This is a genomic window from Pararhizobium sp. DWP3-4, assembly GCF_049898205.1.
Taxonomy (GTDB): domain Bacteria; phylum Pseudomonadota; class Alphaproteobacteria; order Rhizobiales; family Rhizobiaceae; genus Pararhizobium.
Genome location: NZ_JAFCXF010000001.1, coordinates 844,949 through 900,137 on the forward strand (window position 1 = coordinate 844,949; position 55,189 = coordinate 900,137).

A 55,189-nucleotide genomic window follows, 5' to 3' on the forward strand; every position below is an offset into this window, starting at 1 on the left:
GAACGTGCTCATCGCGGTGGCGGCAAGCGCAATCAGCAGCGCGGCGGCCTTGTAGAAGCCGAAATCGGATTCGCCGCAGGTGTCGCAATCCTGGAGGATGAACGCTGCCCAGCAAAAACCCAGGACGATTTGAACGAACAAAAAGCGCCGCCGCCAGTAGTTCACCTTGTCCGCCGGGATATCCGTGGCCTTTGCCCGGCGGGCCAGCAGAACACCGATGGCATTGACGCAGAGTGCCGTGACGCCCCAGGCGACGAGATCGAGCTTTTGCGACAGGTATACGCCGACAGCGGTGACCAGAATGATGAACAGCGGCATGGCGATGGCGCCCTGCAGCATCGTATCGACGTGAAGGCCGAGCAGCTCCTTGTCGAAGCCGGACGCGTTCGAGGGGCCGGCCTGCAGGCGTTCGCGGGTCGTGCGCACGGCTTTCGACACAGCCGTATTGCGATGGCTGCGCGACTTATCGACGATATTCTTGTCGGCCGATGTGCTGACGCCCTTGCTCATGATCTCATACGCGTTAACGGAATCCGTTGAACTTTAAGGGAGAATCCTTAAGAAGTTGCTGCGATTTGCTGTTTTTTCGCTCGAGTTGGCGGCGGGAACCGGCCGGCAGATGGCCACCAGGGACATTCATGAGACGCGTGCTCCAGATCATTCGCGACCTGCTGTTGACGGCCCTGATCCTGTTGTTTCTGGGGCTGGCGGTGGTGCGCCTCGAGGGGCCGCAGGAGACGATGTCGGGTTCGGTGCGGATTGTCGATGGCGATACGCTGGTGCTGGACGGCAAGCGCATTCGTCTCGCCGGCATCGATGCGCCGGAGCTGCGGCAGGTTTGCCAGCGCGAACAGCGGGATTGGCCATGCGGGGCAACGGCAAGGGACTATCTGGCAGCCATGACCGGCGATGCCAAAACCGCGTGCGAGACGGATGGAAGCGATCAATATGGGCGGCTTCTGGCCGTCTGCAGGGTGGCAAATCGTGACCTGAACGCGGCTATGGTCGATGGCGGCTATGCCATCGCATTCGGCGATTACACGGCCGAGGAGGCCGCTGCCCGGCAAAAGCGGCTGGGCCTTTGGGCCGGCACATTCGACGCGCCGCGCACCTGGCGCCAGACTCATGGCGGAATGGACGAGATGCCCCACGGACCGCAGGGCTGGCTGGATACGGCGATTTCACGGGCCGGCCAGCGGATCGAGGCTGCAATGTCAAAGGTATGGAATGACTGACGGGCAGGCGGATGGACTGGAACACTTGCGCGCGGCGGTCGCAGCCTGCCGGATCTGCCGGGATGCGCCGGCGCGCGGTCCAGACGACCAGCTGCCGCACGAACCACGCCCGGTCGCGGTGATTTCGTCCGGCGCACGGATATTGATCGCAGGCCAGGCGCCGGGACTTCGCGTCCATGAAAGCGGTCTGCCGTTCAACGACGCGTCCGGCGATCGTCTGCGTCAGTGGCTCGGCGTGACCCGCGAGCAGTTCTACGATCCAAATCTGTTTGCCATCGTGCCGATGGGGTTCTGTTTTCCGGGTTATGACGCCCATGGCAGCGACCTGCCGCCGCGCCGGGAATGCGCACCGCGATGGCGGCGAGAGGTGATCGATGCGATGCCGCAGATCGAACTTGTGCTGGCCATCGGTCAATATGCCCAATCCTGGCATCTGGGCGACCGCCGGGCTCAGACAATGACCGAGACTGTGCGCAACTGGCGCGCGTATCTGGGTTCGAATATCGGGCCGCCGGTGCTCGCACTGCCGCATCCGAGCTGGCGCAATACCGGCTGGCTGAAGAAAAACCCATGGTTTTCGGCCGACGTCCTGCCTGTCCTGCAGGACCGTGTGTCAAATTTGCTTTCCTGAAACAATTTTCTTCCATTTGGCGAATTTGGCGCTATAGAGAGAATAATATTCGAAGGAGGCTGTTCATGGATCGTCTTGACCGCAAAATCCTGCGCCTGTTGCAGGAAGATTCCACACTCGCCGTTGCTGATCTGGCTAAAAAGGTCGGGCTTTCCACGACGCCTTGCTGGCGCCGCATCCAGAAGATGGAAGAGGACGGCGTGATCCGTGGCCGCGTGGCGCTGCTTGATCCGGTCAAGGTCAATACCAAGGTGACGGTGTTCGTGTCGATCCGCACCAACACCCATTCGATCGAATGGCTGAAGCGGTTTTCCGAGGTGGTCGGCGAGTTTCCGGAAGTGGTCGAATTCTACCGCATGAGCGGCGATGTCGATTATCTGCTGCGCGTCGTCGTCCCCGATATCGCCGCCTACGACGCCTTCTACAAGCGGCTGATCACCAAGATCGAAATCCGCGACGTGTCGTCGGTCTTTGCGATGGAGCAGATCAAATATACGACGCAATTGCCGCTCGACTACATGGTGATCGACCAGGCGAAGTCCAGCGAGGACTGAGTTATTCGCTCAGCGGCTGCAGGCCCAGCCGCTTCAAAACGGCGCTGCCCGTGAGTTCGCGGACGGCGTCCTTGCCGATCCATCGGGCGGTAGGATCCTGCCGTGCGGCCAGGGCTTGCGCCATCGACAGCGCCGGGCCATGACAGCAGGCGCTGCGCTTGCCAGTCTGGCGCAAGGCCCAGTTCACAGCCTTTTTCACGAAATTGCGGCCATCGCCTGCATGCGCCTCGACCAGAGGCAACCAGGCGATGACGGTCTCGTCCGGCTCCTTTTTCAGGTGAACGGCGCTGACGGCGATCATGCTGAAAGCGGTTCGCCGGACGAATTCACGGTCGTCGGCGGCGAATTCCGGGATCAGGACGGCCTCGAGCCGGGCAGCGACAAACAGGTCGGCAAGGCTGTCGACGATTTCCCAGGAATTGAACCCAGCTGCCCACTGCCTGGCCGTATCGAGCGTCAGCTTTTGCGGTTCCGCAGTCAGGGCTGCGAGCAGCCGGGCTTCGCGGATATTGCTGTCCCACAGTGTGAGAGCGCGGCCGTGATCGCGTCTTATCAGCCGGGCAATGCGATTGAGCGCCGGGTTGCTTATCCCGAGCGCCTGGTCCGTTTCGATGCCGAACCGTGCCATGCCGGCAAGGTTGCTTTCCGCCGCCAGCGTTTTCAGATGTGCGATCACGGCATCTGCGGGCGAGGAGGGCGTCAGCATTATTTTTCGAGCCGCGCCAGAAGCGACGAGGTGTCCCAGCGGTTGCCACCCATCTCCTGCACATCGGCATAGAACTGGTCGACAAGCGCCGTCACCGGCAACTTGGCGCCGTTGCTGCGGGCTTCGGCGAGCACGATGCCGAGATCCTTGCGCATCCAGTCGACGGCGAAGCCGAAATCGTATTTTGCGGCGTCCATCGTCTTGTGGCGGTTTTCCATCTGCCAGGAGCCGGCGGCGCCCTTGGAGATCACCTCGATGACCTTTTCGATGTCGAGACCTGCCTTTTTGCCAAAGTGAATACCTTCGGCAAGCCCCTGCACCAGACCGGCGATGCAGATCTGGTTGATCATCTTGGTCAACTGGCCGGACCCGGCCGGACCCATCAGCCCAACCATGCGGGCATAGGCGTCGATGACCGGTTTCGCGCGCTCGAATACCTGTGGATCGCCTCCGCACATCACCGTCAGCACGCCGTTTTCAGCACCGGCCTGGCCACCGGAGACCGGCGCGTCGATGAAATGGGCGCCGCGCGCTGTGGCGGCCGCATCGAGTTCGCGGGCGACTTCGGCCGAGGCGGTGGTGTTGTCGATGAAGACGGCGCCGGCTTTCAGCGTTTGAAAGGCGCCGTCCTTGCCTGTCGTCACCGAGCGCAGATCATCATCATTGCCGACGCAGCAGAAGATGAAGTCGGCGCCATCTGCCGCTTCCGCCGGCGTCGCTGCCGCGCGTCCGCCAAACTCGGCGGCCCATTTTTCGGCTTTCGCGGCGGTGCGGTTATAGACGGTCAACTCGTGACCACCCTTCACCTTGAGATGACCGGCCATCGGATATCCCATGACGCCAAGACCAATGAACGCGACTTTAGCCATTCGAAAACTCCTGAAATTCCCTTTCGTCGAGACTTAGCCGATGCGGATGGGGCGGGGAAGACCCGTGATGATCGCATCCTGCCAAAACCGGATTCGAAACCGTTTTGCGGCCAAGCTGACGTTCACGCGGCAAATTTTGCCGTAATCGCTTCATTTTAGATAATTATAATGTCGATAGAATTTGTGTATTTATTCATCCTTGTTCGCGGAGGCCCTGCTGGACAGCCGGGCAGGCACAATCGGAGACGTGAAGTCCATGTTGACCCGCAGACAGACATTGTCGCTTTTGGGCGCGGCCGCAGCGGTGGCGATCCTGCCCACGACGCGCAGCGCCTCGGCATCCGAACCGCTGAAGGAATTGCGCCTCGGCTGGCAGAAGAATGGCGTCCTGGCGCTTGCCAAGGGAACGGGCGCGCTGGAAAAGCGCTTTGCCGATCGCGGCATAGCGATCACCTGGGCGGAACTCTCATCCGGCCCGCCGCTGCTCGAGGCGCTCGGCGCCGGTGCCATCGATTTCGGTCCGACCGGCGACGTGCCGCCGCTGTTTGCCCAGGCCGCAGGCGGCAACCTGCTCTATGCCGGCACCTACAAGGGGTCCTCGGCAGGCTCGGCTATCCTGGTGCACAAGGATTCGCCGTTTCAGACGGTGGCCGACCTGAAGGGCAAGCGCGTCGCCTTCAAGCGCGGATCGAGCGCTCATAATTTCACCGTCAAGGCGCTGCGCAAGGCTGGTCTCAGCATCACCGACATCGAGGCTGCCGACCTGTCGCCGTCGGATGCGGCAGCGGCGTTTGCCAGCAACCAGATCGACGCCTGGTCGATCTGGGATCCGTATTTCGCCGTTGCAGAAAAGGATGCGGGCACGCGGGTTCTGACCACCGCCGAAGGGATCATCGAGTCCTGGAGCTACTTCCTCAGCAATGGCGATTTTACCGCAGCGCATGGCGACGTGCTGGGCGAAATCCTTGACGAACTGGCAAAGGTCGGGGCCGCAGCGCAAGACGATCTCGACGGCACGGTAGCGGCGCTGTCGAAAATCACCGGTGTGCCGGAAGACATCCAGCGGGTTGCGCTGACGCGCAAGGATTTCAGTCTTGCGGATGTTTCGACGCTCGGGCCGGACGCCGTCGCCTACCAGCAGGCGCTGGCCGACGAGTTCTTCCAGCTGCAGATCATTCCCAAACAATTGACGGTCAGCGACATCGTCTGGAAAGGCCGGGCGAGCTGAGCGCGTAAGCCGCAACGGAAACGGCGCTTTCAGGGCGCCGTTTCCACTTTGCGTCTTACGGAACCGGTATCACGGGCGGTGGGATGATGTCGTCCGGATTGACGCCATCCGGCAGAGCTTCTGCCTGCAAGCCGAGGCTTTCTGAAATATCGAGCCAGAGGCGGCGCAGGCGGCGCACATGCAGATCGTCGGCGATCCACCTGAGCACGTGTTCGGTCGATTTGGAATCGTCGTCACGCTGCATTCTCTTGCGGGCCCAGATGCAATAGGCATCGGCATCGACGGCCTCCGTCCTGTCGGTATCCGAGGTGATCGGCTTGGTGGCGCTGATCCGCACCGTATCGCGCAGGCTGCTGGTCGAGGCCAAAAGGACGCCGGCGCAAATCTCGTCGAAGGCCTTGACCGAATATTTGCTGCTGATCGCCCGTTCGAGGTCGAAAATGGTGCGAATATTCAGTTCGCGAAAAATGAGGAATTTTTCCGGGCCGAGAATGTGGCAGAGCTGCGCTTGGGCAACCCAGTCGATGACCTGATAGATGCCATAGGGCGATTCGATATGCAGCATGATCGGATTGTAGGTGGCCAGATTCTGCACATCGTATATGCCGCATTCCTCCAGGCGGAACCGCGTCTCGTAGTCGATGCCGTCGATGATATCGGGCGAGACGATTTTGTGACGTTGATGAACCGGTCGTCCGTGGTCTTGATCCAGCTGATCAGGTTCTGGAATTTCAACAACAGGAATTTCGTCGCACTTTGCGGCAAGAGCCCAAGCAGCGGCGCAAGGCCGAACCAGATGGGCTGGATGTGATCACCGGTTGACGTTGCTTTGCCTATTTCCGGTTTGGGAGTTCCTTCAGGCAGGATTTTGGCCACGTAGCCGGTAAGCTCGGTGATCGGGTCGCGAAAAACGGCGAACAGGACGATGGTGAAGATCACCGAGGCGACGATTTCGGCGGTATGGCGCAGGAACGTGTAGGGCGACAGGTCGAAGACGGCGACCGCGCGGACGAAGCTGCGGATCGCTGCGATAAAGGCGCCGGCAAAGGCCAGTGAGCCGATCACGGTCAGTTGCTGCCAATTGCCATAGCCGCTGGCTGGTTCGGCACAGGCCACCCCATCCGACGCACAGCATGTGGTTGCGCCCAGACCGCACGAGAGCGTGCTGAACAGCGCGGAAAAGCCGAAATAGCTTAACAGGATAAAGCCGATGGAGGACAGAAAAATCCGCCAGTCGCTGCGTGAACCGAAATTGCCGATGCTTTCGATGATCCAGTCGATCTGGTCGATATCATTCATCTGGTTGAATGGCTTGCCCTGCGGCGGATCCTCGACCTGCAGGTCGGAAATATATTTGGATTTGACGAATTCGAACGAGGGATTGTTGGTCAGCCGGACATTGACATCGGGTTTGGCAGCGTCGGCCGGAAGATCATGGGCGTCGTCGGCGCCGTGGGTTCTCTCCTTGTCGGTGCCGAACGAGATCAGAAAATCCTTGATCGAGCGCAGGCGGCGAAGCCTGACTTCGTGGCGCCCATAAAGCAGCAGGCTCGGGGTCAGGAGCGCAAACAGCAAAGCGAGCGGGTCGAGCCCGAGACCATTTTTTATCGCGGTGATCAGAAGGCCGAAAAGGCCGCCCGCGCTGGTGAGCCAGGGTAAAAAAATCTCCATGTATATGCCCCCTTAATATGCCCCCTTAAGTTGTGTCGGTAACGTAAGGCCGGACATTGGCTGGCGTCCATAAATCGCCTGCACCAAAAGATTGCATAATCAATTTATGATTGTATTTTCTCGGAATAAATTAGTCCGCGCTGTTTCTCATGGGGCAGGTCATGCCGCGCGACGCTTGAAGCCGGGGCTTTGCGCCGTATGTCTCCACAAGGACGCCGCGTTGCGGCTTCCGTACCTGTTTACCTTCGGAAGGAAATATCCAATGGCCGATCGACTGAACGCTTCGTGCCGCTGCGGCGGCGTCAAATTTTCAATCCCGGTGGAGTCCGCCGGGGTATTCTGCTGCCATTGCGGCGACTGCCGCAAGGCGCATGGCAACTACATGGCGGTGATCGGCGCGCCGCGCGACGATGTGCGGTTCGAGGCGGATGGCACTTTGCAATGGTATGGCTATTCCGACAAGGCCCGGCGTGGGTTTTGTTCGACCTGCGGCAGCCGTCTGTTGAAGGACAATATCGGCACCGACCTGCTGATGGTCTCGGCCGGCGTGATCGACGGCGATACCGGCAAGCGGATCGTCAAGAATATCCTGACGGAATTCAAGGGCGACTGGTACGACCTGCCGGACGTTCACGGCGCCTGAGCGGCGTCATCAGCGCAGTTTTGCGATCACCAGATGGCCGGCGATCGGCTGGCCTTCTTCCTTGCGCACCGTGATGCCGGTGAACTCGACGACATCGAAGCCGATGGCGTCGAGCCGCTCGCGGACGTAGGTTTCGGCGTGGGCGAAGCGCTGGTTCGGGCCGACCATGAAGGACCGGCCGGCAAAGGTGTCCGCAGGCAGGGTTTCGCTGGAGAAGATGAACAGGCCGCCGGCGTTGATGTTTTCGGCAACGCCGAAAAACAGGGCTTCGAGCGCACCGAGATAGGGCAGAACGTCGGTGGCGGTGATGAGGTCGAACGGCTCGTCATCATTGTCCTCGAGGAAGTCGACGACTTCGGCGACATAGAGCGTTTCGTAGAGGTCTTTTTCGTGGGCGATCTCGACCATGTTTTCCGACAGGTCGATGCCGGTGATGTCGTCGGCCATGTCGCGCAGGGCGCCACCGGTCAGGCCCGTGCCGCAGCCGAGATCGAGGACGCGGGCAAACGGGCCAAGTTTCAGCGCCTGCAGCCGCTGACGCACCAGCATCGGTACGTGATAATCAAGCTGCTCGACAAGCACATCTTCAAAGACATCGGCGTGCTGATCGAACAGGGTGGTGACATAGGCGTCCGGCGCCTTGTCGGGCGTCTCGCCATGCCCCATCGAGGCGATGCGGACGGCAGCACCGCCGTGATCGTCGGGATCGATCGCCAGAACTTCCAGATAGGCTTTGACAGCCGCCTCGACATCGCCGGATTTTTCCAGGGCGAGCGCGCGGTTGTAGGCTTCGGCGAGGGCTTCTTCATCGATCTTCTGCATGGCGGCGTCTTTACGGCGCGGGCCGACGTTTGGCAATGCAAAACCTGCGAAAGCGGGTGTTTCAGGCCTTAAATCCTCCGTCGCTGCCGGAATCGAGCGCATGTCAATACCGGAAACACAGGCCGACCTCGCGTATAAGAGTGGCCGGTTTGGCGGGGGGAAAGGCCAAAGCCGTCCTCTGACAGAGCTCAACCTGGTTGATTGTCCACATTGCCGGGGAGCTGCGCAAGGCAAGCGCGGCTTGGGAGGCAGCTGCTAGTCGAGGTCGGCGTCCTCTTTCAACAGCCGCTGGATCAGCCGCTCCATGGACTGTGCGACCATCAGGCATTCCTCGATCGGTTCGCTCTCCAGCGACTTGTCGATCAGCGCCGTCTGGATTTCCATCGCCTGCTCGCTCAGCAGGCGGCCGCTTGCCGTCAGCGATAGCCGCAGCACGCGTTTGTCCTTTTCATCGCTGCGGCGCTCGATCAGGCCGCGCTTTTCGAGCTGCGGCAGCAGCATGCTCATGTTGGAGCGGCCAACCAGCAGTTTTCGCGCCAGCTCCTGCTGCGAGATGCCGTCGAAACGGTAGAGGTTGATCAGGATATCCAGATGCGGCGGCTTGATGTCGAGCTCGGCGAGCCTGCGCGTCAGCGTCTGCTGCATCAGCTGGCAGGCGCGGGCGACGGCGATCCAGCTGCGGAACCGCGGATGATCCCAGGGAAAATGATGGTGTTCGATGGTCTCTTGCTTTTTGTTCATCGTTGTACAATAATGTTCATCATTGAACATTTAAAGGGAATCCCACTATGGCATCGTTTGCGATCAAGGTCACCCGCCTTGCGCTCAAAACCGTTGCGGCGTTCTCACCCGAGGCGGCGGGGCGGCTGGCGTTTCGCCTGTTCAGCGTCACGCCCTCGCGGACACCAAGGAGCGGCAAGGAAAAGGCAGCGCTGACGGCGGCAGAGCCCGTCATGGCCAGAGCGCGGCTTGTGACGCTGTCGTTTGCCGGCGGCTGGGTCACTGCAAAGCATTTCCAGTCACAGACCGCAGGGACCGCGACCAGGCGCATCCTGCTGGTGCATGGATGGGGATCGCGCAGCGACTATCTGGCACCCATGATCGATGGATTGACCGCCGGCGGCGCCGAGGTGGTCGCCCTGGACTGGCCGGGACATGGCGCTTCGCCGGGACGGACGTTGACCATGCCGGCTGCAGTGCGCGCCATTGACGCGGCATGGCGGCAGTTCGGTGGCTTCGACGTTGCCGTCGGCCATTCGTTCGGCGGCGCCAGCCTGGCCTGCGCTGCGGGTGGCCTGGTGGACGACGTGCCGTCTCATGTTGCCCGGAAAATGGTGCTGATCGGTGCGCCCAGCGAGATGACCTGGCTTTTCAAAGGGTTCGGACGATATCTTCAATTGTCTGCGAAGTCCCAGGCGGCGCTGGAAGACATGGTGGTCCGGCTTTCCGGCCGCAGGCTGGAGGAGTTCGATGCAGCCCGCATTCTCGGCATGCTGACGACGCCGGTACTGGTTGTTCATGCCGAAGATGACAAGGAAGTTTCCGCCGATCATGCGCGCCGTTATGCGGCGGCAGGCGACAATATCGAACTCGATTGGGCAAACGGCCTCGGCCACCGCCGAATCGTCTCCGCGGACCCGGTGATCGCGCGGATCAATACCTTCATTCATGCGGGAGAGACCGATCGCAGAAAGTCTGCCTGAGCGAATTTCGCAAGTGCTGTCATAAAGGCGTCATGCTACCGGTCGAAAGGATTGCCCGGCTCGGGGAAAGGGCCTGGTGAAGACGGGTCCGATGGAGAACGGCATGACGATCATTCGCACAGTGGAAGAGCTGACGGCGCTTTACGGCAGTACAAGCGAGGCATCACTGGTCAAGGTGACCAGCCGGCTGACGCCCGATTATGCCAGCATGATCGAGGCGGCACCGTTTGCAGCACTTGCCACGGTCGGACCGGAGGGGCTCGACTGTTCGCCGCGCGGCGACGATACCTGCGTCGTCCGTATCGCCGACGACAAGACCGTGCTGATGCCGGACTGGCGCGGCAATAACCGGGTCGATTCGCTGGCCAATATCGTCCGCGATCCGCGCGTGGCCCTGATGTTTCTCATCCCCGGCTCCAACACGACGATGCGGATCAACGGCACGGCCGTGGTCAGCGTCGATCCCGATCTGACCGGATCGTTCGAGGTCGATGGCAAACATCCGCGCAGCGTTATCGTCGTCACGGTCGGAGAGGTCTATTTCCAATGCGCCCGGGCGCTGATTCGCTCGCAGATCTGGAATCCCGAGCGCTTCGTCGATCCGCAGTCCCTGCCGACGCCGGGGACGCTGCTGAAAGCTGCCAAAGCGGATTTCGACAAGGAGACCTATGACCGCGAATGGCCGGAGCGCGCCGCAAAAACCATGTGGTAGCGGCGCAAGACCGGTAGAATAAAGCACCGCGGCGAAACGTTTTTCCTGCAACGGGCATCCTGTTTCGTTAAATGGATGCGGAGCACAGTTGCCGTCTGTTGGGGGACACACATGACATACAGGACCGCTTTTCTGACAACCGTGATGGCGTTTGGCCTTTCGGCAGGCATTGCCCGCGCCGACCGGCTGGTCGAGGAGTACGATGCCTATATCGGCGAGGAAGACCTCTATAATTCCAATGGCGAGGCACTGACCGAACCATGGCAGGTCATCCGGCAGGACCGGGCGAATTATCACCGCTACGGCGTCAGCCAACCCGGCGATGAGGGCGACAGTTTCTTTGCCTCGGCCAAGAACCGGGAAAAGGCCGAGCGCATGCTCGAATACGGCACGATCGAGAGCCGTGCTGCCCGGGCGCTGCTGCGCGGCGGTTCCGTCATCAATGTGCAGATTTTCCGGGGTGCCGACGGCGACTATATCAATGTCACGGTCGATTGACCGGGCACTCGCCGGCCTGACATTTGCAGCCATGCTGGCTTCAGCCTTTCCATTGGAGGCTGCCGATCTGACGCTTGCTCAGAAACTGGATTTGCTGGTCTCTGCCTATCCCGGCTCGCTTGCAAAGCATGAAGACGGAGCGATCCGTTTTCGCGACGGTCGCTTGCTGCCGGTCGATGACGGCAAGGCCAAGGACCATGCGGAAAAACTGGCGGCGGGCGATATCGAGGACAGCCTGTCCCAGATCTATCCGGCTGGACCGTGCGAGACCAAGCCGGCTGTCAACTTCGATCCAGGCCGCATTCGCAGCGATGCGCTGATGATGCGGCTTTACGGCAAATCGGCAGCCGAGGTGGAGGCATGGCTGGTGCCGGTCAACTGGTTCGGCAAAACACTGCGGGTTACCAGGCGGCAGGGGGCTGCCGCGGCGCTTGAAAAAGTGCGGGATGAGTTGAAGGCCATGCCGGAGATGAAGGTGTTTCTGGCGCCTTCGGCCGGGACCTTCAACTGGCGCAGGGTTTCCGGCGCATCGAACATGTCGGTCCACAGTTTTGGCGCGGCAATCGATATCAACACCAAATATGCGGATTACTGGGTCTGGTCCGGCGGCAAGCCGGGTAGGGTGGCGCAGTACCGGAACAAATATCCGATGGACATCGTCGATGCCTTCGAGCGGCACGGTTTTATCTGGGGCGGGCGCTGGTATCACCATGACACCATGCATTTCGAATACCGCCCTGAACTGATCGCCATCGGCAAGGCGGCCGGTGTGTCGGCCTGCCGGTAGTTGGCTGTTTCAAGGGGCAGGAATAACAAAGGGCGCCACTTGGACGCCCCGGTCCAACAATGGCATTGCCGCCTATTTGCGGTAGATCAGCCAGTTCTTGCCGGTATCCTTCTTCATGCCCTCTTCAAACAGGATCGTCCTGTTTCGGCCGGCATTCTTGGCGCAATAGAGCGCGATGTCAGCCTTGTTGTAGAGGTCGATCGGGTCGTCGGCATGCGATGCCTGGCATACACCGACCGACAGCGTGATCGGGCCGTAATTGACGCCGGTCTTGGAATTCTTGAAGGGCGTGGTTGAAAGGGCGGTGCGGATGCGCTCGGCCACCTGCAGGCTTTCTTCAAGGCTGCTGTCTCCCAGAATGATGGCGAACTCCTCACCACCGGTGCGCGCCACAAAGGCGTCGCGGCGCAGGTTGGCGCGAATGACCGTGCCGACGGTGGCAAGGATCTTGTCGCCGACCGGGTGACCGTAGCTGTCATTGACCTTCTTGAAATGATCGATGTCGGCGATCAAAAGCCCGGTAAAGCTGCGCTGCTGTTCGGAATTGTAGATCGCAGCCAGTTTCTCGTCAAACGCCCGCCGGTTGGCAAGGCGGGTCAGAGAATCCGTATTGGCGATGCGTTTATATTCGTCCAGTTCCTGGCGGATGACCTCCATCTCGAAGGATTTCAGCGAAACGTTTTCGGCCCGCTCCTTGCCCTGGTTCATCGTGTCTGCGGTTGCCTCGGTCAAGAGGCTGACGCACTGGCGCAGGATTTCGGCGCTGGAACTGCTTTTGCCGGTGATGTTCTGGTAGGTCTCGTCAAGCAGCTTGTTGTAGTTTTCGAGCGCGAACTGTTCGTCTCTGAGCAGCTTGAGAAGATCGCCGAGTTCGCTGGCCAGGTGATTGTGGGCCCGGTCGATGCCGGCGGCGTGGTGAAAATGTGCGAAGTAGCGGGCGCCGATCTCGTCCAGCTCTTCCTGGGTTGCACGGCTGCCGAGCGCTGCCAGTTCCTTGGTCAATTTGGGGTTGGAGCCGATATAGGCTTCGTAATAAAGCTCATAGTTGCGCGGTAGCGGCGAGATACCCATGATGCGCATCGCATAGGTTACCTGCGCTGCGATGTCGGGTATTTGAGCCTTGTTCGAAGCCGCTTGCATGGCAAGCTCCTGTTTTGTTGTCTCCAGCCGCTAGTTTTAGGGATTAAAGATTTTGGAAGGCTTAACGTTTGACGAAGTTGGTCAATTAGATTGCATGTAGATGCAGCCTGCGGCCTCGACAAAAGAAAACGGGCAGCACCAAATGGCTGCCCGCATGATCTACCGCAGATTGCGCCGATGACGGATCAGGAAGGGCTGATCATCGTTTCGGGGCGAACCGCCGCGTCGAATTCGGCATCGGTGACATAACCGCCGCCGACGGCTTCTTCGCGCAGGGTCGTGCCGTTCTTGTGGGCGGTCTTGGCGATCTTGGCGGCGTTGTCATAGCCGATCTTGGGGGCCAGTGCCGTGACCAGCATCAGCGAGCGGTCGAGTGCCGCCTTGATGTTGTCTTCGCGGGCTTCGATGCCGACGACGCAATTGTCGGTGAAGGAGACCACCGCGTCGGACAGCAGCTGTACCGACTGCAGGAAATTGTAGGCCATCAGCGGATTGTAGACGTTGAGTTCGAAATGGCCCTGGCTGCCGGCAAAGGTCAGCGCGGCATTGTTGCCGAAGACCTGGACGCAGACCTGCGTCAGGGCTTCGCACTGGGTCGGATTGACCTTGCCCGGCATGATCGACGAGCCCGGCTCGTTTTCCGGCAGCGACAGTTCGCCGAGGCCCGAACGCGGACCGGAGCCGAGGAAGCGGATGTCGTTGGCGATCTTGAAAAGGGCAGCGGCCGCCGAGTTGATGGCGCCGTGGCTGAACACCATCGAATCGTGCGCGGCCAGCGCCTCGAACTTGTTGGGTGCGGTGACGAAGGCGATGCTGGTAATTTTTGCGATTTCTTCGGCAACCTTTTCGGCAAAGCCGATTGGGGCGTTGAGGCCGGTACCGACGGCCGTGCCGCCCTGGGCGAGTTCGCAAAGGCCGGGCAGGGTCATTTCGATGCGCTTGATCGAGGAAGCGACCTGGGCTGCGTAACCGGAGAATTCCTGGCCGAGCGTCAGCGGCGTGGCGTCCTGCGTATGGGTACGGCCGATCTTGATGATGTGGTCGAAGGCCTTCACCTTGGCGACGAGTGCTGCATGCAAGTGCTTCAGGGCGGGCAGGAGGTCATGGACGACGCGCTCGGCGCAGGCGATGTGCATGGCCGTCGGATAGGTGTCGTTCGACGACTGGCTCATGTTGACATGGTCGTTCGGGTGCACGGGCTTTTTCGAGCCCATGACGCCGCCGAGCATTTCGATCGCCCGGTTGGAGATGACTTCGTTGGCGTTCATGTTCGACTGCGTGCCGGAGCCTGTCTGCCAGACGACCAGCGGAAAGTGATCGTTGAGCTTGCCGTCGATGACTTCCTGGGCGGCGGCAATGATCGCGTTGCCGACGGTCGGGTTGAGCCCCTGCAGTTCCATGTTGGCGCGGGCGGCCGCCTGCTTGACGATGCCCAGCGCACGGACGATCGACAATGGCTGCTTTTCCCAGCCGATCTTGAAATTGCCGAGCGATCGCTGTGCCTGTGCGCCCCAATAGCGGTCGCTGGCGACGTCGATCGGGCCGAACGTATCTGTTTCCGTGCGCGTTGATGTCATCGTAATCCCTGCTTTCGTCATTCGATATCGAGACCGGGCGGCGTCGATACCGGAAGGTGGATGAGGCCGCCGCATCGCGACGGTCTGAAGCTGTGATGCGGTTCTCTCTGGCCCAGTTGGCCGGTGCTTGTAAAGAGGTTGCAGGGGCGGTCGGCATGCTACAATCGTTTGAAATAGTATCTCTGCGGAGTTTGCGCAGATCATTCGGAACGCAGGCCATCCAAACCGGCGCACGGCCAAGACGCTGTGCCTTTTCAGACACAAGCGGACGGATAGTTTCCAGCGTCCCCGCCGCAATATTCGCAAAAAATTCCGGTTTTTTCGCACGGGAAGAAATAATCCAAGGAATTCAAATTTTTGGGCACCGTCATCCGTCTTCATGAGGCTGGGCTCTCACACATTCGTGACGGCTGGCAGGGGCCTTTGAGGATGGGCGTTTCCTTTTCATTCACCATCCTTTCTTATAAGTACGAAAGCCTGGTGACATGACGGAGCATCAGGCGCGAACCGCTGACGGCGGCAATGCGACACGGGGACGAGTGAACCTATGAAGTTGATGAAGACTGCTGCGATCGTGACACTGATGACCGGGTGCGCGTTCGCCTCTCTCGGCGTCCAGCGCGCAGAAGCGCTGAACCTCTTGGATCTTTTTCGCAAGAAGAAGCCGGTGGTCGAGGAATTCCAGCCGCTGCCGGGTGTCGAACAGATGCAGCCCGTGCAGAGGCAGGCCGCCCGGCCGCTGCCGAAGGTGACCTCGCCGCAATATTATACCTACAAAGCCGAGCCGCTGCGCCGGATCGCCACCGCAAAGCTCGTCGACCCGGTGGTGACTGGGTCCGTCAGCGCAGACGTCCTGCCTCCGGCGCCACCTGCAGTTCTCGCCGATGCCCGCCAGTTTCTTCCCGAGGTCACCGCTTACGCTCCGGCCGACGTCGCCAAGGCAATCGAGACTTTTTATGCCGGCCGCGATGGGTTTGTCTGGATTGACGGCGATGCGCCGAATTCTGCTGCCAAGGCTGCACTGACGGTCTTGGGGCAGGCGGCCAGCGTCGGGCTTGACCCGCAAGACTATGCCGTCACTGTGCCGTCCGACACGTTCGACCGCAACGATATGGCTGCGCGCGAAAAATCGCTGGTCGAGTTTGAAATCCAGCTGTCCGCCGCAACGCTGACCTATATCGCCGACACGGTACGTGGGCGCATCGATCCGAACAAGATTTCCGGCTATCACGATTTCAAGCGCAAGGCCGTCAACCTGACCGGCAAGCTGGAAAATATCGCCAGAAGCCATGACGTCGCCGCCTATCTGAACTCCCAGTCGCCCTCCGGCGTCGAATTCCTGGCGCTGAAGCGGGAACTGGCGGCGTTGCAGGCGCAGACCAGCGACGCCCCGCAGATCACGATTGCGCCGGGCACGCTTTTGAAGCCGGGTATCAGCAATCCGGAATTGGCCAACGTGGTCGCCGCCATCCGCGTCAAGGGTTCGGATGCGCTGAAGGTCGAACATTCGCTGACACTGACGGCCTACCAGGGCACGCCTGACTATACGCCGGAACTGGTTGCGCTGGTCGAGGGCTTCCAGAAGGAACACGGCCTGACGCCGGACGGCGTCGTCGGCAAGGCGTCGATCCGCATCCTGACAGGCGGCGACACCAGCGAAAGCAAGGCCGCAAAAGTGCGGATCGCCATGGAGCAGGCGCGCTGGCTGCCAGCCGATCTCGGCAGCCGCTACGTCTTCATCAATCAGCCGGCCTACATGGTCTACTATCACGACCAGGGTGCCGAACAGTTCTCCATGCGGGTGGTCGTCGGTTCAAAGGCGCACCAGACGTTCTTCTTCGAAGACGAGATCCAGACGGTCGAGTTCAACCCGTATTGGGGTGTACCGCAGTCGATCATCATCAACGAAATGCTGCCCAAGCTGCGCAACGATCCGGGCTATCTCGACCGCCTTGGCTATCAGGTGGAACTCAAGGGACGGCCGGTCTCGTCCTACGACGTCAACTGGAACGGTTCAACAGCCGGTGTCGCCGTGCGCCAGCCGCCAAGCAGCGACAATGCGCTGGGCGAGCTGAAGATCCTGTTCCCGAACGCGCATGCGATCTACATGCACGACACGCCGTCGAAGAGCTTCTTCAAGAAGGACGACCGGGCGCTCAGCCACGGTTGCGTACGTCTGGCCGATCCGCGCCGGATGGCCGCTGCCGTGCTCGGAACGTCTGTCGAGGATATCGGCAAGCAGATCGCCGGCGGCCGCAACAAGGGCGTGTCGGTACCGGAGAGGATTCCGGTCTATGTCGCCTATTTCACGGCGTGGCCGAACAAGGACGGAGCGGTCGAGTATTTCCACGATGTCTACGATCGCGACATGTACATGGAACGCGCCCTCGAAGCCACCCGTCAGGCACGCCGCGCCGAAGGCTGACAACGGTCCATCGGATCAGTCCATCAAAAAGGCGGCTTCGAGCCGCCTTTTTTGTGTCCCGGCGATCATTACGCCCGCGCGATCAGGCGCCCGATCAGGTCGGGGGTCAGTTCATCGAAATGCCGGACGATGATGTCCGGCTGCAGGCTTTCGATCGGCACGTCGGAATAGCCGAAGGGAACGCCGATCGAGCGAACGGATGCGTTTTTCGCCACTAAAATGTCGTTGAGGCTGTCGCCGACCATCACCGATTTCTCCGGTGAACCGCCGGCAAGACGGATGGTCGACAGCAGGTGTTCGGGATCGGGCTTGCGCACCGGAAAGGTGTCGCCGCCGGTAATGGCGGCGAAGCGGGATGTCAGGCCAAGTCCCTCCAGCAGGCTTCTGGCCAGCATTTCGAGCTTGTTGGTGCAGACGGCAAGGGTGTAGCCGGCGGCAGACAGGCGGTCCATGGCGGTGACTACGCCGGGATAGGGGAAAGAATCGCCCGGCATCGAGCCATGATAGAAGTCGATGAATTCCTTCATCTGCCAGTCGAGGTCTTGGCTGGAAAGCGTCTGGCCGCGCAGCGTGAAGGTGCGCTCGATCATCGCCCTGGCGCCGTGGCCGACGAGATGCGTCAGGTCGTCATAGGTCACCGGCGCAAGGCCGGCCTGCGTCACCGCATGGTTGAGGCTGGCGACCAGATCGGGCGCGGTATCGACGAGGGTTCCATCAAGATCAAACACGACAACGGATACGGACACTGGAACCTCTTGAAACTTGGGGGAAATGTTGCCATCCGGGTAGGGGAAGCGGGGGAGAAAAGCAATCGCAACTTTACGTCACAGCGCCAGGTTTGCTTTTGCATTCTGGCTGCTATTGGGGCTTTTGTTTGCCGTTGCAGCCGTGTAAACGTCTCAGCGGAATGATCGGCACCGGGTTTTTTGGTAGCCTATTGGCGCGTTTTGAGGAGATTGTGGCGCATGGACGCCCGTCAAATGAAGATCAAGGCTGCAGCGGCAGCACTCGACTATGTCGAAGACGGCATGAGGCTTGGTATCGGAACCGGCTCGACGGCGGAGGAATTCGTCCGGCTGCTGGCCGAAAAAGTAGCTGGTGGTTTTCGGGTCGAGGGGGTGCCGACATCGGAGCGCACGGCGCGGCTTTGCCTTGAACTCGGCGTGCCGCTGAAGTCGCTCGAGGACCTTCCCGAGCTCGACCTGACCATTGACGGCGCGGACGAGGTGGACCCGATGCTGCGCCTGATCAAGGGCGGCGGCGGCGCACTTCTGCGCGAAAAGATCGTTGCCTGCGCGTCCGCACGGATGATCGTGATCGCCGACGAAACCAAAGTCGTCGAGACGCTCGGTGCTTTCAAGCTGCCGATCGAAGTCAATGCCTTCGGGCTGGGCGCGACGCGTATCGCCGTTGAAAAACTTGCCGCACGGATCGGACTTTCCGGCGAAATCAATGTCCGCGCTTCCGGCGATGGGCCGTTCATGACCGACGGTGGACATCTGATACTGGACGCATCTTTTGGCCGCATTCCTGATGCAGATGCGCTTGCACGCGAACTGAACGCCATTCCCGGCGTGGTCGAACATGGGCTTTTCATCGGCATCGCCTCTCTCGCCATCATCGCCGGTCCGGCGGGGGCGAGGGTAATGACGGCTTGACCGGTTGCGGCCGACTTGGCCGCGCAGGATTGTTATCAGCGTCGCCGCCGATCGGGAGTGCCCGTTATTGTGGCGACAGCTTTAAAATTGGATTATGCAGGGGTTCGCGGATGCAAGGCGCGCGCGCAACCCGGCATCAACTGACAGGAGCGTTACAGACATGATCAATTTCGCAGGTCTCGGCCGTACAATGGCTGCAACGGCCATCATCCTTTCCGCCGTCATGGTTCCGACCCTGCGGGCGCAGGATGTAACGGACGAGCAGATCAAGGCCGCACGGGCCGCAATCGCTGCCATCAATGCAACCAACGGTTTTGACAACATCCTGCCGAACCTGGCTGAACGCCTGAAGACGACGCTCATCCAGTCCTCGCCGAACTACGAAGACCTGATTTCCAAGACGGTCGACGCCAAGGCTCTTGAGCTGGCTGCCCGTCGCGCCGATCTGGAGCGTGAAGCGGCAACGATCTATGCCAAGACCTTTACCGTCGAGCAGCTGAACGCCATCGCGACATTCTACACGTCCGATGCCGGCAAGAAGCTTTTGAACGACGGCCCGATCGCTTCGCGCGAAATGGTCAAGGCTGCCGACATCTGGGCTGCAGGCATTTCCCGCGATCTGAACGCGGCTGCAACCAAGGATCTCAGCGCGACCCTGACCGCCGGTCAGCAGCCGATCGATGGCACGGCTCCGGTGACGCCTGCGCAGTAAGGAACGGCTGCCGGTTGACCGGTCGCGTGCCTCACGTCGAATTGCTTAAGCCCGGGTCATTCCGGGCTTTTCATTTTGTATCCAGCCACCCTATATCACCATCACACGGCGGAATCGCCGGTGAGGCGCCGTATCGTCCTTCGCGACCGCCGCCTTACCCGTGCCCGCCTTCCTTCGCATATGACCCTGCCGGGAGTATTTCATCATGGCTTCTTTCGATTATGACCTCTTCGTTATTGGCGGCGGTTCCGGCGGCGTGCGCAGCGGCAGGCTTGCCGCAGCGATGGGCAAGAAGGTGGCGATTGCCGAGGAATTCCGTTATGGCGGCACCTGCGTCATCCGTGGCTGCGTTCCAAAGAAGCTCTACGTCTATGCCTCGCAGTTTGCCGAGCATTTCGAGGATGCCGAAGGGTTTGGCTGGACCGTCGGCGAAAGCACGTTCGACTGGAAAAAGCTGGTTGCTGCCAAGGACAAGGAAATCACCCGGCTGGAGGGGCTCTACCAGAAGGGTCTGGCCAATGCCGGGGCGGAAATCCTGCACACCCGGGCGGAGCTGACCGGACCGAACACGATCAAGCTGCTGGACAGCGGCAGAACCGTGACGGCCGAGCGGATCGTCATCGCCGTCGGCGGTCATCCGACGCCGCACGATGCGCTGCCGGGCAACGAACTCTGCATCAGCTCGAACGAAGCCTTCGATCTGCCGGAGCTGCCGAAATCGATCGTCATCGCCGGCGGCGGCTACATCGCTGTCGAATTCGCCAATATCTTCCATGGTCTCGGTGTCGAGACGACGCTGATCTATCGCGGCAAGGAAATCCTGTCGCGCTTCGACCAGGACATGCGGCGTGGCCTGCATGCGGCGATGGAGCAGAAGGGTATCCGTATCCTCTGCGAGGACCTGATCCAGTCCGTCACCAAAAATGCCGAGGGCAATCTGGTTGCGGAAACAATGAAGAACGGCGCCCTGATCGCCGACCAGGTGATACTGGCGCTCGGACGCGTGCCAAACACCAAGGGGCTTGGCCTCGAGGCGGCAGGCGTTACCGTCAACGAGCGCGGCGCGATCGTCATCGACGCGTTTTCGCGCACCAGCGCGCCCGGCATCTATGCGCTGGGTGATGTGACCGATCGCGTCCAGCTGACGCCGGTGGCGATCCATGAGGCGATGTGCTTCATCGAAACGGAATACAAGGGCAACCCGACATCCCCGGATCATGATCTGATTGCCACTGCGGTGTTCTCGCAGCCGGAGATCGGTACGGTCGGGCTGTCGGAAGACGAGGCCGGAAAGAAATTCGAGGATCTTGAAATCTACCGCGCCGAGTTCCGGCCGATGAAGGCGACGCTTTCGGGGCGCAGCGAAAAGACGATCATGAAGCTGATCGTCAATGCAACTGACCGCAAGGTTCTCGGCGCTCACATTCTCGGCCACGAGGCTGGAGAGATGGCGCAATTGCTGGGAATCACGCTGAAAGCCGGATGCACCAAGGACGATTTCGACCGCACGATGGCCGTCCACCCGACGGCTTCGGAAGAACTGGTGACGATGTACAATCCGAGCTACCGGATCAAGAACGGCGAGCGCATCGGGTGAAGCGGTAGGCTGTTGCGCCAAGCACTTGGCAATGCAGGGTAGGGCGGGCCGGGGCGGCGCGCACTTTGCTGGCACAATGGCTTTGCAATCCCCATGTTAACGTTTATAAGCCCGCATCCGCAAAATCGCCGTTTTCCCGAGAAGGAAAGCTGCGGTTCAGGAATTATACCGTTGATACGCGGTTCAAAACCGGCTTCAGGCGGCATTGCCCGGACGCGATCCGGCAATGCGACTGCTGCTGCGGCGGACCTTGCGCAAGAGAACAGGTGATCGACATGGTACAGAATTGGACCCCGAACAGCTGGCGGCAGAAGCCCATCCAGCAGGTGCCGGACTTTCCGGATATGGCAGTGCTGGCCGCCGCCGAAGCGCAGCTCGCGACCTATCCGCCGCTGGTTTTTGCCGGTGAGGCCCGCCGTCTGAAGAGCCAGCTTGCCAATGTTTCGGAAGGCAAGGGTTTCCTGCTGCAGGGCGGCGATTGCGCCGAAAGCTTTGCCGAACATGGCGCGGACACCATCCGCGACTTCTTCCGCGCATTCCTGCAGATGGCCGTCGTGCTGACGTTCGGTGCCCAGCAGCCTGTGGTCAAGGTCGGCCGCATTGCCGGCCAGTTCGCCAAGCCGCGCTCCTCCAATATCGAGAAGCAGGGCGATATCGAGCTGCCGAGCTATCGCGGCGACATCATCAACGGTATCGAATTCACCGAGAAGGCCCGTATTCCGGATCCTGAGCGCCAGATCATGGCTTACCGCCAGTCGGCTGCGACGCTCAACCTTTTGCGCGCCTTCGCGATGGGGGGCTATGCCAATCTCGACAACGTGCACCAGTGGATGCTCGGTTTCGTCAAGGAAAGCCCGCAGGCCGAGCGTTACCGCAAGCTCGCCGACCGGATCTCCGAAACGATGGATTTCATGAAGGCGATCGGCATCACGCCGGAAACCAATCCGAACCTGCGCGAAACCGATTTCTTCACCAGCCACGAGGCGCTGCTGCTTGGCTACGAGCAGGCGCTGACCCGCGTCGATTCGACATCGGGCGACTGGTACGCAACGTCCGGCCACATGATCTGGATCGGCGACCGCACGCGCCAGGCCGATCACGCGCATATCGAATATTGCCGCGGCATCAAGAACCCGCTGGGCCTGAAGTGCGGCCCGTCGCTGACGGCGGATGGCCTGATTGAGTTGATCGACCTGCTCAACCCGCAGAACGAAGCCGGCCGCCTGACGCTGATCTGCCGCTTCGGTCACGACAAGGTTGCCGAAAACCTGCCGCGCCTGATCCGTGCCGTCGAAAAGGAAGGCCGCAAGGTCGTCTGGTCCTGCGATCCGATGCATGGCAACACGATCACGCTCAACAACTACAAGACCCGTCCTTTCGAGCGGATTCTGTCGGAAGTCGAAAGCTTCTTCCAGATTCACCGCGCCGAGGGTACGCATCCGGGCGGCATCCATATCGAGATGACCGGCAATGACGTGACGGAATGCACCGGCGGCGCCCGTGCGTTGTCGGGTGCCGATCTTGCCGATCGTTACCACACCCATTGCGATCCGCGTCTCAACGCCGACCAGGCGCTGGAGCTCGCCTTCCTGCTTGCCGAGCGCATGAAGGGCGGCCGTGACGAAAAGCGGATGGTCGTCAACGGCTGATCAGCGACGCTGATCAAAACCGTGAGCGCATTGAATTTGACAGGACCGGGCCAGCTGACAATGCTGGCCCGGTTTTTTAATGTCCGCAAGGCGAGGCGGATTTCAGTTCGGGGGATGAGCATGACAAACGAAAACACCGGGTCTTGCAATTGCGGCGCCGTCCGCTTTCGCACGCATGGTGAACTGCGCGAAGTGATCGCCTGCCATTGTTCGCAATGCCGCAAGCAGACCGGGCTCTACTATGCGGCGACCAATGTTGCAGACAGCAAACTGGATCTTGAAGGTGGCGAAAACATCACCTGGTATCGTTCAAGCCCGCAGGCGCGCCGGGGCTTTTGCAGGACCTGCGGTTCGGCGCTGTTCTGGAAGATGGATAGTCTCGATTATACATCGATCATGGCCGGAGCGTTCGACACTCCGACAGGGCTGGCATTCGGCGTCCATATCTTCTGTGCCGACAAGGGCGATTTCTACGAGATCAATGATGCTCTGCCACAATTTGCGCAGTCAAGCGCCTGACGGCCTTGGGCGGGGACCGGTTTTCTCTCAAAAGGCACCCTGGGCGATCGATCGGACGGCCTCGTTATAGGCCCATTCCAGCGCACAAAACTTGACGGATTGCCAGCGCTTGTAGTCCTCGACGAAGGAAGCCGTTGCCCAGATCCGGTTGCGGTTGCCGTTGCGGTCCTGCCAGCCCAGCGAACCCTGTGCTTCGGCGCGCGCGAACAGGCGGCGCACATGGGTGCGCGAGAGGGAGTAGTGGCTGGAGAGCTCGGAAAAGCGCAGGTCGTCGACCCAGTAGCAGCCATCCTCCGGTTCGATATTGGCGATCCGCGAGATGAAATCGTCCAGGATCAACCCGCCATATTCGGTCCAGACGAAGCAGGAGATGCTGACGGGCGGTTCGCGCCATGCCTTGTCGGCGATCAACCGTTTGGCCGCGAGCGGCTGGGCGTAGCGGAATATGTCCGGATTTGACTCCAGCCGCGCCACCCTGTCACCCTGGTCGATGAGATCGAGACTGCGCAATTGACCGCGAAACCACAAAGTCATCGCCTCGTGGCTGGTTTCGGTGGGCTCCAGCGGCCGGCTGCGTTTGCTCGGAGACCCCGTCACGTCGCGGATCAGCTTGTAGGCCCGCAGCTCTGCCAGAAATGCGGTTGCCGTGTTGCGGCTTGCAAGATTTGTCGCTGCGATGACGTCGAGAAGTCTCGCCGCCGTTATGCCGGAGAGCGGATCGGCCGGGTCGCGCTGCAGGTGCAGGGCGTAGGCGGCTTGGGTGAGCAGCCATTTCTGCTGAGCGGCGACCAGGCGGGCAATCCGCGGAAAATGGTCGTAAAGCTCGATCATATGCCGCGCACCCTGCTGCAGAACTGGGAACAGCGCAGGATTGGCCGCAAACAGATCGACCTCGGAGGAGACACTGACTTTGGTTGTGTCTATCGCTGATGACTGTGTGCCGATCATGTTTTTGGCGAGAGTCCATACGGGTAAGGTATCGAGCCGGGAATCGGCTGAAAGTCTATTGTTAAGGCATGTCTGTTGCAAAACAGTATAAGTCCATCAATTGTTTCACCAAAGGGTGCAAATATCAGGACGGTTCTTGCCGGTGATCTATTCGAAAAAAAAGACCGGATGGCAAGATTGCCGTCCGGCCTGAGGATAAGAACGCAGATTCAACGTTTATTGAACAAGCACCGGCTGCAGACAGTTGACGCCGGTGACGCGAACATCGGCTTCACCGACCCGGACACCCACCGCCAGAAGCAGATTGTAGATCAAAGTGTCGATTGCCGGCGTAACGGCTCCCAAAGTCTGCGCGAGCGCCGCCTGAACCAGCTTGGGACTGCCGAGCGTCAGGAACAGCACCTGGATATCGACATCCAGGTTGTTCAGCAGCGTTTGCGTCGCCGAGGTCAGGATGTCCTTGGTCGAAACGCTCTTGATGGCGTTGGCTGCGACCTCCGACGGGCTGAACGTCAGTCTTTGCGGCTGCAGGTTCTTCGCTTCGACATGGGCGATACCGTCGATCCTGACCAGAAGCGAGTCGAGGATACGGGCTTTTTCAACTCTTGCCTCGTCGCTGAAGTTTGACAGGACGGTAGGGTTGACCGTGCCGATCGCAATCTCCGCGACGCCCGGAACAGCATCGATCGAGACGCTGGCATTGGTATTTGAACCACCATAGCAGCGAATGTCGGCGAGCTTGGCTTCGGCGTAGGCAACTTCGACATAGATCGGCAGCTTGATCCGCAAACCGGCAAGCAGCGCCAATCCATCAATGTTGACCTCTATGGCAAGCCGCGTTTGCGCCGTGCGCACGGCCGAACCTGGCGCGCCCAGCCTGTGGGCTGGTGTGGTGACAGGGGGTTCACCGATGGCGAGCGTCACGCTGGCCGAGGCAATACCAGGCAGGCCGGCCACGGCCGCGATCGATATCTGGTTGGTACCATTGGCAACGGCTGCGGCCGTCGAGACGATATCGAGCGCGCTGATCTTCATTGCCCAGTTCGACCCTGCATCGACTTTCAATCCCTTTTTCGGATCGATATTGAGTATCCGCGACAAGGTGAAGGTCTTCTTGTTGAGCTTGGTGGCCGTTTCCAGCGCCTTGAGGGCGGAATTCGCAGTGGCGGAGATCCCTTGGACGGCCTGCATGGACGCCAGCAGTTGCGGCATGGTGAGATTGGCCTTCAGCACATCCTCATAGCTCGCGGCCGTCAGGTTCAGGCGCGTCGAAACGCTCTTGAGAAAGGGCTGGACGTTGATATCCGCGTCGACAAGCGCTTGGTAATCCATCACCTTCAACGAAATCGTCGTACCGAGCATCTGGCCAAGCAGTTGATTGAGGATACCGCCATTGAGGCTTGCGAGCCGGGAGCCGACGGAGAAGGATGCGAGTTTCGTGCTGGCTGCAGTGCCGACCGCGCTCATCGTCGGTGGGGCGCTGAACATCGCGGCGAGGTGAAGCGCGCCTTCCTTCTCGATAGAGACCTGGGCCGCATCCGCCGGCGTGGCATTGGGGATAAAACGCTGACCGGTGGCGAGCGCCGGGTCGGGGACATAGCGTCCCTTGACGATCGTGACGATGCCGTTCTTGATCGCGACGACATCTTTCGGGATGACCTTTCCGTCAGGGTTGATCAACCCATCCTTGGTCGCGATCGCCAGAGAAAGGCCGTTGGTCTTGAAGTGATTGCGCGCTGCACTCTCCACATTGGTCAGATCGGAGGCTGCGACGATGGCGGTCAGGTCGGCGACGCCCTGCAACTCCTGCTTCTGCAGGGTGAGATAGCCGAAATCGATGCCGAGCCCGAGCGACATGACGACGAGCGGCAGAACAAGGGCTGCGGAGATACCGATATTGCCCGAGGTGTCGGTCAAGATAGTGCGGCGTTTCAGGGCTTCGCGGACCATGTTAAATACCTCCCAGCCTGATGGTTGCGTAACGTTTGATTTCTTCATCGGGCAGCGCAAAGGAAAACAGCTTCCAGATCGGCAACTCGCTCGAATCGTAGACTATGGTGACGGTGAATTGATTGAGGTGCTTGACGTCGTCCGCGACATTGACGGTGAGCTTGGCCCTGTTGATGAAGGCGTAATTCAGCGTCGACGTCTGGATGAATGACTTGGCGAGGCTCTTTCTTTCCGTCTCGGACAGCCCGGCCACGGCGGTTCGCGCGGCATCGGCGGCGATCTGCTGGATAGCGTGGGTGGCGCTCAGATAGATGCCGTAGCCGATCATGGTGAAGATCGTCAGGAAGAACAGGGGGGCGATAATCGCAAATTCCAATGCCGCCGCACCGTCAGTGTCGCCGCGCATCCGCGATATGAGAGACATCTAACACACTCCCAGGTTTGTATCCGGTCGACATATCGATCCCGTTACACCTATATCGTGTGCTTGATTTCTTAATTTTTCTCTACGCTAATAAATCGTCTTTTAAATTTCCGATCTAAAATACTGTATTTCGCGCATTTTAAGTTGTGTCATTTCCGTTCGGTTGTGTTTTATCGGCATGCGTCGAACCGGAATGATACAGGCAAATTCAAGTTGGCGAATTCCCTCCATCCTTGTAGAGCGCGAGTTGTGCGTGCAAACGGCCGACATCGGCGCGAAGTTCGGCGATCTCGCGCAGCAGCACCGTGTCGATCTTGTTGTGCAGCGAGATCAGTTCCACTTCAGACTTCAGGTTGACCTCGTAGTCTTTCGAGGCGTCGAAGCGGTCCTTCGTCGCCTGCCGGTTCTGCGACATCATGATGATCGGCGCCTGGATCGCGGCGATCATCGACAGAAGAAGATTGAGGAAGATGAAGGGGTAGGGATCGAAGGCGTCGCGCGTCAACAGCACGGTGTTGGCAATTGCCCAGACGACAAGGAAGATCAGGAAAGCGATGATGAAACCCCAGGAGCCGCCGATACGGGCAATGCTGTCGGCCATCCTGTCGCCGAATCCCTGTCCGGCTACAAAGGCGGCGTTGGTATCCTGAGAAACAATCTTGCGCTCTTTGGCGCGATGAAGAACATGGCGCTCGACGGCGCCAAGTTCGCTGCTCGGTTTGCCGAAAAGGATGTGGGAGATTTCGTCCAGGTGCGACATGGGTTGGCTCCGTCAGAAAACGTTGCCCTGTTCTAGCCCATGCTGGTGATTTGCGGAAACGCCGAAGCTTCGGCATCCCCGCTTCTTTTCACATTGCGTTCGCAAACAGATCGGCATGCGACTGGAAGAACCGGTCGGTGCCGTAGCGCTGGCCGAACATCATGTCGTGCTGCAGGAAACGGTAGTCGCGGATGAGGGGCGGGATGGTCTTCTGGCGTGCCCAGGAAGCTGTTTCCTTGCCCGCCTTATCGACGAGCATGTAACGGTCGATGATGCGGTACTTGTCGAAGATATTGCCTAGAAACTCGGTGTAATAGGGATGCTCGAAACCACCCTGCTTGAGGATCTGGTAGGACAGGAAAGCCGGGCTGATCGTGCCGATATCCTTGACCGGACCGGTCTTGTTCGACCAGACCACCAGTGGGGTTTCGTGTTGTGCCTTCATCTGCTCGAGCGAGCCTTTGCGCGAGGCGGTGACGTCGTTCATGAAACCGGTGTTTGGATAGACCGTGTTGAGCGGCGGCAAGTGATCGCCGAACAGCACGATGATGGTTTCGCGATCGCGCTCCTTGGCCCAGTCCATAAGCATTTTCAGGCTGTCGTCGGCTTCCTTGATACCCTGAGCATAGGTTTCAAGCACCTGCTTGTCGGCGGCAGGAAGATTGCCTTCGACCTTGATGGTGTTCTTGGCATAGCGATTGGCCTCATAGGGGCCATGCCCTTGCAAGGTGACCGTGAAGAAGAAGAACGGGTCGCGCAGCTGGTCGGCCTGGCGGATGATTTCCTTGGTCAGCGATTCGTCCGAGGCGAAGATGCCGCGCTTCTCCATCACCGGCAGGTTCTCCTCCGACCTGAACTGCTCGAAGCCGAAGGCCTTGTAGACCGCGCTGCGGTTCCAGAACCATTTCTGGAACGGGTGCACGGCGCGCGACACATAGCCCTCGCCACGGAAAAAGGTGGCGAGCGACGGGATCGGGTTGCGGATATACTGCTGATACGGAATGCTGCCATAGGGCAGGAAGGCATTCGAGAAACCGGTGAGCGCCTCGAATTCGACATTGGCGGTCATGCCGCCGAATTCCGGCGAGAAGACGTTGCCGGACTGCATCGCGCGGATCGTCGGCATCGGATCAGGCGACAGCTTGACGTTGGGCAGACGGGTCGGATCCCAGAAGGATTCGCTCATCAGCACGATAACGTCCGGCTTGCCGCGATGGGACGTGCCGGCCGGCACCGGCTGGGTCGCAATCTTATCGATCGCATCGGACATGTAGCCCGCCGGCGCCGTGACGTTGGCCATCGGCAGATTGAGCGCAAACGCCATGGTGAAGCCGTTGTGACGGTAGTTCTCGGTCTGGTCCCACATGATCGGGATGACCTGCAGGCGGTCGCGCACCCAGGAGAAATTGTTGTAGTCCATCATGTGGTAGAAAGCGCCGAGCAAGGGCAGGGCGACAGCAAACCGTGCAAGACGCTGGCGGCGGGTAAGCGCGCGAAACCGGCGCCAGGCGACACGGACCAGCCAGATCAGCGCGGCCACGGCCAGGACGATGCCGATGACGATGCCGACGGCCGTCCATGGGCGGTCGCGGACCAGTACCGGCATCAGCTCCATGATCTGGCGGCCGAACAGGAAATCAGTCGGGTAGAGCGGGTCGGACAGGAAAATCTGCTTCTGCCGGCTGACGAGTGCCGGGATGAGCGCCAGCGGCGCGAGCAGGATGACGCCGAAATTTTCGCGCGCCAAGGCGGCATCAAGCGCCAGAAACATCAGGAAGAATACGCCGGTCGTGGTCCAGGCGGGCCGGGCCGGGTCGAGGAAGAACAACGCCGCCTCCGTTGCGGAGTTGCGGGCAATCCATTCGACGCAAAAAATCAGGACGATCGACAGAAGCAGCGAGAGAGAAAGCCGTCCTGCAAGCGAAAGTGCCTTGGCATGGCGAGCGCCGAAACCGATTTGCGGGCCATAGGCCCTAGAAGCGGTGGCAGCGATTGCTGCCGATTCAAAAATGGCCAAGGCCGTCTCCGATTTTCATAGAACTGTCGTGTAAATGTCATACAGACGTCATCTTGAACGGAGGATGAATAATTCAAGGGGAGTTCTCCACTGACTTTTTCGGCAGCTGTTGCCGATCCGACATGGCTTGAACGGCGGGGTTGCGAGCCGTAGGAAAAACGCCATCTCTCGGGTGAAACGGATTTTTTTCTGACTTGGTCGCAAGCACGGGGTATTTTGGTGCGGAATGCGATAAACAGCTCCTCGGATGTCCCGGCATCCGCGATAGCAAGATCAAGCACAGGCCTGTTCATGACCGCGCAAAAGACCATTTCCACGACGTTTCGCATCGCTGTTGCCCAGCTCAATCCGACGGTCGGCGATATCGCCGGCAATCTCGCCAAAGCGCGCGAAGCCCGCGCCGATGCCGCACGCAGTGGCGCCGATCTGCTTCTGCTGACTGAATTGTTCATTTCCGGCTATCCGCCGGAGGACCTGGTCCTGAAGCCGGCATTTCTCAAAGCCTGCCAGAAGGCTGTCGATGCGCTTGCCGCCGATACCGCCGATGGCGGTCCGGGTGTCGTGGTCGGCTATCCGCGGCAGGGCGAAGCAGGACGCCATAATTCCGTTGCCGTTCTGGATGGTGGCCAGATTCTGGTCGTTCGCGACAAGGTCGATCTGCCGAATTACGGTGAGTTCGACGAGAAACGTGTGTTTACCGAAGGCGCGATGCCGGGTCCGGTCAATTTCCGCGGGGTTCGGCTCGGCATCCCGATCTGCGAGGAAATCTGGAACGACCTTGGCGTTTGCGAGACGCTGGCCGAAAGCGGCGCCGAGATCCTGCTCGTGCCCAACGGTTCGCCCTATTATCGCGGCAAGATCGATGTGCGCCACCAGGTGGTGCTTCGCCAGGTGATCGAGACCGGCCTGCCGATGGTCTTTGCCAATCAGCTCGGCGGCCAGGACGAACTGGTTTTCGACGGCGCAAGCTTTGCCTTCAATGCCGACAAACAGCTTGCCTTCCAGATGAGCCAGTTCGAAGAGAGCATTTCCGTCTCCGAATGGCGCAAGAATGGCGAAGGCTGGGTTTGTCAGCCGGGGATGATGTCGCGCCTGCCACAGCAGGAGGAGGCCGACTACCGGGCCTGCATGCTGGGCTTCCGCGACTACGTCAACAAGAACGGCTTCAAGAATGTCGTGCTTGGCCTGTCCGGCGGTATCGATTCGGCGATCTGTGCGGCGCTTGCCGTCGATGCGCTGGGCGAAGAACGCGTCCGCACGGTGATGCTGCCCTATCGCTACACGTCGTCGGACTCGTTGAAGGATGCCGAGGATTGCGCCAAGGCGCTCGGCTGCCGCTACGATATCGTGCCGATCGAGGAGCCGGTACAAGGCTTTTTGGGCGCGCTGTCCGAGATGTTCGAGGGAACCGAATCGGGCATCACCGAGGAAAATCTGCAGAGCCGCACGCGCGGCACGATCCTGATGGCGCTGTCCAACAAGTTCGGCTCGATGGTGGTGACCACCGGCAACAAGTCGGAAATGTCGGTCGGCTATGCGACGCTCTACGGCGACATGAACGGTGGCTTCAACCCGATCAAGGACCTCTACAAGATGCAGGTCTACGGGCTTTCGCGCTGGCGCAACACCACGGTTCCGCCCGGGGCGCTCGGGCCTTCCGGCGAGGTCATCCCGAAAAATATCATCGACAAGGCGCCCTCGGCCGAGCTTCGCCCCAACCAGACGGACCAGGATTCGCTGCCGCCCTATCCGGTGCTCGACGATATCCTCGAATGCCTGGTCGAGAAGGAAATGGGCACCGAGGAGATCGTTGCACGCGGCCATGACGAGGCGACGGTGCACCGGATCGAGCATCTGCTCTACATCGCCGAGTACAAGCGCCGCCAGTCGGCACCGGGCGTCAAGATCACCAAGAAGAATTTTGGCCGCGACCGCCGTTACCCGATCACCAACCGGTTCCGCGACAGGTAGTTCCGACACCGAAGGAGACGATATGCGCAGTTCGGTCGAGATCTACACGATTGCCAGCGGTGAAACCCGCGTGGTCTGGCAGACGGAGCAGCTGGTCGAGGCTCCGAACTGGTCGCCTGACGGCCAGTCGCTGGTGATCAACGGCGACGGCTTGCTCTATCGCTTGCCGCTTTCCGGCGGCGAGCCGCAATTGATCGACACAGGCTTTGCGCGCACCTGCAACAACGATCACGGCATTTCGCCCGACGGCCAGACCATCGTCATCAGCGACAAGACCGAATATGGCGCATCAACCATCTACACGCTGCCCGCAGAGGGCGGCCTGCCAAGGCAGGTAACGTTGAACCGGCCGTCCTACTGGCATGGCTGGTCGCCGGACGGAAAGATACTTGCCTATTGCGGCATCCGCGATCAGGTCTTCGATATCTACACCATTCCGGTGGAGGGCGGCGAAGAGACCCGCCTGACCTTTGGCGAGGGGCGCAATGACGGGCCGGACTACAGCCCGGACGGACAATGGATCTATTTCAACTCCAGCCGCACCGGCCGGATGCAGATCTGGCGCGTCCGTCCCGATGGTTCGGATGTCACGCGCATTACCGACAGCCCGTATGGTGATTGGTTCCCGCATCCGTCTCCGGACGGAAAACACCTGCTGGTGATCTCCTATGACGGCGACGTTTTCGATCATCCGCGCGACCTCGACGTGCGGCTGCGGTTGATGGATCCGGATGGCGGCAACGCCCGTGACCTGTTTGAACTGTTTGGCGGGCAGGGCACGATCAACGTTCCCAACTGGTCGCCCGACGGCAAGGCGTTCGCCTTCGTGCGCTATAAGCCGGGCCTTGGCAATTAACCGATTTCCAACCAGCTTGTTTAAATGAAACTTCCGCTTTTCTTGATAGGCTCCGTCTCAATCAAAGCATGAAACCTGGGGGCAGGTTTGGTGAGAAGGACCGGTGAGGCGGGCATGGCAGCAGGGGCGAAAAAGCGGACTTCGAGCAGGGCAGTTCTGGGTATTCATACGGCCTGCACGCTGGTCGCCTTGCTGATTGTCGCCAGCTTAGCCTTCGTGCTCAACCGCTCCGTCACCGAGGCGGACCGGTTTGGCCTGACTGCCGAGCGAAAACTGGTCGAAAGCGAGATGCGCCACCAGGTCGATGCGGTCGTGCAGTATCAGGCCGGACTGTCCTATTGGGACAAGAGTTTCGCGGAGCTTGAAGACCGCACGTTTACCGACGCTTTCGTCAGACAGGAGCTGACCGACTGGCTCTGGCGGGATTTCGGTTTCTCCTGGATGATCTTTGCCGATGCATCCGGCCGGACATTGCTGGCCGTGGAAAACGGCCGCAAAGTGGATGCCGGGACGGGCGGCCGCACCCTGAAATGGGTCGAGGATCTCATCGACAAGGCAAACGATCTTTACGAGGCGGCACTGATCGCCAAGGGCGGCGGATGGGCGCTTTTATCGACGGAGAAAAATCCGGACGTGTTGGCGGCGCCGTTGCCCAATATCCACGCCGCAGACCTGCGGATGATCGATGGCAGTATGAGCATCGTCGTGGTGCAGGCCGTCGTTCCGAAGACGATGGAAATTCCAGCCGGCCGCCGCAAGCCCGTGTTCATGATCACCGTCAAGCCGTTCAGCGGGCGCATGATCCGCGACATGGAAGACAGGCTTGGCATTTCCAACCTTGGATTCATCCCGTTGCGCCAGGTGGCGAAGGGCTTTATCCAGGCCGCGGTCAGCGATTGCTCCCAGCCGGCTTGCATGGTTGCAGCCTGGACGCCGCGCGCACCCGGCAGCTTTGTCCGCTCAGAGACGCTGCCGAGCGTGATCGTCATCGCGATGCTGGCAGCCCTGACCATGGCTTTCATCGCAGCCCGGTTCGGCGCGGTCTTTTCCGCTCTGCAGGACAGCGAAGCGGAAAACCGTCACCTCGCCAAGCATGATCGCCTAACGGGTGTTTTGAACCGCAGCGGTTTCGACGATGTGCTGCATGCCTCGCTTGCCAAGGTCAAGGAACGTCCGTTCTCGCTGCTTTGCCTCGATCTCGACACGTTCAAGGTCGTCAACGACACCTACGGCCATCCGGCCGGCGATGCCGTGCTGAAGACACTGGCCGCCAGCTTTGCCGATCGCGTCGCGGGCCAAGGTTTCGTAGCGCGGCTTGGCGGCGATGAGTTCACAATCATTGTCAATCATACGGTTTCGCACGCTGACGTGATGACGCTTGCCAACGCGCTGATCGCCGATGCGCAGGTTCCGGTGCCGTTCGAGGGACACTTGCTGCGCGTCGGCAGCAGCGTCGGCGTGGCCTTTGCGCCCGAACACGGCAACATTGCCCGCGAAATCGTCCCCCTGGCTGACCAGGCGCTGTACCTGGCCAAGAACCGCGGCCGCAATCGAGTCCAGACGGCCGATGATCTGGTTGTCGCGGATCGCATCCCGCGTACCGGACAGGCTGCCTGATCAGCGTCCGGATGCCGGAATATTGTAGGGCGTGATGACTTCCACCGCCGACAGCCGGGCAATACCTTGTCCGGCCAGTGCGCTCTTTTTTCCCAAGATTGCCCGGAACGCGGTGCGTATGTCGGCCTTCAGGTCGTGGTGCAGGATGAAATGGATCTGCCCAGTGCGCAGGAATTCGAGGTTTCCGGCATCGAGGTCATGTGCCACGAATATGGAGCAGGCCCGGTTTGCGGCAGCAAAGGCGGCCAGCACCGCGCGGTTGCCGCCGCCGATCGAATAGACGGCGTTGATGCCCGGATGGTTTGACAGCGCTTCGGCCGTCAGTGCGCCGGTTGCGTCGTCGCGGCCAAACCCCTCGCTGATTTCAACGATGCCGATCGACGGATAACGGTTGCGCAAGGTGCGGCGGAAGCCGATTTCCCGTTCTTCCTCGCCGCGGAACCGGCTGCTCGACAGGGTGGCAAGGACGATCGCCGGCTGCCCGGAAAAGCGTTCGCCGATCAGGTAGGCAGCGGTTTCGCCGGCAGCTCTGTTGTCGGCTCCGGCATAGGCGGTGCGTGGCGCATTGGGCAGGTCGGTCACCAGCGTGACGACGGGAATGCCGGATTGTTCGAGCCGCGCCACGGCGGCGCTGATCTCGGGCACATCCGGCGCCTTCAGAACAACCCCGTCTGTGCCGCGCAGGCGCACCCGGTCGAGCAACTGGACGATGTCCTGCGGGCGCATGGTCTCGGCGAAATGAAAGCGGGACCGGAAGATCGTCGGCAGAAATGTCAGGCTTTCGCTTTCGAACGCATCCCGGACGGCGTCGGTAAAGCGGTCGGGCGCCTCCATGATAACGTCGATGCCGAATTTGCGGCCCTGGATCTCGACGCCGGGCTGCTGTTTCTCCAGTTCGCGGATTGCGGCGCGCACGCGCAGTTCGGTCTGTTTGCGCACACCGGGGCGAGCGTTCAGCACACGATCTACCGTGGCGACACTGAGGCCGGCCTGAAAGGCGATGTCCTTGACCAGAAATTCGTGCGCCATCGCCGTTCCGTTCTGATGGATTTTTGAGGTGTTTCTGCTCTATATCAGCTTTCCCCACGGCGTATAGTGCGGTCATCGACAGACATCCGGCGGAAGGAAATGGGATGAAAACCGACAATATCGTGGAGCAGCGTGCGGACCGGATATGGCTGACGGAAGGCGCCTGCGATCTTGAGGATTTCCGCGCCGAGGTGGAGCGCACGACATCGCTTGCCGATTATCCGCATGCCGCAGCGATCGAGAAAAACGTTTTGATCTATGACAGCGCCAGCGTGCTGAAGGCGGCAGCTTCACACGAGGGGCGCCGGGCGGTACTGGCCGAGATCTGCGAGGCCTTTGCGACAGGGCCCGGCGTCGTCGTGCTGAAGCGGGCTTTCGAGGATACGGCCATCATCGATATCGCGAGCGGCATTTTCGACGATATCATCAACGAGCAGCACCAGACCAGCACTGGCGGTGGCGATCATTTTGCCAAGCCGGGCGCCAATGACCGGATCTGGAATTCGCTGGAAAAGCACTGCCTGCGCGACCCTGAAAATTTTGCCGCCTACTACGGCAACGCCCTGATCGCTTTGGTCAGCGAGGCCTGGCTCGGGCCGAGCTACCAGATGACGGCGCAGGTCAACCGGGTCAATCCGGGCGGAGCGGCGCAATCGGCACACCGGGACTATCATCTCGGCTTCTTGACCTCGTCCGTCATCGAGCAGTTTCCGGCACATGTTCATCGGCTGTCGCCGGTCCTGACGCTGCAGGGGGCGGTGGCGCATTGCGACATGCCGCTGGAAAGCGGGCCGACTTTGTTCCTGCCCTACAGCCAGACCTATGTTCCGGGCTATCTGGCGCTGAAACGCCAGGAGTTTCGCGAGTATTTCGATCGCCACCATGTGCAGTTGCCGCTGGAAAAGGGCGATCTGGTGTTCTTCAATCCGGCGCTGTTCCATGCGGCGGGAACCAATCGTTCCGAAGGGATCAAGCGGGTGGCAAACCTGTTGCAGGTTTCCTCGGCTTTCGGTCGGGCGATGGAAACTGTCAACCGGCAACGCATGAGCGCCGTGCTCTATCCGGCCTTGAAGGCGATGCTGGCGGATGGGCGCTTGTCTGGCAGCGAAGCCGCTTGCGCCATCGCATCCTGTGCCGAGGGCTATTCGTTCCCGACCAATCTCGACCGGGATCCACCGTTGGGCGGGCTTGCCCCGAAGACGCAGGCGCAGTTGATGCACGAAGCTCTGTCCGGCGGCTGGGAGGAAAGTGCATTCGTAGCGGCGCTTGCCGAGCAATCGGAGAAGAAGCTCAGTTAACGGACCCATGTTTTGCAATTTCAACTCCTGCCCGAATGCCGGGCGGGAGTTTTTTGGCATCGGCGATATCGAAATGGAGGAAAGACAATGAGCACTGACTATGGCCGTCTGGACGGCAAGATCGCAATCGTTACCGGTGGAACGCAAGGCCTGGGGGCGGCGATCGCGACGCTGTTTGCCGAGCGCGGCGCGGCCGGCATCGTCATCTGCGGCCGCAATGCCACCAAGGGCGAGGCCAAGGCGGCCGAGATCGGCAAGGCGACCGGAACCCGGGTCGTCTATGTGCAGGCCGATCTGGAAAAGGTCGAGGATGCGCGCAAGGTGGTTGTTGCCTGCGACAGGGAATTTGGCCGGGTCGATGCGCTGGTCAACGCGGCGGCGATTACCGATCGCGGCACGATCCTCGATACCAGCCCGGAACTGTTTGACCGGATGTTTGCCATCAATGTGCGCGCGCCGTTCTTTCTGATGCAGGAAACCATCAACGTCATGCGCCGGGAAAAAATCGAGGGGACCATCGTCAATATCGGGTCGATGTCGGCCATGGCCGGGCAGCCTTTCATCTCTGCCTATTGCGCGTCCAAGGGCGCGCTGGAAACGCTGACCAAGAACACGGCCTACGCGGTGCTGCGCAACCGGATCCGCGTCAATGGCCTGAACATCGGCTGGATGGCATCCGAAGGTGAGGACCGCATTCAGCGCGAATTCCACGGATCGCCCACCGACTGGCTGGAAAAGGCGGCGGTCAGCCAACCCTTCGGCCGCTTGGTCGATCCTGCGGAAGTGGCGCGCGCCTGCGCGTATCTGTCGTCGGCGGAATCCGGCCTGATGACCGGTTCGATGATTTGCTTCGACCAGTCGATCTGGGGGGCTTATGATGGATCGCCGCATCCGGTCGCGGCGATCTGATGAGAACCGGCGGGCCGCCTTGCAAACGGCGGCCCGCTATGGCCACATCGTTTCGTTCAGGTGCCTGCGCAAGCAGGAGAATCGGGAATCCGGTGAAAATCCGGGACGTGCCCAGCGCTGTAACGGGGACGGCTTTGCTTTTACGAATCTCTGAATCATTTCAGAGTTCTGCCACTGGATCTTCAATCGATCCGGGAAGGCGGCAAAACCGGATGATCCGCAGTCAGAAGACCGGCCTGACGAGATGGACCAGCCCCGCGCGGACGGCGGGAGGTTTCGCACTGTTGGGGATCAAACGATGCAAACTGAACCACAAGACCGCCTTGTGAGGGCGGACGCATTCTCATCGGACGAGCGCGCCGCCGTCTACCGCGCCATCGAAACCCGCCGCGACGTGCGCGACCAGTTCCTGCCGGCGCCCCTGCCGGACGCGCTCATCGGGCGGTTGCTCGCTGCCGCACACAGCGCGCCGTCGGTCGGCTTCATGCAGCCATGGAATTTCATCGTCGTCCGGGACGAGGACCGGCGCGCTCGTGTTTTCGAAGCCTTCCAGCGGGCCAACGAAGAGGCGGCGCTGATGTTCGAGGGCGAGGTACGGGACAAATACCGGTCGTTGAAGCTCGAAGGGATCCGCAAGGCGCCCGTCAGCATCTGCGTGACCTGTGATCCGACCCGGGCAGGCAAGGTCGTTCTCGGCCGGACGCACAATCCGCGCATGGATGCCTTTTCCACCGTCTGCGCGGTGCAGAATCTCTGGCTTGCTGCACGGGCCGAAGGCGTCGGCGTCGGCTGGGTCAGCATTTTTCACGAACGCGACATCAAGGACGTGCTCGACATTCCCGATCACGTCGACATCATCGCCTGGCTCTGCCTTGGTTATGTCGACACGCTCCATGCCGAGCCGGAACTGGCCGTCAAAGGCTGGCGCCAGCGCTTGCCGCTCAAGGATTTGGTGTTTTCCGATTGCTGGGGGGCGCGACCAGTCGATTGATCAGTTGGTCTGCTGTAGTTCCTGATATCCGGGGCCGGTTGGATGCCTGAGGTCGATCGAGGTTTCCTGCGAAGGCAGGAAGCTCGGGCCGACAACGCGAACCTTGTTGTCCTGCGGATTGTAGGGCCGATCGGCAACGGGGGTCTTCACCTCGACCGGGTCGGCCTTCTTGCGGGTGCGAACATTGATAACGCCCTTGCCGTCGTCCGGCGTGCTCTGTGGTATCGCCGTGCGTCCGGCGGGAGCGCAGCCGCACTGACCGGGCTGGCTGAAATCGCGGGTCTTGTAGGCGAAAGCCGACGGCAGGTCGGCATAGGGTTCGCCGGTGGCGGCGGAGACCATCTGGTTTGTTTCTTCGGTCGCCAGGGCATGATAGTAGAGCGCCGTCTCCGCTCCCGGACACCGCCGCTGGCAGGTTTCGGCATCGCGCTGGAAATCGGCCGGGGACGAGTTCGACGAGATCGGGAAGAACGCGCCGTCGCAGGTACGCACGCACATGGTGCGCAGGCTGCCCGGATAGTCCGCGCTTGGACCAAAGCCGTCATCCGGCGTGGTGAAGTCGGCGTTGCTGCCGCGCATGTCCGGCTCGTCTTCACTGATCGGCGGCAGATCGTTCAGGATGTTGCGGTGGGTTTCCGGCTCTTCGACGGCGGCACTGAGGACTTCATCCTCCTCCTCGGCGCAGCGATTGGCGGCAAGCGCTGCGTGGATGCGCCGCCGGGTGATGTCGCTGGCGCCGCCTTCCAGAAGATTCTGCCGACGGGCTTTCAGCGTTTCGAGATCCATCTCCATCTGAGAGATTTCGGCGTCGAGGCTGTAGCAGGCGTCTTCGTTGGGGCCACCGACAATGATGACGCTGCCTGAACTGCATCCCAGCCGTCTCAGATCGCTGCGGGCCTGCCGCAGATCCAGGTTCTGGCGGGAGATCGCGCTGGTGTAGTCGCGCAGATTGGCATTGGAGGCAACGATCTTCGGCAGGCTGGCAAGGCGGGCATTCAGCCGTTCGCACACAGCCGAGGCATCGGCCGTGGTCGTCATGACCAGAAGAAGCGGAGCGATCAGCGCCGCAAAGGATTTCGAACGGAAGGTCACGTGTTTCTCTCGCCTGAGCATACCGGCACGTGCCGGGTACGAAGGAACATCCTGCGCACTCTGACTTTGCCCTTATCATAACGTCATTCCACGGTGCTGCAACGGTTGCTGCTTGGCAGCGTTAACGGCAGGCGGGAGTTTAATGCGAGGCGAGGCGGGAGAGCCACAATCGGCGGCTCTCCCGGGGCAAGGCAATTATGCCGCCCGGGCGGTTTCCAGGGACATTGGCCTTTCCAGCACCGATCCGCCGATTTCCGCGACGCTTTTCATCCGTTCCAGAAGGTCGGGCGTGACCTCCCAGGCAACGGCCACGGCGTAGACGGAACCGATCCGCTGCGGCTCTCCGATGCGCTCGCCGGGGCAGCCCATCCGCCTGAACATGCGCTCCAGGAAGACATCGGTGACGGTGACGATGTGGCTGAGACCGGATGACAGCCCGAGTTCGCCAACGCCGCACATCAGTTCCGCCGCCGCAATCGTCACCTGATTGGAGCCGCGATCCTGCGAGATGGTCGGATCGATGCAGAAACGGCTGGATTCCCAGACGGACGCGCTGCGCACCTGCGGATTGTCACCAAGCAGGATCGGGAACGTGTCATCCAGCATGTTGGGTCCAAGCGTCGGCAGCAGCCGCAGCGCACCGCGCAGGCGGCCCGTCTGCTCCGAATAGGAGAGCACGTAGAGTGGATTGGCATCATCATAGTGATCGATCTCCCAGTCGCCGCGAAGCGACACATCCCATTTCAGAAAATCGTGAAAGACACGCTTGCGCAGCCGGAACATGGCGTCGAGATCGCGCGGATGCTGCTTGCCGGTGTTACGATTGAAAATCCTGATCATTGTTTGCTCCTGTGTTCGTATGCGAGGAGCAAATGCTGTCAGGGATCGCCGGCCGGCATAACTGTCGGTAGTGACAGGTTTCCAATGCACGCAGACATGTTTCTCCTGACGGGAGGTCCGCAAGGACATCCCGTCAGGAGAAACAGGGGAGGTGATATCGGGCTGGCGCGCGCAGCGCCGCGTGGGGAAATCAGAACGTGGGAATGAGATCGCGACGGACGGCCTGGGCAACAGCCTGTGTATTGGAAACGACGTTCAGCTTCCGGCGGGCATTGGTCATGAAGAAGCGGACGGTGCGTTCGGAAATGCCGAGGATCGTACCGATTTCCCAATAACTCTTGCCGGCAGCGGTCCAGCCGAGCACTTCTGTTTCACGATGGGTCAACATCTTGGCACCATGCTCCGAAAGCTCAATCCGGCTGTCGTTTTCCAGAACGGACGCGTGGAAAAGATTGGCCAGCAGTTGAAAGTCGCGCAAATGGTTGCGCCGGTAGGCCGACCACTCTTCTGCTGGGACATCGGCATGGATCGCCAAAAAGGCCAGGCGGCGTGTGGGTGTCGGAAGTGGCAACGTCACACCGTCGATGCCAAGCCCCAATCGCACGGCGGCGGAAAAGAGCGGTTCACTTTCCGGATGAAGTTGGCGGGCGGCCGACCAGTCCACCGGCCTGATGCCGCCCATGGTAAGCCGAAGGATAGGGTCGATCCGCCGAAATCCTTCATCGAGATAGGTTCTGGCCGCGCAGGTACTGAAGGTATGATGTAGCCGGTGAATCGCGAAGCCTGTCGCCAGAACATCGACATCGGCATACAGTAGATTTGCAATACAGAAAGTGCTGCGCATCAGGGCGAAAAACCGTTTTGCTTCAACGAGTTTTTCGTTTTCCATAATGTCCAGCAGGTCAAAGAATGCCTGTTGGTCAGTCATGCTGCAAATACCCTCTTATTTAAGGGAATTTACCATGATAATGGTTTCTAGACTTTGTCTAGTGCAATCTTTGGTTAATAGAAATTTCTTAAATTTTACAATTTAAAATTGTATTTTTGAGCAAAATTACATTTCGATTGAGCCGGCTTAAAGCCGGCTCAATCGAGTTTAAATCAAGCCGGGTAGGAGGCTTCCACCACGGCCAGCGCTGCCATATTGACCACGCCGCGCGAGGTTACCGACGGCGACAGGATATGCGCGGGCAGGGCCGTCCCGAGCAGGATCGGTCCGACATGCAGGCTGTCGGTCATCGTCTTGACGACGCCGAGCGTGATATTGGCGGCGTCGAGATTGGGGAAGACCAAGAGGTTGGCCTCTCCGGCCAGCGTGCTGTTGGGCATGACGCGGCGGCGCAAGGTTTCCGAAATGGCGGAATCGCCGTGCATTTCACCGTCGGCTTCGAGATCGGGTGCGAGTTCGCGGACGATCTGCATCGCCTTGCGCATCTTGAAGGCGCTTTGCGAATCCCGCGAGCCGAAGTTGGAATGCGATACGAGAGCCGCGCGTGGGGTAATGCCGAAGCGGCGGATTTCCTGGGCGGCCATCACAGTCTTCTGGGCGATCTCCTCGGCCGTCGGATCGAAGGTCACGTAGGTGTCGGTGAGGAAGGTGGCGCCGCGCTGCGAGATCAGCAGGCTGAGTGCCGAGAAGTCGAGCACGCCCTCGCGTTTGCCGATGATCTGGGAAACGGCGCGGAGATGAGCGCTGTAGCGGCCTTCGACACCGCAGATCAGCGCATCCGCTTCGCCACGGCGCACGGCAAGCGCGCCGATGACGGTCTGGTTGGTACGCACGATGGTGCGGGCTGCTTCCGGAATGACGCCGAGGCGGCCGACCAGCGCAAAATAATCGTCGACATAGTCGCGGAAGCGCGGATCGCCTTCCGGATTGACCACCTCGAAATCGACGTCCGGACGAATGCGCAGGCCGTAGCGTTTGAGGCGGGTCTCGATGATATGCGGGCGGCCGATCAGGATCGGCCGGGCCGTGCCGTCTTCGAGCAGCACCTGGGCGGCACGCAGGACGCGCTCGTCCTCGCCTTCCGAAAAGATCACCCGGTTCTTCTGGGCATTCTTGGCGGCGGCGAAGATCGGTTTCATGATGAAGCCGGAGCGGAAGACGAAGCGGTTGAGCTGGTCGAGATAGGCGTCGAAATCGGCAATCGGCCGGTTGGCGACGCCGCTGTCGGCGGCTGCCTTGGCGACGGCCGGCGCGATGCGCAGGATCAGGCGCTGATCGAACGGCGAGGGGATCAGGTAATCCGGGCCGAACACTGGCGTTTCGCCGGAATAGGCCCGGGCGGCAACGTCGGACGGCTCTTCGCGGGCAAGGGCTGCGATGGCCCGCACGGCCGCCATCTTCATTTCCTCGTTGATCGTGCGGGCACCGCAATCGAGCGCGCCGCGGAAGATGTAGGGGAAACACAGGACGTTGTTGACCTGATTGGGGAAGTCCGACCGGCCGGTGCAGATCATCGCGTCCGGCCGGGCCGCACGCGCCAGTTCCGGCATGATCTCTGGATTGGGGTTGGCAAGCGCCATGATCAGCGGCTTTTCCGCCATCTGCACCAGAAGCTCCGGCTTCAAGACGCCGGCAGCCGAAAGGCCGAGGAAGACGTCGGCGCCGGCAATGCTGTCGGCCAGGACACGGTTGGCGCTGTCCTGAGCATAGATCGACTTCCACTCGTCCATCAGCACTTCGCGGCCGGTATAGACGAGACCTTCGAGATCGTGGACCCAGATGTTTTCGCGCCGGGCGCCGAGCGTCACCAGGAGATTGAGGCAGGCAAGCGCCGCAGCACCTGCACCGGACGTGACGATCTTCGCCTTGGCGATGTCCTTGCCGGCCAGTTCGAGCCCATTCAGAATGGCGGCGGCAACGATGATCGCGGTTCCATGCTGGTCGTCATGGAAGACCGGAATATCCATCTTCTCGCGCAACCGGCGTTCGACCTCGAAACATTCCGGCGCCTTGATGTCTTCCAGATTGATGCCGCCGAAGGTCGGCTCAAGGGCCGAAATGACATTGACCATCTGGTCGATTTCGGGCGCATCGATCTCGATGTCGAAAACATCGATGCCGGCGAATTTCTTGAACAGGACGGCCTTGCCTTCCATCACCGGCTTGGAGGCGAGCGGACCGATATTGCCAAGACCGAGGACCGCCGTGCCGTTCGACACCACCGCGACCAGATTGGCGCGGGCGGTATAGTCGGCGGCGGTCGAGGGATCGTCGCGAATGGCAAGGCAGGGGGCTGCGACGCCCGGAGAATAGGCAAGCGCCAGGTCGCGCTGGTTGCCGAGCGGTTTGGTCGGCTGGATCTCGAGCTTTCCTGGGCGTGGATAGCGGTGGAAGAACAGCGCCTGTTCATCGAGGTCGCCGCTTGCAGGAGCCGCTGGGGTCTTGGCCTTGTCGCCGGTGCTCATATTCGTATTCCCTACCTATTCGTCGCGGCTCTTTTTGCATGAAAAGGCGGCTCCGTACAGTTTCGAAACGGGCGTTTATCCCTGGTTTTCAGGAACAGGTGTTTCTCCGGCGTTACCGGTGGTTCCACAGGCTGTCATGCTCCTGAAACAAGAGTCTGTTTTTGAAGGCTTAGAAGAGAGGCACGATAGACCGTTGCGAGGCAAGATGACCGAGAAAGAGCAAGAACCGCGGCGTTTCAGGACCCTGTTCATTTCCGACGTTCATCTGGGATCGAAAGCCGCAAAGACCGACTACCTCCTCGATTTCCTGCGGGCCACCGAGGCGGAGACGATCATCCTCGTCGGCGATATCGTCGATGGATGGCGGCTGAAGCGCAGCTGGTACTGGCCGCAATCGTGCAACGATGTCGTCCAGAAGCTGTTGCGCAAGGCGCGCAAGGGCAGCCGCATCATCTACATTCCCGGCAATCACGACGAGTTCATGCGGGATTTCCCGGGCGTGCATTTCGGCGGCATCGAGGTCGCCCAGCGCCACATGCACGAGGCGGCGGACGGCCGTAAATATCTGGTGCTGCATGGTGACGAATTCGACGTGGTGGTGCGCAATGCCCGCCTGCTCGCCTATCTCGGCGATTGGGCCTATGACACAGCGATCGTCATCAATATCGGGCTTGCCGCCATCCGCCGCCGTCTCGGCATGCCCTACTGGTCGTTTTCGGCCTGGGCGAAGCAGCAGGTCAAGCACGCGGTCAATTTCATCGGCGAATTTCAGCGTGTGGTCGCCGACGAGGCGCGCCGCGAAAAGGCCGACGGCGTCATCTGCGGCCATATCCATCACGCTGTGATCGAGGATATCGGCGGCATCCGCTACATCAATACCGGCGACTGGGTGGAAAGCTGCACCGCGATAGCCGAGCACCATGACGGGACCATGGAGCTGATCACCTGGCGGGAATTGAGCAACGTGCCTGCGGTTCGCGAAGACACGGCCGAAGTGGAAATGATGATGGCACGGGCTCTTTCGCAACAGGCGGCATAAAACCGCAGGTATCTGCGAGAGTAGGGAAAACTAGCCGCTGGCGCTGTTCTCGGGCGTCGTGATAAATCATGGACGCAACTGTCAGGTCCTTCCATGATTCCCTCATCTCCGCCTCCCTTTCACGAGGAAGCGCCGCGCTATTTCGTGCCGCGCATCGCCTTGCTCTTCTGCGCGCCTCTCGTCGTCAACGGTTTTGCCATGCCGTATTTTCCGGTCTGGCTGAGTACCTTGTCGCTGAGCGATTTCGAAATCGGCATCATCCTTGCCTTGCCGATGTTCGTGCGCGTCATCACGGCGCCTCTTGTCGGGCTTTTGGCGGACAGGATCGGCGAGCGCGCCGAGGTTCTGATCTGGTCGGCCGTCCTGTCGCTACTGACGGCGCTGGCGCTGTTCGTATCCCATAGCTTCTGGTTCGTGCTGATCATCTATGCCGTGCAGGGCGGCGTCTATGCGCCCTATGTGCCGATCGTCGAGGCGATCGCGCTGACCGGCGTGCGCCGCTGGGGCTACGATTATGCGACCATGCGCGTCTGGGGATCCGTCGCCTTCATCGGGGCAACGATGCTGGGCGGCGTGATGGTCGGGTGGTATGGCGGCTCGATGGTGCTGCCTGCGATGGCCGGCGGTTTCATCCTGATGATTCTCTTGACCTTCATCGCGCCGCGCGTCGGAAAACCGCGCCGGCCATCGACCTTGACGACGCTGACGGAACCGCCGCCGAAGGCGTTGCGCAAACTCGATTTGCAACTGCTTTTGATCGGCGTGACGCTGGTCAACGGCAGCCACGCGATGCTGTTCGCCTTCTCGGCGATCTACTGGCAGCATATCGGGTTTACCGGCACCGAGATCGGCCTGTTGTGGAGCGCCGGGGTCGCTGCCGAAGTTCTCATGTTCTTCTGCGCCAAGATGATCATCCGGCGGTTCAGCCTGTGGACGATGATCTTTTCAGGCTGCGTGCTTGCCGTCGTGCGCTGGATCATCTTTCCGATGGACCTCGGCTTCGGTGGCTATTTCGCCTTGCAATGTTTCCACGCGTTCACCTATGCGATCATGCATACGGGCATGCAGAACATTCTTGTGCAGCGGGTTCCCGAAGAGCAGGAGTCCTCGGCACAGGGACTGTATTTCTTCTACACCGGCGTATTCTCGGCGATCTTTACCTTCACATCTGGTTATTTTTATACCTGGTTCGGCGTCCACGGATTCTATTCGATGTCCGTCGTTGCCTTCATCGGTTGCTGTTCTGCCTTTGCCGCCTGGTACCTTCAGCCCCAGAGGGCAGGAAGGGGCGGAAAGACCAGCGAATCGGCGTAGCGCAGGCCGGGCTCGCGGTCGCGGGCCAAAAGCAGCGGTCCGTCGAGATCGACGAAATCGGCGCCCTGCGCCAAAAGCACAGCCGGCGCCATGCCGAGCGACGTGCCGACCATGCAGCCAACCATGATCTTGAGGTTCAGCGCCCGCGCCGCATCGCGCATGCGCAAGGCCTCTGTGAGGCCACCGGTCTTGTCGAGCTTGATATTGACGGCATCGTAGAGCCCCACGAGCTTCGGCAGATCTTCGGTCTTGTGGACGCTTTCATCGGCGCAGACCGGCACCGGGCGGTGAACGGATGCAAGCAGGGCGTCATCTCCGGCGGGCAGGGGCTGTTCGATCAGCGCGACGCCTGATTCGGCGCAGACATCAAAATGATAGGCAAGATTGACCTCCGTCCATCCTTCATTGGCATCCAGAATGATAGCGCTGTCAGGGGCTGCTGCCCGTACGGCGCGAATGCGCGAGGCGTCGTCGGCGGTTCCGACCTTGATCTTCAGGAGCGCCCGATGGGCATGTTGCGCGGTCTGCGCCGCCATGGCTTCCGGTTCGCCAAGCAAAATCGTGTAGGCAGTGGTGAGCGGCGCCGGGTCGGCAAGTCCTGCCAGGGTAAAAGCGCGCGCGCCGGCTTTCTTCGCATCAAGATCCCAGAGCGCGCAATCGACGGCATTGCGTGCGGCACCGGCCTTCATGGTTTGCCGGAGTTCGTTGCGGTCAATGCCCGCCTCGATCCGCGGCCGGATGGTTTCGATTTCCGCCAGCACGCTGTCGATGGTTTCGCCGTAGCGTGCATAGGGCACACATTCGCCCATGCCGGCAAAAACGCCCTCCGAAATATGGCAGGTGACCACGGAGGCGGTGGTCTTGCTGCCGCGCGAAATCGTGAAACTGCCGGCGATCGGGAAGTGTTCGACAGCGGTTTGCATCAAACGGGTCATGGTGTTCTCCTGTGGCATCGATATCGCAGCGGCCAACCGTTTGGTCCAGAAACGTTTCCATCGGTGACAGACCGGGCTCAAGCGGCTATGAGTCGCTGACGTTTTATCAAATGCAGCCATCTCCGGAAGACCCAACAGACGTGACGCGTTCCCAAGAGAAAACCGACACCGACGTGCAGCTCGCAGAAGCTGACGATGGCAGCAACCGGGCTTATCGTTTCAGCGGCGATTGGCGCAGCGTCTCCATTCACTTGGCGACGCCGAAGCTGGATGCGTTCGCCGCAAAGGGCGGCGACCCCGCCGAGGTCGATCTGAGCGAAGTCACCGCCATGGATACGGCTGGCGCATGGGTTATTCGCCGCTTCATGACGCAGATCGGCGAGGTGAAGCTGACGAGCGACAAGCCGCGTTATCTCGAACTGATGAATGCCCTGCCGGAAATGCTGCCGGAATCAGCCACCGAAGAGAAGAAACCCGGCTCGCTTTTCATTCGCATTTTTACCCCTATCGGCAATTCGGTGGTCTCCGCCTGGGAAGACACCGTTGCGGCGATGTTCATTCTCGGATCGGCCGTGCGTGGCGCGCAGCTGAAGCTTGGCCGCCATAGCGGCCTGTCGCCGGCGGCGATCGTCAGCCAGATCGACCGCATGGGCGTCCAGGCAGTGCCGATCATCCTTTTGATGTCGTTCCTCATCGGTGCGATCATTGCCCAGCAGGGGGCGTTCCAGCTGCGCTATTTCGGCGCCGAGCTTTTCGTCGTCGATCTGGTCGGCATTCTGCAGCTGCGCGAAATTGGCGTGCTGCTGACCGCGATCATGATCGCCGGCCGTTCCGGTAGTGCGATCACGGCCGAAATCGGCTCGATGAAAATGCGCGAGGAAATCGATGCGCTGAAGGTGATGGGGCTGAGCCCGATCGGCGTTCTGGTGTTTCCAAGGCTCGTCGCGCTCACCATTGCGCTGCCGCTCCTGACGATCATCGCCAATTTCGCTGCTCTCACAGGGGCAGCTGTCGTCACCTGGAGCTATTCCGGGATCACCTTCGCGACGTTCCTGGCACGGTTGCAGGAGGCGGTGGATTTTTCCTCCGTACTGGCTGGCATGATCAAGGCGCCATTCATGGCGCTGATCATCGGTGTCGTGGCCGCTGTCGAAGGCTTGAAAGTCGGTGGCAGTGCCGAATCGCTCGGCAAACACGTGACGCAATCGGTGGTGAAGTCGATCTTCGTGGTCATTCTCGTCGATGGCCTGTTTGCGATCTTCTATGCGGCGATCAATTTCTGATGGAAGAGGTTTTGCCGGTGGATCCGAGGGAAGACATGACTGCAGACGTGCCCAGGCAAGCCGGCGAAAACGGCACGGAGGTCATCCTGTCGGTGAAGGATCTGACCGTCGGTTTCGGTTCGAATATCGTCCTCGACAAACTGAACCTCGATATTTATCGCGGCGAAATTCTCGGTTTCGTCGGCGCGTCCGGCACCGGCAAGTCGGTTCTGATGCGGACCGTGTTGCGCCTCTTGCCGCGCCGGTCCGGCTCGATCGAGATTCTCGGCGTCGAATATGATGCGGTGAGCGAAGAGGAGCGCATGGAACTCGATATGCGTCTTGGCGTTCTGTTCCAGCATGGCGCGCTGTTTTCGGCGCTGACGGTCAAGGAAAACATCCAGGTACCGATGCGGGAATATCTCAATCTGCCGCAGGAGCTGATGGATGAGCTGGCACGGCTGAAGATCGACATGGTGGGGCTGGCGCCGGAAGCGGCCGACAAATTCCCCTCCGAACTCTCCGGCGGCATGATCAAGCGCGCTGCTCTGGCCCGGGCGTTGGCGCTCGATCCCGACCTCGTCTTTCTCGACGAGCCGACCTCGGGGCTCGACCCGATCGGGGCAGCCGAGTTCGATAACCTGATCGCCAAACTGCGCGACACCCTTGGGTTGACCGTGTATATGGTGACTCACGACCTCGACAGCCTGTTTTCGGTCTGTGACCGGATTGCAGTGCTTGGCAAGAAAAAGGTTCTGGTCGAAGGCACGATCGAGGACATGCTGGCCTGCGACGACGAGTGGGTGACGTCCTACTTCCAGGGCAAGCGGGCGCGTTCAATCGTGCGCGAGGATGACAAGAAGGCTTCCTGACAGCGCTGCATGATTGAGACGTTGTACGAATGCTTGACTGAAGCCGACTGATTAATTGAAGCAAGGAGCCGCATTGGCGGCGTCCCCCAAGGGTACCGGTAGCAATGGAAACAAAAGCCAATTACGCCATCGTCGGATTTTTCACGATCGCGGTCATCTTCGCGGCCTTCGGCTTTGTCTACTGGATGTCTCAATATGGCCGAAGCGGCGAAATGGCGGAGCTGGTCATCAGTATTCCCGGATCCGCCAACGGTTTAAGCGTCGGCTCGCCGGTGCGCTTCAACGGCATCCCCGTCGGCTCGGTCCGCAGCCTCGCCATCAATTCCAACGATCCGCGCTATTCCGTTGCCGTGACCGAGGTGTCCGCCGATGCGCCGGTGTTGAAATCGACGACGGCGACGCTGGAGATCCAAGGTTTGACCGGTGCTGCCTATATCGAACTCAGCGGCGGCAACAAGGGAGACGAGAACATCCTGCGCAAGGCTCTTGATACCGGCACATCCGCGCAGCTGACCGCCGACCAGTCCAGCGTCACCAGTCTTCTGGCCACCGCAGACAAGATTCTCGACCGGGCCAACACGGCGATCGGCGACATTCAGGGCTTCGTCAAGGACGTGCGCGGACCGTTGACCGAGACGATCTCCAATGCCGAACGTTTCACCCGGTCGCTGGCCGACAATTCGGAAGGTATCGATCAATTCCTGAAGAGCGTCAGTGCGCTGTCGACCTCCATCACCGCTGCAGCCAGCAAGCTCGATTCGACACTGACTGCAGCAGACACTCTGGTGAAATCGGTCGATCCGAGGAAGATCGACCACATCGTCAGCAATGTAGAGAAGGTGAGCAACGATCTGAGTGCGGCGTCCACAGGCGTTGCCGACACCATCGCCTCGTTCAGGAAGACGGCCGAGACCTATGAACGGTTTGGCGAAAAGGCCACGGCATCGCTTGATCGCGTCGATACGCTGATCGCCTCCATCGACCCGCAAAAAGTTTCCGGAGCCGTCAACGACGTCTCGGCTGCCAGCGCCGATGCCCGCAAGGCGGTTGCCTCGGTGGCGGACTTCGCCGAGCGGATCAAGGGCCGGCAAAACGATATCGACCAGACGATCACCGATGTCACCCAGATGGCCAACAAGCTGAATGCGGCCTCCAGCCGCGTCGATGGCATCCTGGTCAAGCTTGACGGCTTCCTTGGCGATGCAGACGCGCCATCGCTGTCTGCGGATGCCCGTGCAACGCTCCAATCGTTCCGCAAGGTGGCCGATAACCTGAATGCGCAGATCGGCCCGATCGCTGAAAACCTCAAGCGCTTCTCCGGCTCCGGCCTGCGGGATATCGAGGCCCTGGTCAGCGATACGCGCCGGACGGTCAACACGCTCGATACGACGATTTCGACCTTCGACAAGGATCCGCAGCGGCTGCTGTTCGGCGGCGAAACGGTGAAGCAGTATGACGGGCGCACGCGCCGCTGAACCGAAGTCCCGAACGGTCATTCAAATCCGGAATTGCCGTTAAAGGTGCTGCCGAATCGGGTATTGCTGAGATAAGCGTGACGTTTGCGTGGCAAGGCTGCAAGCCTTGCCGGATTTTTACTCTGTCCGCGCTGGTTTGGCTGCTTTTTGGCTTGTTTTGAGCGGATCAGCCTCTACGTTGCTGCTGATTGGCGAAGGATAGTGTTTGAAATGATTTTTTCCGGTGTGTCGTTTGGGCGAAAGGCAGGTTTGATCCGGGCCTGTTCCGCATTTCTGTTGATCACTGTGCTTTCCGCCTGCGCCGGCAAGGCCAACAATGACACCTACAGCCTGTCTGCTTCGCCGGCTATCGAAGGTCCGTCTTCGACCAGGAAGCAGATACTCGTTCCCGAGCCGACTGCGCTGAAAGCGCTTGACAGCGATCAGGTGGTGATCCGGCTGTCGAGTTCGGAAATCCAGTATCTTGCAAAATCGCAATGGAGCGACCGTCTGCCGAAGATGGTCCAGGCAAAGCTGGTACAAGCCTTCGAGAATACCGGCAAGATCGGCGGCGTCGGCAAGCCGGGCGAGGGGTTGGCTATCGATTATCAGGTCATAACCGAAATCCGCTCGTTCGAAATTTCGACCGATGGCTCCGATACGGCCGTCGTCGAGATTTTCGCCAAGATTCTCAATGACCGCAATGGCACCGTCGGTGCGCAAAAAGCTTTCCGCGCGACCGTTCCGGTGCGTGGCAGCGGGGCGCCCGCCTTCGTCGCGGGTCTTGACGGCGCATTCGCGCAGGTGACAGGCGAAATCGTCAGTTGGACGCTGAAAGCGATCTGATCAGGAAACCACGATCCGGTTGACGATCTCCGCAACACCTTCGACGGTGTTTGCGGCTTCTTCCGCCCGCTCGGCCTCTTCAATCGTTGCGACCGTACCGCTCAGCACAATCATATTTCCCTTCGAGACCAGGGACACATCCGAGGCATCGAGCCCGTCCACCGTCGCCAGGCAGTTGGCGACCCGCGTTTCCAGGTCGGCCTGATCGCCCTCGAAAAGCTCCTCAGGGGTTTTGCCGTAAAACGTACGCTCTTTGAACACCATGGCTCAGTTCTCCCATCCGGTTATCTGCCGATAACGCGGTCGAGACGCTTTTGTTCGGACCTGTTCCATTCGAAACAGCGCGGATACGTGGCGCATGAGAGTGTTGGGTCACTGGATGAGACGAACTCATCAGGAACCAACAGAGGGAACATCAACATGCGCAAGCTCATCATTTCTGCCGCCGTCACAGTCATTGCCGCCGTCTCGTTCGCCGCTCCGTCGCAGGCCGGCGGACATGGCCATCACGGCCGTCACCATGGCGGGTTTTCGATCGGCTTCTACAACACCGGCTACTATGGCGGCGACTATTACGGCGGCGGCTATTATGAGCCGTCCTGCTACATCAAGAAGGTGAAGCGCTGGGACCGGTGGGGCAACCTGCATATCCGCCGCATCAAGATCTGCGACTGATACGCATCCTTCAGACAACAAAAATCCGGCCGCGCAAACGGACGGATTTTTCGTTCGTGCAATCCGGCTTTAAGGCCAGCGGACCACGGGTGGCAGCGATGACAGGATCGAATCGACATTACCGCCGGTTTTCAGCCCAAAAATCGTGCCGCGATCGTAGAGCAGGTTGAACTCGACATAGCGGCCGCGGCGTACCAGCTGCTCGTCGCGGTCTTCCTCGCTCCAGGGCTTGTTGAAATTGGCGCGCACGATCTTCGGGTAGATCAGGCTGAACGCCTTGCCGACGTCCTGGGTGAAGGCGAAGTCGGCTTCCCAGCCGCCTTTCTCCGCATCGGAATGCAGCCAGTCGTAGAAGATACCGCCGGTGCCCCGCGGTTCGTTGCGGTGTTTCAGGAAGAAATACTCGTCGCACCATTGCTTGAAGCGGGCGTGATCGGCAACCGGATGCCGCTTGCAGGCGATCTCCATGCCTTTGTGAAACAGCATCGTATCCGGGTCGGCCTGTGTGCGGCGGCTGTCGAGCACAGGTGTCAAGTCGGCGCCGCCGCCGAACCAGTGGCTGGTGGTGACGACCATGCGTGTGTTCATGTGAACGGCCGGAACGTTTGGATTGACCGGATGGGCGATCAGCGAAATGCCGGAGGCCCAGAACGCCGGGTCTTCTTCCGCACCTGGAATCTGGCTGCGGAATTCCGGTGAGAATTCGCCGTAGACCGTGGACGTATGAACGCCGACTTTTTCGAAGACGCGGCCGTCCATCATCGACATGCGCCCGCCGCCGCCGGCTCCCTTGTCGCGCAACCAGTCCTTGCCGATGAAACGCCCCGGCTCGCGGTCGGACAATGGGCCTGCCAGTTCGTCCTCGAGGGTTTCAAACGCGGCGCAGATGCTGTCCCGCAGGGATTGAAACCACGCTGTTGCTCTGGCCTTCTTGTCTTCGATATCCGCAGGCAATCCCTGCGGCAGGTTGGGTCGTTCCATGAAAAGTAATCCTGTTTGGCGGGGCCTCAAGCGGCAAGAAGAGCGCCGATTCGCATATTGGCCGACAGTTCATATTTTTGCCACAGCTGCAACTGTGCAGGCTTCAAGCGGTCAGGTTGCCGCAGGCGGCGGACAGGCGATTCGGCTCGCAAAAGCAGAAATATCTCCCTATCTTCTAGGCAAGAGGCTCGACTGGCGAAAGGTGAGCTTATGGCAAGAATTCCCGCAGGACCGCCGCTCGACGGTTTGAAACGTCAGATCGCCCGGCACCGGAATGGCGATCCGCAACGCAGTGACGGTCTGTTCGTGCGCGAGACGTTCCGGCTCGATCGCACGCATGCGCGTCAGAAGGCGCAGGAGTGGTTCGATTCCTGGCCGAAAGCCGCTTACTGGACCGAGGTCGAAAGCTGGCGTCAGCTCGACGGCGACCAGATCGAATTCACCATGCGCCGCCTGCCCAGCGCCGATTGAGGGCTCAATCCGCTGGCTCTCCGTTGGCGCCGTATCTCTATTCCGGTTCCTCACCGGCATGCTCGATGAGATAGGCGCCGGCACCCTTTTCCGACAGCGTGTCGTATGGATTGCGCAGCGGACAGTCGCGCATGGAAAGGCAGCCGCAGCCGATGCAGGATGTCAGCTGATCGCGCAATGCGGTGAGCTTGGCGATGCGCTCATTCAAATCAGCCTTCCAGTGCTCAGACAGGTGCGCCCAGTCGCTCGTCAGCAATTGCCGGTCGTTTGGCAGGGCGGAGAGTTCCCTTTGAATGTCGGCTAGCGGAATTCCCGTGCGCTGGGCGATCTTGATGACGGCGATGCGGCGCAGCACGCTGCGCGGATAGCGGCGCTGGTTGCCCCGGCTGCGCCTGCTCTTGATCAAGCCCTTTGTCTCGTAAAAATGCAGCGTCGATACCGCGACGCCGCTGCGCGCGGCGACCTCTCCGACCGTCAGTTCGCGGCGGGGCAGGTCGGTTCGATCTTTTTCCGGCATGTCTGTTGACCTCAACTTTAGTTTAGGTTCTATACCATCAGCTCCATCGATCAACAACGGAGCTTTCGCAGACATGAACGAGAAAATGACCATCGCCGTCGTCTATGGCAGTGCCCGGCAAGGACGCTTCTGCGACACGGTCGTCAACTGGGTCTTGACGGAGTTGTGGGCCGAAAGCGGTTTCCGGGTCAGCCTCATCGATCCCCTTGAGTTCAAGGGAGCGGCCGGCGATGTGACGCTGAATGCCGAAGCGCTGGAGGAAAGGATTGCCGAGGCCGACGCCTTCATCGTCGTCACCCCGGAATACAATCACGGTTATCCGGCTCCGCTCAAGGAGCTGATCGACAGTTGTTATGAGCCTTGGCACGCAAAACCGGTTGCCTTCATCTCCTATGGCGGCGTCTCGGGAGGGCTGCGCGCGGTGGAGCAGTTGCGCCAGGTGTTTGCCGAGCTGCACACGGTGACGATCCGCGATACCGTCAGTTTTGCCAATGTCTGGGCACAGTTCGATGCGGCCGGCAATCCGTTCAAGGCGGTAGAAGCCAGGGCCGGGCTGATGGTGATGTTGCGGCGGTTGAAATGGTGGGCGAGGGCGCTGAAGACTGCCCGGGCCGAAAATGCCTATGGCGGGGTCGCGGCATAAGGCTGGGCGGCAGGTTTAGCCGTTGACCTGCCGGATCGCCTCGCCAGCGATCATCGCCACAGACATGGCAACGTTCAGCGACCGCTGCCCCTCGACCATCGGCACGATGATGCGCCCGTCCGCCTTGTCATGGACGTGATCCGGCACACCAGCGCTTTCGCGGCCGAACAGCAGGGTATCGTTCGGCTGGAACCGGAAGCGCGTGTAGGGCTCGGCGGCCTTGGTGGAGGCCAGCACCAGCCGGCGGCCCTCGGCAAGCCGGGCTTCTTCGAAACGCTGCCAGTTGACGTGCCGGGTCAGCGTGACCGAGGCGATATAGTCCATGCCGGCGCGCTTGAGGTTCTTGTCCGACAGGTCGAAGCCCGCCGGCTCGATAATATCGACGGCGAGACCCAGACACGCGGCAAGGCGAAGGATCGTCCCGGTGTTGCCGGGAATGTCGGGCTGATAGAGGGCGATGCGGAGCGAATGGGATGACATATCAACAAGTCTTATGGGGTCCATCAATGGCCGTAATCAATCTGTGCCGTAATGGCAACAGAATCCTGGTTGAGACAAAAATGATGAAAAAAACGCCATCGCCAATCTGGCGTACCGGCACAAATCAATCTATGTCTGCAGCATCTGCAACGCGAACCACAGGAGGCTTACATGGATATTCGAATGATCACCAGCCTCCAGGCTGTGCCTCCAGTCCGCTTGGGCTGACCGGTTTCGCGCTTTTCCTT

54 protein-coding genes, 1 pseudogene and 1 riboswitch (1 of these 56 only partly in view) are annotated in these 55,189 nt (G+C 60.4%); of the genes and pseudogenes, 30 read left to right on the plus strand and 25 right to left on the minus strand.

The window, feature by feature from the left end; translation table 11 throughout:
- Positions 1-510: the start of a sensor histidine kinase gene (locus ACP7E6_RS03985; protein WP_426228091.1), read on the minus strand. 1,026 nt of this gene lie to the left of the window's left edge; only the first 510 of its 1,536 coding nucleotides appear in the window; its start codon is at positions 508-510; the stop codon falls past the left edge of the window.
- Between the two features lie 128 nt (positions 511-638).
- Between ACP7E6_RS03985 and ACP7E6_RS03990 the strand changes: the two genes are divergently transcribed.
- The 3 genes from ACP7E6_RS03990 to ACP7E6_RS04000 all read left to right on the plus strand — a co-directional run bounded on the left by ACP7E6_RS03990 (position 639) and on the right by ACP7E6_RS04000 (position 2,420).
- Positions 639-1,235: a thermonuclease family protein gene (locus ACP7E6_RS03990; RefSeq protein WP_426228093.1), complete on the plus strand. Its 597-nt coding sequence runs from the start codon at positions 639-641 to the stop codon at positions 1,233-1,235.
- Positions 1,228-1,866, plus strand: a complete 639-nt coding sequence (locus ACP7E6_RS03995) for a uracil-DNA glycosylase family protein (RefSeq protein WP_426228095.1) — start codon at positions 1,228-1,230, stop codon at positions 1,864-1,866. Before ACP7E6_RS03990 ends, ACP7E6_RS03995 begins: the two co-directional genes overlap by 8 nt.
- A 65-nt stretch (positions 1,867-1,931) precedes the next feature.
- Positions 1,932-2,420: an Lrp/AsnC family transcriptional regulator gene (locus ACP7E6_RS04000; RefSeq protein ID WP_113313440.1), complete on the plus strand. Its 489-nt coding sequence runs from the start codon at positions 1,932-1,934 to the stop codon at positions 2,418-2,420.
- Position 2,421: 1 nt separating this feature from the next.
- Here ACP7E6_RS04000 and ACP7E6_RS04005 read toward each other — a convergent pair whose 3' ends face one another.
- Together ACP7E6_RS04005 and ACP7E6_RS04010 are read right to left on the minus strand one after the other, a co-directional pair.
- The gene (locus ACP7E6_RS04005) at positions 2,422-3,126 is read right to left on the minus strand and encodes a DNA alkylation repair protein (protein WP_426228097.1); all 705 of its coding nucleotides are present in this window, start codon (positions 3,124-3,126) and stop codon (positions 2,422-2,424) included.
- A pseudogene (locus ACP7E6_RS04010) lies at positions 3,126-4,004 on the minus strand (NAD(P)-dependent oxidoreductase); the annotation flags it as partial. The gene ACP7E6_RS04005 and the pseudogene ACP7E6_RS04010, both read right to left, overlap by 1 nt.
- A gap of 247 nt (positions 4,005-4,251) precedes the next feature.
- Between ACP7E6_RS04010 and ACP7E6_RS04015 the strand changes: the two are divergent.
- Positions 4,252-5,223 carry an aliphatic sulfonate ABC transporter substrate-binding protein gene (locus tag ACP7E6_RS04015; RefSeq protein WP_426228099.1) on the plus strand — a complete coding sequence of 324 codons (972 nt, stop codon included), beginning with the start codon at positions 4,252-4,254 and terminating at the stop codon, positions 5,221-5,223.
- Between the two features lie 55 nt (positions 5,224-5,278).
- Here ACP7E6_RS04015 and ACP7E6_RS04020 read toward each other — a convergent pair whose 3' ends face one another.
- Positions 5,279-5,788: a hypothetical protein gene (locus ACP7E6_RS04020; RefSeq protein WP_426228101.1), complete on the minus strand. Its 510-nt coding sequence runs from the start codon at positions 5,786-5,788 to the stop codon at positions 5,279-5,281.
- The gene (locus ACP7E6_RS04025) at positions 5,677-6,894 is read right to left on the minus strand and encodes a hypothetical protein (protein WP_426228103.1); all 1,218 of its coding nucleotides are present in this window, start codon (positions 6,892-6,894) and stop codon (positions 5,677-5,679) included. Before ACP7E6_RS04025 ends, ACP7E6_RS04020 begins: the two co-directional genes overlap by 112 nt.
- Positions 6,895-7,156: 262 nt before the next feature.
- Between ACP7E6_RS04025 and ACP7E6_RS04030 the strand changes: the two genes are divergently transcribed.
- Positions 7,157-7,537: a GFA family protein gene (locus tag ACP7E6_RS04030; protein WP_426228105.1), complete on the plus strand. Its 381-nt coding sequence runs from the start codon at positions 7,157-7,159 to the stop codon at positions 7,535-7,537.
- Between the two features lie 9 nt (positions 7,538-7,546).
- Here ACP7E6_RS04030 and ACP7E6_RS04035 read toward each other — a convergent pair whose 3' ends face one another.
- Both ACP7E6_RS04035 and ACP7E6_RS04040 read right to left on the minus strand, forming a co-directional pair.
- Positions 7,547-8,359 carry a methyltransferase gene (locus ACP7E6_RS04035; RefSeq protein WP_426228107.1) on the minus strand — a complete coding sequence of 271 codons (813 nt, stop codon included), beginning with the start codon at positions 8,357-8,359 and terminating at the stop codon, positions 7,547-7,549.
- A gap of 255 nt (positions 8,360-8,614) precedes the next feature.
- Positions 8,615-9,100: a MarR family winged helix-turn-helix transcriptional regulator gene (locus ACP7E6_RS04040; protein ID WP_426228109.1), complete on the minus strand. Its 486-nt coding sequence runs from the start codon at positions 9,098-9,100 to the stop codon at positions 8,615-8,617.
- Between the two features lie 47 nt (positions 9,101-9,147).
- Between ACP7E6_RS04040 and ACP7E6_RS04045 the strand changes: the two genes are divergently transcribed.
- The 4 genes from ACP7E6_RS04045 to ACP7E6_RS04060 all read left to right on the plus strand — a co-directional run bounded on the left by ACP7E6_RS04045 (position 9,148) and on the right by ACP7E6_RS04060 (position 12,059).
- Complete coding sequence (locus ACP7E6_RS04045) at positions 9,148-10,062, plus strand: alpha/beta fold hydrolase (protein WP_426228111.1); 915 nt, start codon at positions 9,148-9,150, stop codon at positions 10,060-10,062.
- Between the two features lie 103 nt (positions 10,063-10,165).
- Complete coding sequence (locus ACP7E6_RS04050; protein WP_426228112.1) at positions 10,166-10,774, plus strand: pyridoxamine 5'-phosphate oxidase family protein; 609 nt, start codon at positions 10,166-10,168, stop codon at positions 10,772-10,774.
- A gap of 111 nt (positions 10,775-10,885) precedes the next feature.
- Positions 10,886-11,272: a hypothetical protein gene (locus tag ACP7E6_RS04055; RefSeq protein WP_426228114.1), complete on the plus strand. Its 387-nt coding sequence runs from the start codon at positions 10,886-10,888 to the stop codon at positions 11,270-11,272.
- Positions 11,256-12,059, plus strand: coding sequence for a M15 family metallopeptidase (locus ACP7E6_RS04060; RefSeq protein ID WP_426228116.1), 804 nt, complete (start codon positions 11,256-11,258; stop codon positions 12,057-12,059). The genes ACP7E6_RS04055 and ACP7E6_RS04060 overlap by 17 nt, the downstream gene beginning before the upstream one ends.
- Before the next feature lie 72 nt (positions 12,060-12,131).
- On the opposite strand, the gene ACP7E6_RS04065 is transcribed toward ACP7E6_RS04060, so the two are convergent.
- Entirely contained in the window at positions 12,132-13,199 is a 1,068-nt protein-coding gene (locus ACP7E6_RS04065; RefSeq protein ID WP_426228118.1) for a GGDEF domain-containing protein, read from the minus strand.
- Positions 13,200-13,384: 185 nt separating this feature from the next.
- The gene (gene fumC, locus ACP7E6_RS04070) at positions 13,385-14,851 is read right to left on the minus strand and encodes a class II fumarate hydratase (RefSeq protein WP_426228120.1); all 1,467 of its coding nucleotides are present in this window, start codon (positions 14,849-14,851) and stop codon (positions 13,385-13,387) included.
- Between the two features lie 472 nt (positions 14,852-15,323).
- Between fumC and ACP7E6_RS04075 the strand changes: the two genes are divergently transcribed.
- The gene (locus ACP7E6_RS04075) at positions 15,324-17,201 is read left to right on the plus strand and encodes a L,D-transpeptidase family protein (protein WP_426228122.1); all 1,878 of its coding nucleotides are present in this window, start codon (positions 15,324-15,326) and stop codon (positions 17,199-17,201) included.
- A gap of 68 nt (positions 17,202-17,269) precedes the next feature.
- Here the strand turns inward: ACP7E6_RS04075 and gph are convergent, their stop codons facing one another.
- A complete protein-coding gene (gene gph / locus ACP7E6_RS04080) occupies positions 17,270-17,947 on the minus strand; it encodes a phosphoglycolate phosphatase (protein WP_426228124.1) in 678 nt (225 codons plus the stop codon).
- A 219-nt stretch (positions 17,948-18,166) separates the two neighbouring features.
- On the opposite strand from gph, the gene rpiA reads away from it, so the two are divergent.
- The 5 genes from rpiA (at position 18,167) to ACP7E6_RS04105 (ending at position 23,336) form a co-directional block, all read left to right on the plus strand.
- Entirely contained in the window at positions 18,167-18,859 is a 693-nt protein-coding gene (gene rpiA, locus ACP7E6_RS04085; RefSeq protein ID WP_426228126.1) for a ribose-5-phosphate isomerase RpiA, read from the plus strand.
- Between the two features lie 160 nt (positions 18,860-19,019).
- Positions 19,020-19,571, plus strand: coding sequence for a DUF2059 domain-containing protein (locus tag ACP7E6_RS04090; protein WP_426228127.1), 552 nt, complete (start codon positions 19,020-19,022; stop codon positions 19,569-19,571).
- A 205-nt stretch (positions 19,572-19,776) separates the two neighbouring features.
- A complete protein-coding gene (gor, locus tag ACP7E6_RS04095) occupies positions 19,777-21,168 on the plus strand; it encodes a glutathione-disulfide reductase (RefSeq protein ID WP_426228128.1) in 1,392 nt (463 codons plus the stop codon).
- 275 nt (positions 21,169-21,443) lie between these two features.
- Positions 21,444-22,817, plus strand: coding sequence for a class II 3-deoxy-7-phosphoheptulonate synthase (locus ACP7E6_RS04100; RefSeq protein ID WP_426228130.1), 1,374 nt, complete (start codon positions 21,444-21,446; stop codon positions 22,815-22,817).
- Positions 22,818-22,937: 120 nt separating this feature from the next.
- Positions 22,938-23,336, plus strand: a complete 399-nt coding sequence (locus tag ACP7E6_RS04105) for a GFA family protein (protein ID WP_426228132.1) — start codon at positions 22,938-22,940, stop codon at positions 23,334-23,336.
- A gap of 27 nt (positions 23,337-23,363) precedes the next feature.
- On the opposite strand, the gene ACP7E6_RS04110 is transcribed toward ACP7E6_RS04105, so the two are convergent.
- The 5 genes from ACP7E6_RS04110 to ACP7E6_RS04130 all read right to left on the minus strand — a co-directional run bounded on the left by ACP7E6_RS04110 (position 23,364) and on the right by ACP7E6_RS04130 (position 29,435).
- Entirely contained in the window at positions 23,364-24,284 is a 921-nt protein-coding gene (locus tag ACP7E6_RS04110; protein WP_426228134.1) for a hypothetical protein, read from the minus strand.
- A gap of 216 nt (positions 24,285-24,500) precedes the next feature.
- On the minus strand, positions 24,501-26,234 hold the full coding sequence (locus ACP7E6_RS04115; RefSeq protein ID WP_426228136.1) for a pilus assembly protein TadG-related protein: 1,734 nt from the start codon (positions 26,232-26,234) through the stop codon (positions 24,501-24,503).
- A 1-nt stretch (position 26,235) separates the two neighbouring features.
- Positions 26,236-26,658, minus strand: coding sequence for a TadE/TadG family type IV pilus assembly protein (locus ACP7E6_RS04120; RefSeq protein WP_426228138.1), 423 nt, complete (start codon positions 26,656-26,658; stop codon positions 26,236-26,238).
- Between the two features lie 208 nt (positions 26,659-26,866).
- Positions 26,867-27,418 (minus strand): DUF1003 domain-containing protein, encoded by a 552-nt coding sequence (locus ACP7E6_RS04125; protein WP_426228140.1) that lies wholly within the window; start codon positions 27,416-27,418, stop codon positions 26,867-26,869.
- Positions 27,419-27,506: 88 nt separating this feature from the next.
- Entirely contained in the window at positions 27,507-29,435 is a 1,929-nt protein-coding gene (locus ACP7E6_RS04130; protein ID WP_426228142.1) for an LTA synthase family protein, read from the minus strand.
- Positions 29,436-29,726: 291 nt separating this feature from the next.
- Between ACP7E6_RS04130 and ACP7E6_RS04135 the strand changes: the two genes are divergently transcribed.
- The 3 genes from ACP7E6_RS04135 to ACP7E6_RS04145 all read left to right on the plus strand — a co-directional run bounded on the left by ACP7E6_RS04135 (position 29,727) and on the right by ACP7E6_RS04145 (position 33,879).
- Positions 29,727-31,406 (plus strand): NAD+ synthase, encoded by a 1,680-nt coding sequence (locus tag ACP7E6_RS04135; RefSeq protein ID WP_426228144.1) that lies wholly within the window; start codon positions 29,727-29,729, stop codon positions 31,404-31,406.
- Between the two features lie 22 nt (positions 31,407-31,428).
- Positions 31,429-32,262 (plus strand): TolB family protein, encoded by an 834-nt coding sequence (locus ACP7E6_RS04140; RefSeq protein ID WP_426228146.1) that lies wholly within the window; start codon positions 31,429-31,431, stop codon positions 32,260-32,262.
- Positions 32,263-32,376: 114 nt separating this feature from the next.
- Positions 32,377-33,879 (plus strand): diguanylate cyclase domain-containing protein, encoded by a 1,503-nt coding sequence (locus ACP7E6_RS04145; RefSeq protein ID WP_426228148.1) that lies wholly within the window; start codon positions 32,377-32,379, stop codon positions 33,877-33,879.
- Here ACP7E6_RS04145 and ACP7E6_RS04150 read toward each other — a convergent pair whose 3' ends face one another.
- A complete protein-coding gene (locus tag ACP7E6_RS04150; protein ID WP_426228149.1) occupies positions 33,880-34,908 on the minus strand; it encodes a LacI family DNA-binding transcriptional regulator in 1,029 nt (342 codons plus the stop codon). It lies immediately after the preceding gene.
- Positions 34,909-35,012: 104 nt separating this feature from the next.
- On the opposite strand from ACP7E6_RS04150, the gene ACP7E6_RS04155 reads away from it, so the two are divergent.
- The 3 genes from ACP7E6_RS04155 to bluB all read left to right on the plus strand — a co-directional run bounded on the left by ACP7E6_RS04155 (position 35,013) and on the right by bluB (position 38,106).
- Positions 35,013-36,206: a phytanoyl-CoA dioxygenase family protein gene (locus ACP7E6_RS04155; protein WP_426228151.1), complete on the plus strand. Its 1,194-nt coding sequence runs from the start codon at positions 35,013-35,015 to the stop codon at positions 36,204-36,206.
- A gap of 87 nt (positions 36,207-36,293) precedes the next feature.
- A complete protein-coding gene (locus tag ACP7E6_RS04160) occupies positions 36,294-37,115 on the plus strand; it encodes an SDR family oxidoreductase (protein WP_426228153.1) in 822 nt (273 codons plus the stop codon).
- 40 nt (positions 37,116-37,155) lie between these two features.
- Positions 37,156-37,369, plus strand: a riboswitch (cobalamin riboswitch).
- 44 nt (positions 37,370-37,413) lie between these two features.
- Positions 37,414-38,106 (plus strand): 5,6-dimethylbenzimidazole synthase, encoded by a 693-nt coding sequence (bluB, locus tag ACP7E6_RS04165; RefSeq protein WP_426228154.1) that lies wholly within the window; start codon positions 37,414-37,416, stop codon positions 38,104-38,106.
- Here the strand turns inward: bluB and ACP7E6_RS04170 are convergent, their stop codons facing one another.
- The 4 genes from ACP7E6_RS04170 to ACP7E6_RS04185 all read right to left on the minus strand — a co-directional run bounded on the left by ACP7E6_RS04170 (position 38,107) and on the right by ACP7E6_RS04185 (position 43,452).
- Entirely contained in the window at positions 38,107-39,219 is a 1,113-nt protein-coding gene (locus ACP7E6_RS04170) for a DUF2865 domain-containing protein (protein ID WP_426228156.1), read from the minus strand.
- A gap of 174 nt (positions 39,220-39,393) precedes the next feature.
- A complete protein-coding gene (locus tag ACP7E6_RS04175) occupies positions 39,394-40,038 on the minus strand; it encodes an acyl-homoserine-lactone synthase (RefSeq protein ID WP_426228158.1) in 645 nt (214 codons plus the stop codon).
- A 190-nt stretch (positions 40,039-40,228) separates the two neighbouring features.
- Positions 40,229-40,966 carry a LuxR C-terminal-related transcriptional regulator gene (locus ACP7E6_RS04180; protein ID WP_426228159.1) on the minus strand — a complete coding sequence of 246 codons (738 nt, stop codon included), beginning with the start codon at positions 40,964-40,966 and terminating at the stop codon, positions 40,229-40,231.
- A 173-nt stretch (positions 40,967-41,139) separates the two neighbouring features.
- Positions 41,140-43,452, minus strand: a complete 2,313-nt coding sequence (locus tag ACP7E6_RS04185) for an NADP-dependent malic enzyme (RefSeq protein ID WP_426228160.1) — start codon at positions 43,450-43,452, stop codon at positions 41,140-41,142.
- A gap of 205 nt (positions 43,453-43,657) precedes the next feature.
- Between ACP7E6_RS04185 and ACP7E6_RS04190 the strand changes: the two genes are divergently transcribed.
- Entirely contained in the window at positions 43,658-44,491 is an 834-nt protein-coding gene (locus tag ACP7E6_RS04190; RefSeq protein WP_426228162.1) for a UDP-2,3-diacylglucosamine diphosphatase, read from the plus strand.
- A 93-nt stretch (positions 44,492-44,584) separates the two neighbouring features.
- Positions 44,585-45,805, plus strand: coding sequence for an MFS transporter (locus tag ACP7E6_RS04195; RefSeq protein ID WP_426228164.1), 1,221 nt, complete (start codon positions 44,585-44,587; stop codon positions 45,803-45,805).
- Here ACP7E6_RS04195 and dgcA read toward each other — a convergent pair.
- Positions 45,757-46,740 carry an N-acetyl-D-Glu racemase DgcA gene (gene dgcA, locus ACP7E6_RS04200; RefSeq protein ID WP_426228166.1) on the minus strand — a complete coding sequence of 328 codons (984 nt, stop codon included), beginning with the start codon at positions 46,738-46,740 and terminating at the stop codon, positions 45,757-45,759. The two genes, ACP7E6_RS04195 and dgcA, sit on opposite strands and share 49 nt — an antisense overlap.
- 140 nt (positions 46,741-46,880) lie before the next feature.
- On the opposite strand from dgcA, the gene ACP7E6_RS04205 reads away from it, so the two are divergent.
- The 4 genes from ACP7E6_RS04205 to ACP7E6_RS04220 all read left to right on the plus strand — a co-directional run bounded on the left by ACP7E6_RS04205 (position 46,881) and on the right by ACP7E6_RS04220 (position 51,174).
- Complete coding sequence (locus ACP7E6_RS04205; RefSeq protein ID WP_426228167.1) at positions 46,881-48,023, plus strand: MlaE family ABC transporter permease; 1,143 nt, start codon at positions 46,881-46,883, stop codon at positions 48,021-48,023.
- A 35-nt stretch (positions 48,024-48,058) separates the two neighbouring features.
- On the plus strand, positions 48,059-48,874 hold the full coding sequence (locus tag ACP7E6_RS04210; RefSeq protein WP_426228169.1) for an ABC transporter ATP-binding protein: 816 nt from the start codon (positions 48,059-48,061) through the stop codon (positions 48,872-48,874).
- Between the two features lie 104 nt (positions 48,875-48,978).
- Entirely contained in the window at positions 48,979-50,349 is a 1,371-nt protein-coding gene (locus ACP7E6_RS04215) for an MlaD family protein (RefSeq protein ID WP_426228171.1), read from the plus strand.
- Positions 50,350-50,559: 210 nt separating this feature from the next.
- Positions 50,560-51,174, plus strand: coding sequence for an ABC-type transport auxiliary lipoprotein family protein (locus ACP7E6_RS04220; RefSeq protein ID WP_426228173.1), 615 nt, complete (start codon positions 50,560-50,562; stop codon positions 51,172-51,174).
- Here the strand turns inward: ACP7E6_RS04220 and ACP7E6_RS04225 are convergent, their stop codons facing one another.
- On the minus strand, positions 51,175-51,438 hold the full coding sequence (locus ACP7E6_RS04225) for a BON domain-containing protein (RefSeq protein ID WP_426228175.1): 264 nt from the start codon (positions 51,436-51,438) through the stop codon (positions 51,175-51,177).
- 156 nt (positions 51,439-51,594) lie between these two features.
- Between ACP7E6_RS04225 and ACP7E6_RS04230 the strand changes: the two genes are divergently transcribed.
- Complete coding sequence (locus ACP7E6_RS04230) at positions 51,595-51,849, plus strand: sulfur globule protein precursor (RefSeq protein WP_426228176.1); 255 nt, start codon at positions 51,595-51,597, stop codon at positions 51,847-51,849.
- Between the two features lie 69 nt (positions 51,850-51,918).
- Here the strand turns inward: ACP7E6_RS04230 and hemF are convergent, their stop codons facing one another.
- Positions 51,919-52,830 (minus strand): oxygen-dependent coproporphyrinogen oxidase, encoded by a 912-nt coding sequence (gene hemF, locus ACP7E6_RS04235; RefSeq protein ID WP_426228178.1) that lies wholly within the window; start codon positions 52,828-52,830, stop codon positions 51,919-51,921.
- A gap of 210 nt (positions 52,831-53,040) precedes the next feature.
- On the opposite strand from hemF, the gene ACP7E6_RS04240 reads away from it, so the two are divergent.
- Positions 53,041-53,301 carry a hypothetical protein gene (locus tag ACP7E6_RS04240; RefSeq protein WP_426228180.1) on the plus strand — a complete coding sequence of 87 codons (261 nt, stop codon included), beginning with the start codon at positions 53,041-53,043 and terminating at the stop codon, positions 53,299-53,301.
- 37 nt (positions 53,302-53,338) lie between these two features.
- On the opposite strand, the gene soxR is transcribed toward ACP7E6_RS04240, so the two are convergent.
- A complete protein-coding gene (gene soxR / locus ACP7E6_RS04245; protein WP_426228182.1) occupies positions 53,339-53,818 on the minus strand; it encodes a redox-sensitive transcriptional activator SoxR in 480 nt (159 codons plus the stop codon).
- A gap of 73 nt (positions 53,819-53,891) precedes the next feature.
- Between soxR and ACP7E6_RS04250 the strand changes: the two genes are divergently transcribed.
- Positions 53,892-54,461, plus strand: a complete 570-nt coding sequence (locus ACP7E6_RS04250) for an NADPH-dependent FMN reductase (RefSeq protein WP_426228184.1) — start codon at positions 53,892-53,894, stop codon at positions 54,459-54,461.
- Between the two features lie 15 nt (positions 54,462-54,476).
- On the opposite strand, the gene ACP7E6_RS04255 is transcribed toward ACP7E6_RS04250, so the two are convergent.
- Positions 54,477-54,941 carry a tRNA (cytidine(34)-2'-O)-methyltransferase gene (locus ACP7E6_RS04255; protein ID WP_426228186.1) on the minus strand — a complete coding sequence of 155 codons (465 nt, stop codon included), beginning with the start codon at positions 54,939-54,941 and terminating at the stop codon, positions 54,477-54,479.
- Positions 54,942-55,189: the final 248 nt, after the last annotated feature.

Excerpts from the sequence above, each read along its gene's own strand:
- ACP7E6_RS04225 (WP_426228175.1), bottom strand. The coding sequence starts at position 51,438 with ATGGTGTTCAAAGAGCGTACGTTTTACGGCAAAACCCCTGAGGAGCTT.
- ACP7E6_RS04050 (WP_426228112.1), top strand. The coding sequence starts at position 10,166 with ATGACGATCATTCGCACAGTGGAAGAGCTGACGGCGCTTTACGGCAGT.
- ACP7E6_RS04100 (WP_426228130.1), top strand. The coding sequence starts at position 21,444 with ATGGTACAGAATTGGACCCCGAACAGCTGGCGGCAGAAGCCCATCCAG.
- ACP7E6_RS04215 (WP_426228171.1), top strand. The coding sequence starts at position 48,979 with ATGGAAACAAAAGCCAATTACGCCATCGTCGGATTTTTCACGATCGCG.
- ACP7E6_RS04115 (WP_426228136.1), bottom strand. The coding sequence starts at position 26,234 with ATGGTCCGCGAAGCCCTGAAACGCCGCACTATCTTGACCGACACCTCG.
- ACP7E6_RS04180 (WP_426228159.1), bottom strand. The coding sequence starts at position 40,966 with ATGACTGACCAACAGGCATTCTTTGACCTGCTGGACATTATGGAAAAC.
- ACP7E6_RS04005 (WP_426228097.1), bottom strand. The coding sequence starts at position 3,126 with ATGCTGACGCCCTCCTCGCCCGCAGATGCCGTGATCGCACATCTGAAA.
- ACP7E6_RS04125 (WP_426228140.1), bottom strand. The coding sequence starts at position 27,418 with ATGTCGCACCTGGACGAAATCTCCCACATCCTTTTCGGCAAACCGAGC.
- ACP7E6_RS04250 (WP_426228184.1), top strand. The coding sequence starts at position 53,892 with ATGAACGAGAAAATGACCATCGCCGTCGTCTATGGCAGTGCCCGGCAA.
- bluB (WP_426228154.1), top strand. The coding sequence starts at position 37,414 with ATGCAAACTGAACCACAAGACCGCCTTGTGAGGGCGGACGCATTCTCA.
- hemF (WP_426228178.1), bottom strand. The coding sequence starts at position 52,830 with ATGGAACGACCCAACCTGCCGCAGGGATTGCCTGCGGATATCGAAGAC.
- ACP7E6_RS04035 (WP_426228107.1), bottom strand. The coding sequence starts at position 8,359 with ATGCAGAAGATCGATGAAGAAGCCCTCGCCGAAGCCTACAACCGCGCG.
- ACP7E6_RS04150 (WP_426228149.1), bottom strand. The coding sequence starts at position 34,908 with ATGGCGCACGAATTTCTGGTCAAGGACATCGCCTTTCAGGCCGGCCTC.
- ACP7E6_RS04255 (WP_426228186.1), bottom strand. The coding sequence starts at position 54,941 with ATGTCATCCCATTCGCTCCGCATCGCCCTCTATCAGCCCGACATTCCC.
- ACP7E6_RS04185 (WP_426228160.1), bottom strand. The coding sequence starts at position 43,452 with ATGAGCACCGGCGACAAGGCCAAGACCCCAGCGGCTCCTGCAAGCGGC.
- ACP7E6_RS04210 (WP_426228169.1), top strand. The coding sequence starts at position 48,059 with ATGACTGCAGACGTGCCCAGGCAAGCCGGCGAAAACGGCACGGAGGTC.
- ACP7E6_RS04140 (WP_426228146.1), top strand. The coding sequence starts at position 31,429 with ATGCGCAGTTCGGTCGAGATCTACACGATTGCCAGCGGTGAAACCCGC.
- ACP7E6_RS03990 (WP_426228093.1), top strand. The coding sequence starts at position 639 with ATGAGACGCGTGCTCCAGATCATTCGCGACCTGCTGTTGACGGCCCTG.
- ACP7E6_RS04090 (WP_426228127.1), top strand. The coding sequence starts at position 19,020 with ATGATCAATTTCGCAGGTCTCGGCCGTACAATGGCTGCAACGGCCATC.
- ACP7E6_RS04045 (WP_426228111.1), top strand. The coding sequence starts at position 9,148 with ATGGCATCGTTTGCGATCAAGGTCACCCGCCTTGCGCTCAAAACCGTT.
- fumC (WP_426228120.1), bottom strand. The coding sequence starts at position 14,851 with ATGCGGCGGCCTCATCCACCTTCCGGTATCGACGCCGCCCGGTCTCGA.
- rpiA (WP_426228126.1), top strand. The coding sequence starts at position 18,167 with ATGGACGCCCGTCAAATGAAGATCAAGGCTGCAGCGGCAGCACTCGAC.
- ACP7E6_RS04110 (WP_426228134.1), bottom strand. The coding sequence starts at position 24,284 with ATGATCGGCACACAGTCATCAGCGATAGACACAACCAAAGTCAGTGTC.
- gor (WP_426228128.1), top strand. The coding sequence starts at position 19,777 with ATGGCTTCTTTCGATTATGACCTCTTCGTTATTGGCGGCGGTTCCGGC.
- ACP7E6_RS04220 (WP_426228173.1), top strand. The coding sequence starts at position 50,560 with ATGATTTTTTCCGGTGTGTCGTTTGGGCGAAAGGCAGGTTTGATCCGG.
- ACP7E6_RS04055 (WP_426228114.1), top strand. The coding sequence starts at position 10,886 with ATGACATACAGGACCGCTTTTCTGACAACCGTGATGGCGTTTGGCCTT.
- ACP7E6_RS04000 (WP_113313440.1), top strand. The coding sequence starts at position 1,932 with ATGGATCGTCTTGACCGCAAAATCCTGCGCCTGTTGCAGGAAGATTCC.
- ACP7E6_RS04170 (WP_426228156.1), bottom strand. The coding sequence starts at position 39,219 with ATGCTCAGGCGAGAGAAACACGTGACCTTCCGTTCGAAATCCTTTGCG.
- ACP7E6_RS04065 (WP_426228118.1), bottom strand. The coding sequence starts at position 13,199 with ATGCAAGCGGCTTCGAACAAGGCTCAAATACCCGACATCGCAGCGCAG.
- ACP7E6_RS04120 (WP_426228138.1), bottom strand. The coding sequence starts at position 26,658 with ATGTCTCTCATATCGCGGATGCGCGGCGACACTGACGGTGCGGCGGCA.
- ACP7E6_RS04075 (WP_426228122.1), top strand. The coding sequence starts at position 15,324 with ATGAAGTTGATGAAGACTGCTGCGATCGTGACACTGATGACCGGGTGC.
- ACP7E6_RS04240 (WP_426228180.1), top strand. The coding sequence starts at position 53,041 with ATGGCAAGAATTCCCGCAGGACCGCCGCTCGACGGTTTGAAACGTCAG.
- ACP7E6_RS04025 (WP_426228103.1), bottom strand. The coding sequence starts at position 6,894 with ATGGAGATTTTTTTACCCTGGCTCACCAGCGCGGGCGGCCTTTTCGGC.
- ACP7E6_RS04020 (WP_426228101.1), bottom strand. The coding sequence starts at position 5,788 with ATGCTGCATATCGAATCGCCCTATGGCATCTATCAGGTCATCGACTGG.
- ACP7E6_RS04015 (WP_426228099.1), top strand. The coding sequence starts at position 4,252 with ATGTTGACCCGCAGACAGACATTGTCGCTTTTGGGCGCGGCCGCAGCG.
- ACP7E6_RS04175 (WP_426228158.1), bottom strand. The coding sequence starts at position 40,038 with ATGATCAGGATTTTCAATCGTAACACCGGCAAGCAGCATCCGCGCGAT.
- ACP7E6_RS04160 (WP_426228153.1), top strand. The coding sequence starts at position 36,294 with ATGAGCACTGACTATGGCCGTCTGGACGGCAAGATCGCAATCGTTACC.
- dgcA (WP_426228166.1), bottom strand. The coding sequence starts at position 46,740 with ATGACCCGTTTGATGCAAACCGCTGTCGAACACTTCCCGATCGCCGGC.
- ACP7E6_RS04155 (WP_426228151.1), top strand. The coding sequence starts at position 35,013 with ATGAAAACCGACAATATCGTGGAGCAGCGTGCGGACCGGATATGGCTG.
- ACP7E6_RS04230 (WP_426228176.1), top strand. The coding sequence starts at position 51,595 with ATGCGCAAGCTCATCATTTCTGCCGCCGTCACAGTCATTGCCGCCGTC.
- ACP7E6_RS04030 (WP_426228105.1), top strand. The coding sequence starts at position 7,157 with ATGGCCGATCGACTGAACGCTTCGTGCCGCTGCGGCGGCGTCAAATTT.
- ACP7E6_RS04145 (WP_426228148.1), top strand. The coding sequence starts at position 32,377 with ATGGCAGCAGGGGCGAAAAAGCGGACTTCGAGCAGGGCAGTTCTGGGT.
- ACP7E6_RS04190 (WP_426228162.1), top strand. The coding sequence starts at position 43,658 with ATGACCGAGAAAGAGCAAGAACCGCGGCGTTTCAGGACCCTGTTCATT.
- ACP7E6_RS04135 (WP_426228144.1), top strand. The coding sequence starts at position 29,727 with ATGACCGCGCAAAAGACCATTTCCACGACGTTTCGCATCGCTGTTGCC.
- ACP7E6_RS04060 (WP_426228116.1), top strand. The coding sequence starts at position 11,256 with ATGTCACGGTCGATTGACCGGGCACTCGCCGGCCTGACATTTGCAGCC.
- ACP7E6_RS04105 (WP_426228132.1), top strand. The coding sequence starts at position 22,938 with ATGACAAACGAAAACACCGGGTCTTGCAATTGCGGCGCCGTCCGCTTT.
- ACP7E6_RS04195 (WP_426228164.1), top strand. The coding sequence starts at position 44,585 with ATGATTCCCTCATCTCCGCCTCCCTTTCACGAGGAAGCGCCGCGCTAT.
- soxR (WP_426228182.1), bottom strand. The coding sequence starts at position 53,818 with ATGCCGGAAAAAGATCGAACCGACCTGCCCCGCCGCGAACTGACGGTC.
- ACP7E6_RS04040 (WP_426228109.1), bottom strand. The coding sequence starts at position 9,100 with ATGAACAAAAAGCAAGAGACCATCGAACACCATCATTTTCCCTGGGAT.
- ACP7E6_RS03995 (WP_426228095.1), top strand. The coding sequence starts at position 1,228 with ATGACTGACGGGCAGGCGGATGGACTGGAACACTTGCGCGCGGCGGTC.